The 57,192-nt window shown below is 59.3% G+C and carries 53 protein-coding genes (2 of these 53 cut by a window edge); 34 read left to right on the plus strand and 19 right to left on the minus strand.

Annotated features, from left to right (window positions below):
- Positions 1–564: the 3' portion of a DUF2332 domain-containing protein gene (locus CRO62_RS07275; protein ID WP_097099721.1), read on the plus strand. The gene continues 477 nt to the left of window position 1, outside the view; only the last 564 of its 1,041 coding nucleotides appear in the window; its start codon lies beyond the left edge, outside the window; the stop codon is at positions 562–564.
- Here CRO62_RS07275 and CRO62_RS07280 read toward each other — a convergent pair.
- The 5 genes from CRO62_RS07280 to CRO62_RS07300 are packed head-to-tail and all read right to left on the minus strand — an operon-like array spanning position 561 to position 6,056.
- Positions 561–1,115: a sarcosine oxidase subunit gamma gene (locus CRO62_RS07280; protein ID WP_097099722.1), complete on the minus strand. Its 555-nt coding sequence runs from the start codon at positions 1,113–1,115 to the stop codon at positions 561–563. The genes CRO62_RS07275 and CRO62_RS07280 overlap by 4 nt on opposite strands.
- A complete protein-coding gene (locus CRO62_RS07285) occupies positions 1,108–4,068 on the minus strand; it encodes a sarcosine oxidase subunit alpha (RefSeq protein ID WP_097099723.1) in 2,961 nt (986 codons plus the stop codon). The genes CRO62_RS07280 and CRO62_RS07285 overlap by 8 nt, the downstream gene beginning before the upstream one ends.
- Positions 4,065–4,379, minus strand: coding sequence for a sarcosine oxidase subunit delta (locus CRO62_RS07290; protein WP_004431787.1), 315 nt, complete (start codon positions 4,377–4,379; stop codon positions 4,065–4,067). The genes CRO62_RS07285 and CRO62_RS07290 overlap by 4 nt, the downstream gene beginning before the upstream one ends.
- A 13-nt stretch (positions 4,380–4,392) precedes the next feature.
- Positions 4,393–4,803 carry a hypothetical protein gene (locus CRO62_RS07295; RefSeq protein ID WP_179784473.1) on the minus strand — a complete coding sequence of 137 codons (411 nt, stop codon included), beginning with the start codon at positions 4,801–4,803 and terminating at the stop codon, positions 4,393–4,395.
- On the minus strand, positions 4,803–6,056 hold the full coding sequence (locus CRO62_RS07300; protein ID WP_097099724.1) for a sarcosine oxidase subunit beta family protein: 1,254 nt from the start codon (positions 6,054–6,056) through the stop codon (positions 4,803–4,805). Before CRO62_RS07300 ends, CRO62_RS07295 begins: the two co-directional genes overlap by 1 nt.
- 315 nt (positions 6,057–6,371) lie before the next feature.
- Between CRO62_RS07300 and rpsU the strand changes: the two genes are divergently transcribed.
- Positions 6,372–6,599, plus strand: coding sequence for a 30S ribosomal protein S21 (gene rpsU / locus CRO62_RS07310; RefSeq protein ID WP_003498359.1), 228 nt, complete (start codon positions 6,372–6,374; stop codon positions 6,597–6,599).
- A 121-nt stretch (positions 6,600–6,720) separates the two neighbouring features.
- A complete protein-coding gene (locus CRO62_RS07315) occupies positions 6,721–7,617 on the plus strand; it encodes a tetratricopeptide repeat protein (RefSeq protein ID WP_004431770.1) in 897 nt (298 codons plus the stop codon).
- A 73-nt stretch (positions 7,618–7,690) separates the two neighbouring features.
- On the opposite strand, the gene CRO62_RS07320 is transcribed toward CRO62_RS07315, so the two are convergent.
- Positions 7,691–7,957: a DUF6074 family protein gene (locus CRO62_RS07320; protein WP_004431768.1), complete on the minus strand. Its 267-nt coding sequence runs from the start codon at positions 7,955–7,957 to the stop codon at positions 7,691–7,693.
- Positions 7,958–8,295: 338 nt separating this feature from the next.
- On the opposite strand from CRO62_RS07320, the gene CRO62_RS07325 reads away from it, so the two are divergent.
- Together CRO62_RS07325 and CRO62_RS07330 are read left to right on the plus strand one after the other, a co-directional pair.
- Entirely contained in the window at positions 8,296–8,574 is a 279-nt protein-coding gene (locus CRO62_RS07325; protein ID WP_097099725.1) for an exopolysaccharide production repressor protein, read from the plus strand.
- Between the two features lie 110 nt (positions 8,575–8,684).
- Positions 8,685–9,674: a glycosyltransferase family 2 protein gene (locus CRO62_RS07330; protein WP_097099726.1), complete on the plus strand. Its 990-nt coding sequence runs from the start codon at positions 8,685–8,687 to the stop codon at positions 9,672–9,674.
- A 192-nt stretch (positions 9,675–9,866) separates the two neighbouring features.
- Here the strand turns inward: CRO62_RS07330 and CRO62_RS07335 are convergent, their stop codons facing one another.
- Positions 9,867–10,820 carry a polysaccharide pyruvyl transferase family protein gene (locus CRO62_RS07335; protein ID WP_097099727.1) on the minus strand — a complete coding sequence of 318 codons (954 nt, stop codon included), beginning with the start codon at positions 10,818–10,820 and terminating at the stop codon, positions 9,867–9,869.
- A 51-nt stretch (positions 10,821–10,871) separates the two neighbouring features.
- Positions 10,872–11,837 carry a glycosyltransferase family 2 protein gene (locus tag CRO62_RS07340; RefSeq protein WP_097099728.1) on the minus strand — a complete coding sequence of 322 codons (966 nt, stop codon included), beginning with the start codon at positions 11,835–11,837 and terminating at the stop codon, positions 10,872–10,874.
- A 119-nt stretch (positions 11,838–11,956) separates the two neighbouring features.
- Here CRO62_RS07340 and CRO62_RS07345 point away from each other — a divergent pair, with 119 nt between their 5' ends.
- The 10 genes from CRO62_RS07345 to CRO62_RS07390 all read left to right on the plus strand — a co-directional run bounded on the left by CRO62_RS07345 (position 11,957) and on the right by CRO62_RS07390 (position 24,395).
- Positions 11,957–13,435, plus strand: coding sequence for a lipopolysaccharide biosynthesis protein (locus CRO62_RS07345; protein WP_097099729.1), 1,479 nt, complete (start codon positions 11,957–11,959; stop codon positions 13,433–13,435).
- Positions 13,436–13,806: 371 nt separating this feature from the next.
- Positions 13,807–14,892: an acyltransferase family protein gene (locus CRO62_RS07350; protein ID WP_323455480.1), complete on the plus strand. Its 1,086-nt coding sequence runs from the start codon at positions 13,807–13,809 to the stop codon at positions 14,890–14,892.
- On the plus strand, positions 14,889–15,680 hold the full coding sequence (locus CRO62_RS07355; RefSeq protein WP_097099731.1) for a family 16 glycosylhydrolase: 792 nt from the start codon (positions 14,889–14,891) through the stop codon (positions 15,678–15,680). The genes CRO62_RS07350 and CRO62_RS07355 overlap by 4 nt, the downstream gene beginning before the upstream one ends.
- A 60-nt stretch (positions 15,681–15,740) precedes the next feature.
- Positions 15,741–16,922 (plus strand): glycosyl transferase family 1, encoded by a 1,182-nt coding sequence (locus tag CRO62_RS07360; protein WP_097099732.1) that lies wholly within the window; start codon positions 15,741–15,743, stop codon positions 16,920–16,922.
- Between the two features lie 17 nt (positions 16,923–16,939).
- Positions 16,940–17,938, plus strand: a complete 999-nt coding sequence (locus CRO62_RS07365; protein WP_097099733.1) for a glycosyltransferase family 2 protein — start codon at positions 16,940–16,942, stop codon at positions 17,936–17,938.
- The gene (locus tag CRO62_RS07370) at positions 17,935–18,879 is read left to right on the plus strand and encodes a glycosyltransferase family 2 protein (RefSeq protein WP_097099734.1); all 945 of its coding nucleotides are present in this window, start codon (positions 17,935–17,937) and stop codon (positions 18,877–18,879) included. Before CRO62_RS07365 ends, CRO62_RS07370 begins: the two co-directional genes overlap by 4 nt.
- Positions 18,879–19,874 carry a glycosyltransferase family 2 protein gene (locus CRO62_RS07375; RefSeq protein WP_097099735.1) on the plus strand — a complete coding sequence of 332 codons (996 nt, stop codon included), beginning with the start codon at positions 18,879–18,881 and terminating at the stop codon, positions 19,872–19,874. Before CRO62_RS07370 ends, CRO62_RS07375 begins: the two co-directional genes overlap by 1 nt.
- Positions 19,875–19,955: 81 nt before the next feature.
- Positions 19,956–20,861, plus strand: a complete 906-nt coding sequence (locus CRO62_RS07380; RefSeq protein ID WP_097099736.1) for a UTP--glucose-1-phosphate uridylyltransferase — start codon at positions 19,956–19,958, stop codon at positions 20,859–20,861.
- A gap of 107 nt (positions 20,862–20,968) precedes the next feature.
- Positions 20,969–23,317: a polysaccharide biosynthesis tyrosine autokinase gene (locus CRO62_RS07385; protein WP_179783968.1), complete on the plus strand. Its 2,349-nt coding sequence runs from the start codon at positions 20,969–20,971 to the stop codon at positions 23,315–23,317.
- A 133-nt stretch (positions 23,318–23,450) separates the two neighbouring features.
- On the plus strand, positions 23,451–24,395 hold the full coding sequence (locus CRO62_RS07390) for a 2-hydroxyacid dehydrogenase (RefSeq protein ID WP_097100419.1): 945 nt from the start codon (positions 23,451–23,453) through the stop codon (positions 24,393–24,395).
- Positions 24,396–24,413: 18 nt separating this feature from the next.
- Here the strand turns inward: CRO62_RS07390 and CRO62_RS07395 are convergent, their stop codons facing one another.
- Entirely contained in the window at positions 24,414–27,389 is a 2,976-nt protein-coding gene (locus tag CRO62_RS07395) for a PAS domain-containing protein (RefSeq protein ID WP_097099738.1), read from the minus strand.
- 317 nt (positions 27,390–27,706) lie between these two features.
- On the opposite strand from CRO62_RS07395, the gene CRO62_RS07400 reads away from it, so the two are divergent.
- The 3 genes from CRO62_RS07400 (at position 27,707) to CRO62_RS07410 (ending at position 30,763) form a co-directional block, all read left to right on the plus strand.
- Positions 27,707–28,705: an ABC transporter substrate-binding protein gene (locus CRO62_RS07400; RefSeq protein WP_004431723.1), complete on the plus strand. Its 999-nt coding sequence runs from the start codon at positions 27,707–27,709 to the stop codon at positions 28,703–28,705.
- A 122-nt stretch (positions 28,706–28,827) separates the two neighbouring features.
- Entirely contained in the window at positions 28,828–29,715 is an 888-nt protein-coding gene (locus CRO62_RS07405; protein WP_097099739.1) for an ABC transporter permease, read from the plus strand.
- Entirely contained in the window at positions 29,708–30,763 is a 1,056-nt protein-coding gene (locus CRO62_RS07410; protein WP_097099740.1) for a quaternary amine ABC transporter ATP-binding protein, read from the plus strand. Before CRO62_RS07405 ends, CRO62_RS07410 begins: the two co-directional genes overlap by 8 nt.
- Here the strand turns inward: CRO62_RS07410 and CRO62_RS07415 are convergent.
- Entirely contained in the window at positions 30,760–31,989 is a 1,230-nt protein-coding gene (locus CRO62_RS07415) for a TIGR03862 family flavoprotein (RefSeq protein WP_097099741.1), read from the minus strand. The genes CRO62_RS07410 and CRO62_RS07415 overlap by 4 nt on opposite strands.
- 66 nt (positions 31,990–32,055) lie before the next feature.
- On the opposite strand from CRO62_RS07415, the gene CRO62_RS07420 reads away from it, so the two are divergent.
- The 3 genes from CRO62_RS07420 to CRO62_RS07430 are packed head-to-tail and all read left to right on the plus strand — an operon-like array spanning position 32,056 to position 34,002.
- Positions 32,056–32,643: an IMPACT family protein gene (locus CRO62_RS07420; RefSeq protein WP_097099742.1), complete on the plus strand. Its 588-nt coding sequence runs from the start codon at positions 32,056–32,058 to the stop codon at positions 32,641–32,643.
- A gap of 55 nt (positions 32,644–32,698) precedes the next feature.
- A complete protein-coding gene (locus CRO62_RS07425) occupies positions 32,699–33,367 on the plus strand; it encodes a pseudouridine synthase (protein ID WP_097099743.1) in 669 nt (222 codons plus the stop codon).
- Between the two features lie 8 nt (positions 33,368–33,375).
- Positions 33,376–34,002: a class I SAM-dependent methyltransferase gene (locus CRO62_RS07430; RefSeq protein WP_097099744.1), complete on the plus strand. Its 627-nt coding sequence runs from the start codon at positions 33,376–33,378 to the stop codon at positions 34,000–34,002.
- Here the strand turns inward: CRO62_RS07430 and CRO62_RS07435 are convergent, their stop codons facing one another.
- Positions 34,003–34,188, minus strand: a complete 186-nt coding sequence (locus CRO62_RS07435; protein ID WP_097099745.1) for a hypothetical protein — start codon at positions 34,186–34,188, stop codon at positions 34,003–34,005.
- Positions 34,189–34,376: 188 nt separating this feature from the next.
- Between CRO62_RS07435 and CRO62_RS07440 the strand changes: the two genes are divergently transcribed.
- A complete protein-coding gene (locus CRO62_RS07440) occupies positions 34,377–35,606 on the plus strand; it encodes a PQQ-dependent sugar dehydrogenase (RefSeq protein ID WP_097099746.1) in 1,230 nt (409 codons plus the stop codon).
- A gap of 88 nt (positions 35,607–35,694) precedes the next feature.
- On the plus strand, positions 35,695–36,711 hold the full coding sequence (locus CRO62_RS07445; RefSeq protein ID WP_097099747.1) for a DNA topoisomerase IB: 1,017 nt from the start codon (positions 35,695–35,697) through the stop codon (positions 36,709–36,711).
- 3 nt (positions 36,712–36,714) lie between these two features.
- Here CRO62_RS07445 and CRO62_RS07450 read toward each other — a convergent pair whose 3' ends face one another.
- Both CRO62_RS07450 and CRO62_RS07455 read right to left on the minus strand, forming a co-directional pair.
- Complete coding sequence (locus tag CRO62_RS07450) at positions 36,715–37,437, minus strand: response regulator transcription factor (RefSeq protein WP_097099748.1); 723 nt, start codon at positions 37,435–37,437, stop codon at positions 36,715–36,717.
- Between the two features lies 1 nt (position 37,438).
- Entirely contained in the window at positions 37,439–38,674 is a 1,236-nt protein-coding gene (locus CRO62_RS07455) for a sensor histidine kinase (protein ID WP_097099749.1), read from the minus strand.
- A gap of 295 nt (positions 38,675–38,969) precedes the next feature.
- Between CRO62_RS07455 and CRO62_RS07465 the strand changes: the two genes are divergently transcribed.
- The 6 genes from CRO62_RS07465 to recX all read left to right on the plus strand — a co-directional run bounded on the left by CRO62_RS07465 (position 38,970) and on the right by recX (position 45,052).
- The gene (locus tag CRO62_RS07465; RefSeq protein ID WP_097099750.1) at positions 38,970–39,986 is read left to right on the plus strand and encodes an ABC transporter substrate-binding protein; all 1,017 of its coding nucleotides are present in this window, start codon (positions 38,970–38,972) and stop codon (positions 39,984–39,986) included.
- Between the two features lie 101 nt (positions 39,987–40,087).
- The gene (locus CRO62_RS07470; protein ID WP_097100420.1) at positions 40,088–41,551 is read left to right on the plus strand and encodes an ATP-binding cassette domain-containing protein; all 1,464 of its coding nucleotides are present in this window, start codon (positions 40,088–40,090) and stop codon (positions 41,549–41,551) included.
- Positions 41,548–42,489, plus strand: coding sequence for an ABC transporter permease (locus CRO62_RS07475; RefSeq protein ID WP_097099751.1), 942 nt, complete (start codon positions 41,548–41,550; stop codon positions 42,487–42,489). Before CRO62_RS07470 ends, CRO62_RS07475 begins: the two co-directional genes overlap by 4 nt.
- Entirely contained in the window at positions 42,486–43,433 is a 948-nt protein-coding gene (locus tag CRO62_RS07480) for an ABC transporter permease (protein ID WP_097099752.1), read from the plus strand. Before CRO62_RS07475 ends, CRO62_RS07480 begins: the two co-directional genes overlap by 4 nt.
- 35 nt (positions 43,434–43,468) lie before the next feature.
- The gene (locus tag CRO62_RS07485; RefSeq protein WP_097099753.1) at positions 43,469–44,389 is read left to right on the plus strand and encodes an SMP-30/gluconolactonase/LRE family protein; all 921 of its coding nucleotides are present in this window, start codon (positions 43,469–43,471) and stop codon (positions 44,387–44,389) included.
- 72 nt (positions 44,390–44,461) lie between these two features.
- Positions 44,462–45,052, plus strand: coding sequence for a recombination regulator RecX (recX, locus tag CRO62_RS07490; RefSeq protein WP_097099754.1), 591 nt, complete (start codon positions 44,462–44,464; stop codon positions 45,050–45,052).
- A gap of 3 nt (positions 45,053–45,055) precedes the next feature.
- Here recX and CRO62_RS07495 read toward each other — a convergent pair whose 3' ends face one another.
- From CRO62_RS07495 to CRO62_RS07515, 5 genes are all read right to left on the minus strand, one after another.
- Complete coding sequence (locus CRO62_RS07495) at positions 45,056–45,466, minus strand: c-type cytochrome (protein WP_097099755.1); 411 nt, start codon at positions 45,464–45,466, stop codon at positions 45,056–45,058.
- Positions 45,467–45,558: 92 nt separating this feature from the next.
- A complete protein-coding gene (locus CRO62_RS07500) occupies positions 45,559–46,086 on the minus strand; it encodes a DUF992 domain-containing protein (protein ID WP_004431668.1) in 528 nt (175 codons plus the stop codon).
- Positions 46,087–46,334: 248 nt separating this feature from the next.
- Positions 46,335–47,144, minus strand: coding sequence for an ATP-binding cassette domain-containing protein (locus CRO62_RS07505; RefSeq protein WP_097099756.1), 810 nt, complete (start codon positions 47,142–47,144; stop codon positions 46,335–46,337).
- Positions 47,145–47,178: 34 nt separating this feature from the next.
- On the minus strand, positions 47,179–49,143 hold the full coding sequence (gene fhuB / locus CRO62_RS07510; protein WP_097099757.1) for a Fe(3+)-hydroxamate ABC transporter permease FhuB: 1,965 nt from the start codon (positions 49,141–49,143) through the stop codon (positions 47,179–47,181).
- Entirely contained in the window at positions 49,140–50,042 is a 903-nt protein-coding gene (locus CRO62_RS07515) for an iron-siderophore ABC transporter substrate-binding protein (protein ID WP_174003885.1), read from the minus strand. Before CRO62_RS07515 ends, fhuB begins: the two co-directional genes overlap by 4 nt.
- 348 nt (positions 50,043–50,390) lie before the next feature.
- Here CRO62_RS07515 and CRO62_RS07525 point away from each other — a divergent pair, with 348 nt between their 5' ends.
- The 4 genes from CRO62_RS07525 to CRO62_RS07540 all read left to right on the plus strand — a co-directional run bounded on the left by CRO62_RS07525 (position 50,391) and on the right by CRO62_RS07540 (position 54,584).
- Positions 50,391–50,654 (plus strand): spike base protein, RCAP_Rcc01079 family, encoded by a 264-nt coding sequence (locus CRO62_RS07525; RefSeq protein ID WP_097099759.1) that lies wholly within the window; start codon positions 50,391–50,393, stop codon positions 50,652–50,654.
- Between the two features lie 211 nt (positions 50,655–50,865).
- On the plus strand, positions 50,866–52,521 hold the full coding sequence (locus CRO62_RS07530) for a phosphoethanolamine transferase (protein ID WP_097099760.1): 1,656 nt from the start codon (positions 50,866–50,868) through the stop codon (positions 52,519–52,521).
- A 65-nt stretch (positions 52,522–52,586) separates the two neighbouring features.
- The gene (locus tag CRO62_RS07535) at positions 52,587–53,240 is read left to right on the plus strand and encodes a response regulator transcription factor (protein WP_004431644.1); all 654 of its coding nucleotides are present in this window, start codon (positions 52,587–52,589) and stop codon (positions 53,238–53,240) included.
- A 6-nt stretch (positions 53,241–53,246) separates the two neighbouring features.
- Entirely contained in the window at positions 53,247–54,584 is a 1,338-nt protein-coding gene (locus tag CRO62_RS07540) for a sensor histidine kinase (RefSeq protein WP_097099761.1), read from the plus strand.
- Positions 54,585–54,647: 63 nt separating this feature from the next.
- On the opposite strand, the gene CRO62_RS07545 is transcribed toward CRO62_RS07540, so the two are convergent.
- Complete coding sequence (locus tag CRO62_RS07545) at positions 54,648–55,952, minus strand: MFS transporter (RefSeq protein WP_004431639.1); 1,305 nt, start codon at positions 55,950–55,952, stop codon at positions 54,648–54,650.
- 234 nt (positions 55,953–56,186) lie between these two features.
- On the opposite strand from CRO62_RS07545, the gene CRO62_RS07550 reads away from it, so the two are divergent.
- Positions 56,187–57,192 carry the 5' portion of an RHE_PE00001 family protein gene (locus CRO62_RS07550; protein WP_097099762.1) on the plus strand. 110 nt of this gene lie beyond the right edge of the window, so only the first 1,006 of its 1,116 coding nucleotides appear in the window; the start codon lies at positions 56,187–56,189; its stop codon lies off the right edge, out of view.

The following is a 57,192-nucleotide window of genomic DNA, read 5'->3' on the forward strand; positions in this document are numbered from 1 at the left end:
TATCGTCTCGGCGATCTCGCCTGGGGCAGGCAATCAGAAGTGTCCATGTCGCCGGAATGGCGCGGAGACACCCCGCCCGACAAGCGGATAGAGATCATCCAGCGCGCCGGCTGCGATCTTAACCCACTCGATCCGTTGTCTGCCGAGGACCGGTTGCGGCTGATGTCATATGTCTGGGCCGATCAGACCGACAGGCTGGAGCGCACGGCGGCCGCCCTGCGTATTGCGGTGGAGAACGGCTTGCACGTTGAAAAGGCCGACGCAATCGATTGGCTGCAACACCGCCTTGCCGCGCAACATCCGGGCGCTGCCCATGTCGTCTACCATTCCGTCGCCTGGCAATATCTGCCCGATGCGCTGAAAGAGGCCGGCGAAACGCTGATCGCGGAGGCTGGAAGCCGTGCCACCCCTGAGGCTCCGCTTGCCCGCCTGCAGATGGAGGCAGATACGACGCCTGGAAGCGCCGCAATCACCCTGCAAATCTGGCCGACCGGTAAGAAACAGGAAATCGGCCGCGCCGATTTCCATGGGCGATGGGTGGAATGGCAGGGGTGGAAAAGCTAGACCGCCACGTCCTGCGCCGCTTCCTGCAACAGACCGCCGACATATTCGGCGAAGGAGCGCCAGCACTCTACCCGGAACGTATCGTCAGCCACGCGCAGCAGCACCACTTCCGCCTTGCCGAAAACCGTTCGCGAGCAGGCGCCGATCGGGAACTGTGCGATAGACAGATCCTGCGGGCAACCGGCATTAAGGACTGCCTCCGCGCCGGGGCCGGAGACGATGACAGCCGTGTTGCGGTGGGAAACGTCGGTCGCCGAAAACAGGCCGGAAACGGTGGCGAGCGCCGCCATCAGGTCGCTTTCGCCCTGATCGATCACCAGCCATTCGTCCGGACCAAGCCAGAGAGCGGAGCGCAGACCCGATGTGACAGAGCTTTTCGGGCTGTTGGGCAACAACAGGCCGAGCGCATCCGAGAGGGCCGGCAGTGCGCTTTCCCTTGCGCGCAGCGACAGCCGCGACGCCGAGGCGGCGGGCTTCAGCGAGACGAAGGGCGAACCACCGTGGAAATCCTCGAGTACGGATTTGCGTTTTGCGTGAAGTCTGTCAGCCATTGAGACGGGCTCCTTCCTTGTCGAGGAAGACCATGTCGGTCACTTCGACGGCAATTGTTTTATCGGCAAGCGGGATGTAAAGCGTTTCGCCCATGCGCGCCCTGCCATCCGCCACCAGCGCAAAGGCGATGGAGTGGCCGAGATTTTCCGACCAGTAGGCGGAAGTGACATGGCCGAGCATGGTCATGGGTTTCGGTTGGTTTGGATCAGCAACGATCTGGCCACCCTCTTCGGGAACGGTCAGCCGGTCCTTCGTCCTGAGGCCCACAAGCTGCTTTCGACCGGAGCGCATGAGATCCGGGCGTTTCAGACCGCGAATACCGACGAAATCCGTCTTCTTCTTGGAAACGGCCCAGGCAAGCCCCGCATCGTCAGGCGTCACGGTGCCGTCGGTATCCTGTCCGACGATGATGTAACCCTTTTCGGCACGCAGGATGTGCATGGTCTCGGTGCCATAAAGGCAGCCGCCCACCGCTTCGGCCCGTTCGCGGATCGCGGTCCAGACGGCAGCGCCGTAATCGGCCGGAACGTTGATTTCGAAACCAAGCTCACCCGTGAATGATACACGGAAGAGACGCGTGGGCACGCCGCAGAAGGTGCCTTCCGCGACCGCCATATGCGGGAAGGCTTCGGGCGAAATATCGATACCCTCGACGAAAGGCGCGATCACCTCGCGCGCTTTCGGTCCCTGCACCGCAATCACCGCCCATTGTTCGGTCGCCGATGTCAGCCAGACATTCAGCTCGGGGAATTCGGTCTGGAGATAATCCTCCATGTGCTGGAGAACGCGCGGTGCGCCGCCCGTGGTCGTCGTCACATGGAAACGGTCCTCGGAAAGACGACCGACGACACCGTCATCGTAAACGAAACCGTCCTCGCGGGTCATGATGCCATAGCGGCAACGGCCGGGTTTCAGTGTGTCCCAGGCATTGGTGTAGATGAGGTTCAGGAACTTCGCCGCATCCGGGCCGACCACCTCGATCTTGCCGAGTGTGGAGGCATCGAATACGCCGACGCTTGTCCGCACCGTCTTGCATTCGCGGTTGAGCGCCTCGTGCATATCCTCGCCGCCGCGCGGGAAGAACCATGCGCGCTTCCAGTTGCCGACATCCTCGAAAAGGGCGCCTGCCGCAGCCTCCGCGTCATGCATCGGCGTCTTGCGGGTAGGGTCGAACAGCGCACCGCGCGAATGGTTGATGAGCGTGCCGAAGGTGACCGGCGTATAGGGTTGGCGGAAAGTGGTGAGACCGACCTTCGGCAGATCCCGCCCAAGCGCTTCCGAAGCAATGGCAAGGCCATGCATGTTGGACATCTTGCCCTGATCGGACGCCATGCCATTGGTGGTGAAGCGCTTGATATGCTCGACCGAATGCATGCCTTCACGCACGGCTAGGCGAATATCCTTGGCGCAGACATCGTGCTGGAAATCGATGAAGGCCTTGACGCCGGTGCCTTCGCCTGCCCCTTCCGCAACGCCGATCATGCCGCCGGTCCAGGCGCGCGCATTCTCGCCGGAGAATTCCGCTGCGCCGCCACCTGCGGCAGCAGCCTCGGCGATCAATGCGGCGAGATCGTCCGTGCCGTTGCAGGCGCCGACTGACACACAATTCTGCACATGGATGTCAGGCAGGAACCGCTGGTTTGCCGCGTCAAATTTCAGCTTGCCGCGCGATTGCGAGAAGAGATGCACCGAAGGCGTCCAGCCCGCCGAAACGACGAGCGCGTCGATGGCGATCTTGCGCTTGTTAGAGCCGCCATTGCGGCCAACGCTCATGGAAGAAACGCGCAGCCGCCCTGACGTATCGTAAACACTGTGGCCCGCCAGCACCTCGATGCCCAGCGCCCGCGCCTCGTCTAGCAGCCGCCGATCGGGGTTCTCGCGGCAATCCACGATAGCGGCGATCTTCACACCCGCTTTCTTGAGATCGAATGCCGTCTCATAGGCAGAATCATGGGCAGTGTAGACACCGACATTATTGCCGACGGTCACGCCGTACTGGTTGAGATAGATGCGCGCAGCAGAAGCCAGCACGATGCCGGGACGATCATTATTGGCAAAGACCATGTGCCGCTCGATCGCGCCCGCCGCCAGAACGACCTTCTTGGCACGGACCTGCCACAGTCTTTCACGCGGCTGGTGTTTGGCCGGCGTGGCGAGGTGATCGGTCACACGCTCGGCCAGCGCCACGAAATTGTGGTTGTAATAACCGAACGCTGTCGTGCGGGTCAGAACACGCACATTGGGCAGCGATTTCAGTTCAGTGAGAACTTTTTGCGCCCAGTCATATCCGGACAGGCCGTCGATGACCGCACCGGTATCAAAACGCAACGCGCCGCCAACTTCGGCATTCTCATCAACCAGAACGACGCTGGCGCCAGTTTTTGCAGCGGCGAGCGCCGCTGTCAGCCCGGCCACACCGCCACCGGCCACCAGCACGTCGCAATGGGCATAACGGCCGGAATAATGATCCGCATCCGGCTCGGTCGGCGCCTTGCCGAGACCGGCTGCGCGGCGAATGATCGGTTCATAAATCTTGTGCCACGCGGCCTTCGGCCACATGAAGGTCTTGTAGTAGAAACCAGCCGCAAACATCGGCGACAGGAAATCGTTGATCGCACTGATATCGAAGGACAGCGACGGAAAGCGGTTCTGCGAGGCGATGATGGCGCCGTCGAACACATCCTGCACCGTGGCGCGCACATTGGGCTGTTTGCGCAGGCTGTCACGCGATACGTCGATCAGCGCATTCGGCTCCTCCGGGCCGGCGGAAAGGAAACCGCGCGGCCGGTGATATTTGAACGAACGGCCAATCAGATGCACGCCATTCGCCAGAAGTGCGGATGCAACCGTGTCGCCTTCCAGCGCCTGATAGATCTTGCCGTCGAAGGTGAAGCGTGCCGTTCTGGCAGGTGTCAGGCGACCGGCGCCCTTGATACGATAATCGCCGCTCATTGCGCAGCTCCCTTTTGGGCGGAAAGAACCGCGTCGGCATCCGGTTTCGGCTCGCCTGCCTTGTAGGTCATCAGGAATTTGTCGCTGACGGAATCGCGGGCGGCGTTGAAAAAGCGGCCGCAACCGTGAATGTGGCGCCAGCGCTCGAAAACGAGACCTTTGTCATTGTCGCGAATGAAGAAATATTCGGCAAAGGCCTCGTCCGAAATATCGGCAATGTTTTCCGGCCGGGCGATATGGGCTTCGCCCGCCCAGCGAAATTCGAGTTCGGAACGGTCTTCCCGGCAATAAGGGCAATGGATCAGAAGCATCGTGGCTCCACCTTCAAAGAGAACTTTCCGGAAGGACGCTTCCGGCGGGTTGGTCACACAGCCGCTTTCCCATCGCAACGAAGGGGGAAAGCCGCTTCAAGAGCTGCTCGAAATTATCGAATGGTTTCAGCGCCGAGGCCCGACCCATATTGATGATGGCAACCGCCATCATGTCGGTGTCGATCGCGAAGGGCTCGTCCTGCGCACCATTTTCCTTCTCGCCGACGAAATAGACCAGCTTGTCCGCGAGACTCGGCGCGCAGAGCAAAAGGCCTTTTTCAGCCACGAAAGGCCAGTCGCGTTCACCCTGCATTCTCTGAATTTTCTGGCTACGAAAATCCCCCATCTCGGGGATGAGATTGCCCGCCGGCACGACCGCCGCCGCAACACCCATGTTTGCCGAAAGCATAACCGCCGCCAGCATCAGTGCGCCACGGCGGCGGCAGCGGCCTCGTCGATGAGGCGTCCGGTGCGGAAACGATCGAGCGTCAGCCCCGCCGCCAGACGGTGCGGTTCGCCGCGCGCGATGAGATGCGCAAACAGATTGGCCGAGCCCGGTGTCGCCTTGAAACCGCCTGTGCCCCAGCCGCAATTGACAAAGAGATTTGGTACAGGCGTCACGCTCTGAATGGCGGAGCGATCGGGTGTGTTGTCGGTGATGCCGCCCCATTGGCGCATCATCTTGACGCGGCGGAAAATCGGGAACAGCTCGCAGATGGCGTCAAGCGTATGCGTGATGATCTGCAGGCCACCGGTCTGGGAGTAGGAATTATACTGGTCGGTGCCAGCACCGATGACCAGCTCGCCCTTGTCCGACTGGGAAATATAGGCATGCACCGTATTGGACATGACGACACAGGGGAAGATCGGCTTCAGCGGCTCTGATACGAGCGCCTGCAACGGGTTGGAATGCAGAGGCACACGCACATCCGCCATTTTCATCAGAACGGAGGAGTGGCCGGCGGCGGAAACGCCGATTTTCTTTGCGCCAATGAAACCGCGATTGGTCTCGACGCCCGTGACCGCGCCATCAGGTCCACGGCGAATGGCCGTGACTTCGCAATTCTGGATGATGTGCACGCCGCGATCGGAAGCCGCACGCGCATATCCCCAGGCCACCGCATCGTGACGCGCCGTGCCGCCGCGCCGCTGGAGGGCAGCACCGTTGATCGGATAACGCGCATTGCCGGAAATCTCGAGCGGCGAGCAATAGGCCTTGGCCTGTTCCGGCGTCAGCCATTCATTGTCGATGCCATAGAGACGGTTGGCATTGATATGGCGCTTGAAGGACTGCTGGTCGTGAATATTGTGCGACAGCATCATGACGCCGCGCGCCGAATACATGACGTTGTAATTGAGATCCTGGCTCAGGCCTTCCCACAATTTCAGGGAATGCTCATAAATATCCATGCTCTCTTCATAGAGATAATTGGAGCGGATGATGGTGGTGTTGCGGCCGGTATTGCCGCCGCCGAGCCAGCCCTTTTCCAGCACCGCTATATTGGTAATGCCGTGTTCCTTGGCAAGATAATAGGCGGCCCCAAGACCGTGGCCGCCGCCACCGATGATGATGACGTCATATTCCTTGCGCGGCTCGGGCGACGCCCATTGCGCATCCCACCCCTTATGACCCCGCAACGCCTCGCGCGCCACGGCAAAAACGGAATATTTGCGCATTCGCAGTCTGCTCCTCAAGAACCGGCCAGAAGCCGAAAGCATAGCTCCGGCACATATTATACACATGGCAAATCGGCATCCGAGGCAATATCCATTTTGCGACGCCGCAATGCTTTTGTTTCGACATTGCAGGCAGAATGCCGGGATAGCTGGATTTTGGCTGTTGAATATGCGGTACCGTATGGACTTGCTGCAAATGTTCTGATATTGCACGTCACCAATCGCTAGGCTCGACGGCCGAACGAACGATTTTATTTGCGTGCGAATGCCTTTATTCTCACAGCAAGACAACCAAACAAAAGGAACGGGTTTCACGTGCAGGTACTAGTCCGCGACAATAACGTTGATCAGGCGCTTCGCGCTCTCAAGAAAAAGATGCAGCGCGAAGGCATTTTCCGTGAAATGAAAATGCGCGATTATTACGAAAAGCCTTCCCAGAAGCGCGCCCGCGAAAAGGCTGAAGCTGTTCGTCGCGTTCGCAAGCTGGCACGCAAGCGCGCACAGCGCGAAGGTCTGGTTGCAGCTCCGCGCGCAGGCCGTTAATAGGCCGTCTTTTGGACGTTTTTGAATGCTTGTTGGGCGGGGGCGATCAATTCGCCGCCGCTCTTTGTGTTTGTGGCCGGAGAATGATCTTGAGACCGGCCTGCGAGGGAACCCCCACCGAATGACCGCTGTTGATGCCTGTGTTGTGAAAAACTCCGATGCCTCCACGCGCCGGGTGCTCCTGAAAAACAACAAGAGATTCCGTGTTTCCCTTGTCGTCTGTACCGTCCTTGCCGGTCTTTCCGGCTGCGCTACGTCAAACCAGACTGACGATGTCTTCAGGATCGACCGTGCCCAGGGCTCGCAGGAAAACATTGCCTCGCTCACCTCTGTCATCAACGCCAATCCGCAGGATCCGGAAGGCTATAACGTCCGTGGCTCGGCTTACGGCCGCGCCGGCGATTCGCGCCGCGCCATCGAGGATTTCAACAAGGCGCTGCAACTGAACCCGCGCTTTTATCAGGCCTATGCCAACCGCGCGCTCGTGTATCGCAATTCCGGCCAGCAGCAGCAGGCCTTGCAGGATTACAACGCCGCTTTACAGATCAATGCGAGCTATGACGTAGCCCTGATCGGCCGTGGCAATCTTTACCGCCAGTCCGGCCGCGTCAACGAAGCTTTCAACGACTTCTCCCGCGCCATCGAACTCGAAACCACCGATGGCCGCGCATGGCACAATCGTGGCCTGATCTACCAGCTGCGCAACCAGCATGCCCAGGCCATCGAAGACTTCTCCAAGGCCATCTCGCTGTCCTCAACCTCGCCGGAACCCTATAACGGCCGCGGCCTTTCCTATGTCGCGCTGAACGACGACGAAAACGCTTTCGCCGATTTCAACCACGCCATTTCGCTTGATGGCAACGTCGCAGAATCATGGGCCAACCAGGCACTGGTCTATGAACGCCGCGGCGAGATGGCGAAAGCCGCGAAGTCCTATTCGCATGCGGCACGGCTTGATCCGAAATATAAGCCCGCGCTCGACGGCATTGCCCGCACGCGCGGTGCCGGCGCATCCTGATCAAAAACAGATACGAACAAAAAAGCCGGCGGTGCGACACCTGCCGGCTTTTTTATGGGAAACGTTTAAAGCCTCAATGGCTGTCGCGGCGCGCCTCGGGCGTGGCATCCCCCGCCCACAACTCCGCCTGCACCGCATTTTGAAACTCCATGACCTCGCGCCGCATGGCGGCGTCCTCATAGCCGAGGCCCGTCAGATAGGCGGCCAGTTCACGGCACTCCCTGCGCCAGAAATCATTCGCCTCCACACCATGCAGCCGGTCGAGCATGGTTGCGCACCGTTTTACATTGGCAATACGGTTCTTTGCCGGAAAGGCGATTACTTCCGAATTCGTCGTCACGCGGGCACCTTGCTCTTCGAGGAATCAATACCGACTTTTTAAAGGCTGGATGGTTAACGAAGTCTGCTACGTGGGAGAGAAGGCCGCTAACGCCTTGCAGAGGCGGGTTCTGCAGCCTGTCAGACGCAAGAATCTGCGGTGCCGGAGGACAACGATTCGGGCAAATCGCCGATTACCAAGGAATTTACCAATCAAGATTACCGAAATTTCATGCCGTGGGAGATAGAAGAAGTATATGTGTGTTGAAACAACACCGGTCTCATCGTATATTCTTGCAAAGAAAAAAAATGCCGCAGCGCAGCCAAAAACGGAGAAATCGTTCTCGGGAGGAGAGCACCATGTATGCACCTCGTGTATTTTTCAGCATGATTGGTGCATTGCTTGCCTTTGCGGTCGCTACATATTTCATCCATGGGTCGTTCTATACGGCATTCATCCAGACCCTCATCTGCGCCGTCATTCTGCAAACCGGTTATTTTATTGCACTTCTGGTTCTGGTCGCCAGGGAAAAACGCCGGATGCGCGAAACCTTCGCGCTTGATCGCAGCACAGAGATTATGACGCCGGACACGGTAAGCAGCGCCCCGCCACATGGCGCGAAACTGACCGATATGTGACCTCTCGCGCACATTCTTTTATTGCGCCGCAAAAAAATCACTTGCATCCACACCCCTGACACTTTCTGCTGACCAAATCCTGACGGTTCGTCACAGCAGAAGGACAACACATGGTGAGCGGTTCACAGCCCATTTGCGTCATCATCGCTGCGAAAAATGCATCTGATACGATAGATATCGCCATCCGCTCCGCCCTTGTTGAGCCGGAGGTCGCCGAGGTCATGGTGATTGACGATGGCTCCACCGATACGACCAGCGACGTCGCGCATGCGGCGGATGACGGTACCGGCCGTTTGCGGGTCGTGCGATTCGACGTCAATCGCGGCCCTTCGGCCGCCCGCAACCATGCGATCGCGATTTCATCCGCACCGCTCATCAGCATTCTCGATGCGGACGACTTTTTTTTCAGAGGCCGTTTTGCCGCCATGCTGGAAGACGACGACTGGGATCTGGTGGCCGACAATATCGCCTTCATCCAGCAATCGGTTCCGGGCGCGTCGTCCATGCAGCCGGCCCGGTTCGAACCGCACGCCCGGTTTCTATCGCTGACGGAGTTCGTGGAAGGCAATATTTCCAGACCCGGCGTGGAACGCGGGGAAACCGGCTTTCTGAAACCGGTGATCCGCCGCGCCTTTCTGGACAAACATGCGTTGCGTTACGACGAGCGCCTGCGTCTCGGCGAAGACTACGAACTTTATACCCGCGCGCTTGCCGCCGGTGCCCGTTACAAGGTCATCCGTCATTGCGGTTACGGCGCGATTGTCCGCGGCAATTCGTTAAGCGGCCGTCACAGCACGGAAGATCTTCGCCGTTTATACGAGGCGGACAAGGACATTCTCACCAGTTGCAAGCTTTCGGCCAGTGAGACGGCGATCCTGCTCGAGCACGAAAAACACATCCGCGCGAAATTCGAGCTTCGTCATTTTCTCGATGCGAAAAAGCAAAAAGGGATGGGCGGCGCGTTGAGCCACGCTCTTGCGCGCCTGCCTGCCCTGCCGGCCATCACGCGCGGCATCTGGACCGACAAGACCGCCCGTTTCCGCAAACCGGCGCCGGTTCGGGATATTCGTTATCTGCTGGACGGCACGCCGGTTTCCTGAGGGAGAACGTCCAGTCGCGAGGATGATGGCAAGTTCGATATTCTCTCATTCGTCATGCCGGACTAGATCCGGCATCAAGTCATGGCGCGTCTGCGCCATGAAGAGAGTCTTTTGCGATCAAGGACTTGATCGGGCTGGACCCCGGACCCAGGCCGGGGTGACGGTGTCCGGAGTTGCTGAGGCAACCCGCCTTCAGAGATAATCGCGTTTGACCGTTTCCAGAACAGCGGAAAAACGCTCCTTGCGTTCCTCCAGCCTGCCATCCGGGCTGAGACGCGGTTTGGCACGGCTTGCCTGCCAGAGCGCCAGCGTGGAAGGTGCTGCCAGCACTTGCTTGGCCAGTTTGCGCAGTGACAGGGATTGGCTTGCCTGCGGCCGCACCAGCACATCGCCCTCATGCGCCGGACCGGATCCAGCCTCGGCAATGACGGGGGCTGGCGGCGGCGGGAAGTTCATACCCCAGAAACGCGACCCCTTTTTCGCCGCCTCGGCGCGAGTGGAGACGGGCACGTAACGCGGCTGATACTCCACACCGACCGTGCCTGCCCAATCGCTCCACTTGAAACTGTTGATCGAGGGAGACGTGCTCACCGCCACCCATGGCACGCGGAACGCATCGGCAAGAATGGCGCCATGCATGGATTCGGCCACGATGAATTCAGATTGGGCGATGGCGCGGATGACCGACATCGCCTCGCCGCGTGGGTCGAGATAGGTGAGCCCGGCCGGTTCGCAAACCGTTTCCCACATGCCGAACTCCGCCGATTCCCAATGGGGAACGAAGGTTTTCTTGTAGAGTTTCGGCAGACCTTTGAACTCCGGCATCTCGGTCACCATCACGGCGGGATCGACAATGCCCTTTTCGGGAGAAAGTCCCAATTTGGATGCGGTTTTTTCGCCGCGCACGCAACGAATGTCCCAAAATCCGGTGCTTGTATCCGGCACCGCGCCGTAGCCATAACCGCTGCCGATCACAAGCTTGCGCTGCTTTGCGGGCAACAATGTATCGTTGAGAACCGTGCCGACACCGACGAGCATCACATCGTCATGCACGTCCCGCAGCCCGGGCAGCAGAAAGTCCCACAGCCACAGATTGAGATCGTCGCCAAAATTTCCGTGATGCGATTCCCAGTGGTAAGGTTTCATGAAGTCACTCCTGGGTGAAAAACATATAAATTCTTGCGGGCAAGAATTCGATCATCTTGTCCGCACTATTTTGCCTGCGCCGAGCTCAAAAGCCGCTCGCAGGAGTGCCGGATCGCGCATCGCCCACTTCAGCAGCAGTCCGAATTCGGGCACCTTGCGCCGTTTCAGATTGCCCGCCTGGCTCCAGAGCGCCTGTTTGCGCGCCGTGTTTTTATAGGAAGCGATCGAGGCCACATCGTCCGGCCGCCGCGAAAATCGCCCCTCCAGCGTATCGAGCGCCACCCAGGTATTGAACTGCTGGCGCAGGAATTCCGGCGAGGTATTGTCGATGCTGTGGAAGATATTGACGCCCATTCCGCGCATGGCACCGGCATCGTCACACAGAAGCGTGCGCTTGGATGCGAGGATGGAATCGCAGAAAAACAGCACATCTTCCGCCGCAAGCCGGAGCGCCGGATCGAAGCGTATCTTTTCAAAAAGCGGGCGGCCGATGACCATGCAGGAGATATGCAGGAAGCTCCAGTTGCGCAGCATCACGCTCGCCAGATCCGGCAGCTCGATCACCAGAGGCCGCTCGGAAAGCCTTGCGGCGCCGTCGTTCTTTTCCAGCTCGGAAATGGCGAAATGATAATAAAATTCGTCACTTGCCTGCATGGATGCCCAGTAGCACTCACCGCCAAATGTCTTCAGCGCGAAGGCCGCATTCTGGAGATGATCGGGCGTCCAGATGTCGTCCGAGTCAAGAAATGCGACGTAATCGCTGCCAGCAGGAACGTGGTCGAGACCGGTATTGCGCGCACCACCAGGCCCGCCATTGGCCTGCTTAATGACGAGAATCCGCTCTTTCTGCGCTTGCGAAAGTTCTGCAAGCTCATTGTCTATCGGATATGGCGATTCGTCATCGACGATGACAAGATCGAAATCCTGGTAAGTCTGCGCAAAAACCGATGCGAGCGCACGTCCAAGAATTCCGTGCTGCTTTTGGTAATAGGGAATGACGACAGTAAATCTTGCCATTGTTTCGCCCCTTGCGTTGATCAAGAAGTGTCGGGCCCGATCCTAAAAGCGGCCCCGATGGTATCGGCAACTCCCCACCGGCGTTCCTCCCCGCCGGCCTCCAGAAACAGGATGCTTGTATGCCCCCAGCTCCAAATGTAAAGACCATCACCACGAATGTCGGCTGGAGCGTCTTGTCTAAGACAGGGACATTCGGGCTTAAATTTGTCACCGTTCCCATTCTTGCACGACTGCTGACACCGGAAGAATTTGGTGTGGTTGCAGTCGGCTTAACGGTTGTACAATTCCTGACCATGATAGCCGGAGCGGGGCTGACCTCGGCGCTGATCGTCGAGAAAGAAGAGGATATGGATACAATCCATACCGTTTTCTGGGCAAATCTGGCGATTTCCTGCACCATGGCCGCCGCGCTCTACATTTTCGCGGAGTTCTTCGGCGGGCTTCTGGGTGCGGTGGAAAGTGCCTATCTGCTGCGCATCATGGCCTTTCTCATTCCGTTGCAACTTGCGGGTGATGTCGCCTATTCACTGCTAGCCCGGCGCATGAACTTCAGCCAGGACGCGCTGTGGAGCATGGCGTCTGAAAGCATCGCGGCGGTTGTCGCCGTGGTTATGGCGCTTCTCGGCTTCGGCGTCTGGGCGCTCATCATCCAGCTTTTCGCCGCCGCACTCATCAGGCTTGTCGGGCTATATGCCGTTTCCCGCTATTGCCCGCGTTTCGTCATGAAACCGCGCCGTCTGGTGCCGCTTCTCGGCTTCAGCTCCGGCCTGATGGGATCGGAAATTGCCAATTTCGTCACCTTCCAGTCGCCGATGGTGGTGATCGCCCGGCATCTCGGCCTTGCCGATGCGGGCGCCTATTCCGCCTCCAACCGTTTTGCCAGCATTCCCAATCAGGTCGTGCTGTCGGCCGTCATGGGCGTGCTGTTTCCCGCCTTCAGCCGTATGATGGACGATCCGCAGCGCCGGCGTGATGCCTTGATGTTCAGCACGCAGGTTCTGACCGTCCTGCTTGCGCCGATGATGTTCGGCCTCTGGGCGGTGGCCGAACCGGCCATGCTGGTGATTTTCGGGCAGAACTGGGCTTATGCCTGGCCGGTTCTCGGTCTACTTGCCCTCTCTAAAGCCATTCTGACCCCATGCAGCACCTTTATCCCCTATCTCAAGGGTGCCGGCTATGGGCGTGTGCTGTTCTGGTCGGCCACGATCCGCGCCATCGTCACCACGGTTGCCGTCTGGGCTGCAGCCGTCTACGGCAGCCTGATCGACGCGATGATTTGGCTCTGCATCGTCAATGCGGTGACGCTGGTTGCCTACTCATGGGCCGTGTTCAAGGCAAGCGATACACCCTTTCTCAGCGGCCTCTATGTCAGCAGCAGACCGATGATTGCAGCGCTGGTCATGGCCGTTTCGGTGCGTTACCTGCTTCACATCTTTGCCGAACGCATCCCCAGCGCAACGCTTCAGGTCCTCGTTGGCGCCGCAGTCGGCGGCATCATCTATGCGGTGCTGATTTTGCTGACCGAACGCGCCCTGCTTGGAAAAATCCTCGGGATGGTCAAATCGCGGCGAATGCGTGAAAACGCAACCCAAGGTTAGCGGCTCGTCACTGAAAGCGCCTCATTTCGGCCGTTAACAGGTCTCACCCGTCACGGATATGTGTTCCGTGACGGCATGGCAAAACCATTTTTTTGCGATGCAATATCGCGTACGATGATAATAACGCTTCCTCTGGCGATTTTTAGCGACGACTTAAATCTAGGAAAAATTAAATATTTTCAGTTACTTAATTTTTTAAAGTCGCACGGAATGCCGGAACGCCAGACAATCACCCGCAATATCTAAGCTTGTGTTTTTCCCGCGTCGCCACATTTTACCCTAAAGTCGAAACCAGACTTACGAGTGCGGGCTTAAGTTCGCTCTGGTTGCAACGCGGCGTGGGTGGACGCCGCCCAATAGGGGTGACTGATGTGACTGTCGATCAGAACCTATCCTCCCGTATCAATTTGATGCGTATATTGCTGATCTCCGGAATCGTGTTCGTCCATGTGCCGCACGATGCCGAAACCAGCCCTTTTCTTGGCCTTTACGGCTTCTTCGACTGGCTGCGTGTTTTTCTGGGCGACGCCCTGTTTCGCATCGGTGTGCCCTGTCTCAGCGCGATATCCGGCTATCTGCTGTTTCGTCGCGGCATGAGCGGGTTCGATTATCCGGCGACGATCCGTTCGAAGTCGAAAACGGTGCTGCTGCCCTTCCTGCTGTGGAATGGCGCGTTATTTGCCGCAATTTTGCTTATCCAGCTATTTGACGTTGGTGTGGGTTATTTCCCGGACCTCTGGAACGCCAGCCCGCGTGAAATCATCAGCCATGGAACGGCGCTCGAAGAACTGCCGGTAAACGTGCCGCTTTACTTCCTGCGTGACCTGTTCGTCTGCATCCTGCTGTCGCCAGTGCTTGCATTTCTCATGCGCCGCTTTGCGCTGCCGACGCTCGCTATCCTGCTCTTCATAACCGCCATGCCTGATCTGACGATCTTCATCGTCCAGAAGAAATCGATCCTGTTCAGCTTTTCGCTGGGCATCGCGCTTGCGCTGCATCGCGTCGATGTCAAGGCACTCGATCCCTACGCCTTCCCGATCATGGCGCTGACCTTTGTCGCTGCGGCCATGCTGGCAACCGGCCTCTATTTCACCGGCCCGGAGTTTACCTTCTGGCTGAACATGTCGCGCAATTTGCTTGCTGTTTTCGGGGCGCTCGGTTTTTGGGCATCGTCGGCGCTTTTGATCCGGAGCAGGCTTGGCAAGCGGCTTTCCGAAACCGGAAGCCTCAGCTTCTGGATATTCTGCGCACACTATCCGTTGCTCGTCATCATGTGGATGGTCTGGAACAAGGGCGGACCCGATTTCTACCCCGCCTTCTATGTCATCGCCACGCTGTCCGCCTTTGTCATTCTGGTGGTGAGCAATGCACAGACCCGCAAATACCTGCCGGCCGTCTATGCCGTGCTGACCGGAAGCCGGAACACTTTATTCGCAACGACAGAGGTGAACCAATGACAACATTTGTCACCCGCGCTCAGACACGCATTCTTCTCGCCGCCGCCCTGCTGGCGACACCCTTCACGACACCGAGCCAGGCACAAGAAGGCAACGGTGCATCCTTCATCGAGAATTTCGATCAGATGGACCGGACGTTCTGGTACGTCTCCGACGGCTGGAACAACGGTGCGCATCAAAACTGCACCTGGTCGAAGAAACTGGCGACGGTGGAAAACGGCCAGCTGACGCTTGGTTTTGAGGAAGCAAAGTCCGGCGACCGCAACTTCGCCTGCGGAGAGATCCAGACCAAGGGGCGTTTTCGCTACGGCACCTATGAAGCAAGGATGAAAGCCGCTACCGGCTCCGGGTTGAACTCCGCCTTCTTCACCTATATCGGCCCGACCGACAAAAAGCCCCATGATGAAATCGACTTCGAGGTTTTGGGCAAGAATACGGGCAAGGTGCAGCTGAACCAGTATATTTCCGCCAAGGGCGGCAATGAGAAACTGGTGCCGGTGGAAGGAGGAGCTGATGCCGGCTTCAACGATTACGCCTTCGTGTGGGAGCCTCAGCGCCTGCGTTACTACGTCAACGGCAAGCTCGTCCACGAAGTCACGGATGAGACTAAGATTCCGCAGAATGCCCAGAAGATTTTCTTCAGCCTGTGGGGAACCGACACGTTGAAGGACTGGATGGGTGCCTTTTCCTATTCCGGCGCGACCCAGATGATTGTTGACCGCTTCGCCTTCACGGCGCTCGGCGACAAATGCCAGTTTCCCGAATCCATCGCCTGCGCCCTTAACTGATTGCCTTTTTAAACCTGAGCCTCGGCGTCCTTGACGCATGAAACCAACCGGAACCCATGCATGATCCATGTTCTTTATCTCGCGCATGATCTGTCGGACCCCGCCATTCGCCGGCGGGTGCTGACCTTGCTTGCGGGCGGCTCGCGGGTCACGCTGGCGGGCTTCCGGCGCGGACAGAACCGGCTTGCAGAGATCGAGGGCGTGGTGCCGGTCATTCTCGGAGAAACCGCCGATGGGCAGTTTCTTCAGCGCATGGCAGCCGTCGCCAAAGCCAGCCTCTCGCTCGGCAAAACATTACGCGGCATCCCCACGCCCGACGTCATTCTTGCCAGAAACCTGGAAATGCTGGCTCTCGCAAAACGGGCCATGTCGCTTTACGACCGCCAGCCAGCACTGGTTTACGAATGTCTCGACATTCACCGCCTGCTTCTTAACGAGGGCAAGCCGGGGCAGCTTCTCAATGCGGCCCAGCGCTATTTCGCCCGGGATGCCAAGCTGCTGGTGACGAGTTCTCCGGCTTTCGTCGAGCATTATTTCAAACCCGTTTCCGGCCTGAACCTTCCCGTGCTGTTGCAGGAAAACAAGGTGCTGGCGCTTGATGCCGCTGTAGCAGCCACCCCACAACCGTGCCCACCTGCCCCCGGCGAGCCGTGGAAAATCGGCTGGTTCGGCGCGCTTCGCTGCCGCAAATCGCTCGAAATCCTCGCCGATTTTGCAAAGCGCATGGATGGCAAGGTCGAAATCATCCTGCGCGGCCGGCCGGCCTATTCGGAATTTGCGGATTTCGATGGTTTCGTGGCTGCCGCGCCGCATGTGCATTTCCACGGCGCCTACAAAAACCCTGAAGATCTGGCCACCATCTATAATGAAGTGCAGTTCACCTGGGCGATCGACTTCTTCGAGGAAGGCCAGAATTCAAGCTGGCTGCTGCCCAATCGGCTCTATGAGGGATGCCTTTACGGCACCCTGCCGATTGCACTTGCCGGCACGGAAACGGCTCGTTTCATCGAAAAGCGCAATATCGGTTTTGTTCTGCAAAATGCCGGCGCAGATGATCTGGCCGCTCTTTTCAACACTATGACTCCACAAGCGTATACGGACTCCTTCGGCGCCCTCTCGGCACTCGATAAGAAACAATGGCTGACCGACCGCGACGATTGTCGTCAGCTGGTCCAGCAATTGTCCTCTCTTACAAAATCCGCTTCCGGCCATGCCCGTGAAGCTGCGTTTTCACCCGTGTAGTGCGTAGGGGGCAAATCATGGAAGGTCTTGGTCATTCCGGCATCAGAACTCTGATCGTCATTCCCTGCCTCAACGAGGCAAAGACGATCGAGGCGTTGCTGCGAAAATTCACCGGCGCGATGGATGGACGTATTTTCCGCATCGTTGTTGCCGATGGCGGCAGCACGGACGGCACGCGCGACATCGTTTCCGCCTTCGCCGCAACGGATGACCGCGTTACACTCCTTCCCAATCCCAAGCGCATCCAGAGCGCCGGCATAAACCTGGCCGTTTCCACTTTCGGCGAGGATTTCGACTACCTCATTCGCATCGACGCCCATGGCGATTATCCGGATGATTATTGCCAGCGGCTGATCGAGGACGCGGATCGCACCGGCGCGGATTCCGTCGTGGTCGCCATGGATACGGTCGGGCACGGCCTGTTCCAGAAGGCGACGGCGATTGCGCAAAATTCCAAACTCGGCAATGGCGGCTCCAAGCACCGCGAAGGCGCCAAGGGACACTGGATCGACCATGGCCACCACGCGCTGATGCGGATTGCCGCCTTCGACGCGGTCGGCGGCTACGATGAAAGCTTCAGCCACAACGAGGATGCAGAACTGGATTTCCGGCTGCGCAAATCCGGTTTCCGCATCTGGATGACCGACAAGACCCGTATGACCTATTATCCGCGCGCCAGCGTCATGCCGCTGTTCAGGCAATATCTCGCCTATGGCCGTGGCCGGGCAAAGAACCTGCTGAAACATCGTTCGATCCCGAAGATCCGCCAGATGATTCCGCTGGCTGTCCTGCCGGTCTTCGTGCTTGCCCTGCTGTCGCTTGTGCATTGGGCAGCACTTATTCCGCTCGGCCTCTGGATCGCCGCATGTGTGGGTTATGGCTTGTGGATGGCAATAGGTCAGAAAAACCCATACGGCCCGCTCGCCGCCTTTTCCGCAATGGTGATGCATCTCGCGTGGTCCACCGGCTTCTGGCTGGAACTCCTGAAATTCCGGGGAAAAAAGGCTGTCTCATGACCGACCTCATCGTCACCGAACCACACAATTCGAAGACCGTCGATATCGGCATCTGTACCTACAGACGTCCGGCGCTGGTCGCCACACTTCTGTCACTCTTCGAGCTGGAAGTGCCTGAAGGCGTGACAGTTCGCCTGATCGTTGCAGACAATGATGAGGAACCGAGTGCCAAGGCAAGTGTGGATCGGCTGCGCGAAACTTCGCCTTTTGAGATCGCCTATGTCCATTGCCCGAAATCGAATATTTCGATTGCCCGCAACGCATGCCTCTCTGAATGCCGGGCGGACTATCTGGCCTTTATCGACGATGATGAGACGGCCCCGCCGCACTGGCTGGCAGCACTTCTGGAAAAGGCAGACGAGACCGGCGCGGACGTCGTTCTTGGCCCCGTGACGGCGGTTTACCGCGAAAATGCCCCGGGCTGGATGAAACGTGGCGATTTTCACTCGACCGTACCGGTCTGGGTCAATGGCGAGATCATCACCGGCTACACCTGCAACACGCTTCTCAAGATGGACGCCCCATCGGTGAAGGACCGGCGTTTTGCGCTGGCGCTCGGCCAGAGCGGCGGTGAGGACACGCATTTCTTCTCGCATCTCCATGCTTCGGGCGGTCGCATCGTCTTTGCGCGAAAGGCCGTGCTCTCCGAGCCGGTGCCGGAAAACCGCGCCCGTTTCATGTGGCTTGCCAAACGTCGCTTCCGCTCCGGCCAGACCCATGGCCGTGTGCTTGCGGAAAAGAAACCCGGCGCAAGACGCGTGATGCAGGTGCTGAAGGCAGGATCGAAAGTTCTCTATTGCGCCGTCTTTGCCGCGCTGAACGGTTTCAACGCCGTGCGCCGCAACCGCTATGCCCTGCGCGGCGTCTTGCATCTCGGCTCGGTAAGCGGCGCCTTCGGAGTGCGCGAAATCCGCCAATACGGCGCGGTGGAGGCAACCTGATGGAGAACCTTAACCCTCAGCCCGATATCAGCTTCGTCATTGCCGCCTATAATGCCGCCGAGACGATCGAAGCCGCCATTCAAAGTGCGCTCGACCAGCAGGGCGTGACACTTGAGGTGATCGTCGTGGACGACCGCTCCGCCGACGAGACGATCCCACTCGTCGAGGTCATTGCGGCCAACGATCCGCGTGTCCGGTTGCTTGCGCTTGAACAGAACCTCGGACCGGGAGGCGCGCGCAATGCCGGTATCGACGCAGCAACCGGACGCTTTATCGCCGTTCTCGATTCGGACGACGTCATCCGCCCGGACCGTTCCGCCTGCATGATGTGCCGGGCAGACGCGGCCAATGCGGTGATCGCTGTCGACAATCTCGATGTCGCCTATACGGACGGCAGGCCGATGGAAACGATGTTCGCGGAAGAGTTTCTGGAGGAAAGACCCGTCCTCACTCTCGAGGACTTCATTTCCTCCAACATCCTTTTCCGCTCCACCTTCAACTTCGGCTACATGAAGCCGATGTTCCGGCGCGATTTCCTAAATAGTGAGGGATTGCGTTTTCGCGAGGATATCCGCATCGGCGAGGATTACATCCTGCTTGCCTCGGCGCTTGCCGCCGGCGGCCTTTGCGTCATCGAGCCGAACCCGGGCTACATCTATAATATTCGCGAAGGTTCGATCTCGCGCGTCCTTGAAATCCACCACGTCGAAGGAATGATGCGGGCGGACCAGGAGTTTCTGAGCCACTACGCGCTGTTGCCCGCCGCCATGGATGCGCAGCAGGCGAGAAGCCGTAGCCTGCAACTGGCCCGCAACTTCCTGACATTGGTGGAAGACATCAAGCGGCGCTCGATTATCGGCGCGCTGAAGACAACGATCAGGGATCCCGCCGTACTGGGCCATTTGAGAATGCCCATTGCCGTGCGGCTGAAGAGGTTGCGGAACGCGATGTTTGCGCCCGCAGCAAATACTGGGGTGAAAAGGCAGATTTCCTAAAATTTGTGAGCGGACAAATCTGTGTACGAAAAATCTGCAAGCGGACTGGGGACAGATCAAACCTTGATGAAGGAGAACGCGATGGACCTGAACAAAACTGTCAGAAAAGCCGTCATTCCCGTAGCCGGCAACGGCACGCGGTTTTTGCCCGCCACCAAGGCGATGCCGAAGGAAATGCTCACGATCGTCGACCGGCCGGTCGTGCAATATGCCGTCGATGAGGCCATGCAGGCCGGCATCGAGCACATTATTTTCGTAACCAGCCGCAACAAGACCGCCATCGAAGACTATTTCGACAGCGCGCCCGAGCTTATCAACACGCTCACCCGCTCCGGCAAGACGGTGCAGGTGCTGCAGCTTGAAAAGATGCTGCCAGTCGCAGGCACAGTCAGCTACACGCGCCAGCAGGTGCCGCTCGGCCTCGGCCACGCGGTTTGGTGCGCGCGCGAACTGGTGGGCAAGGAGCCTTTCGCGCTGCTGTTGCCTGATATGGTTTCCTATGGCGCACGCGGCTGCATTGCCGGGTTGATGGAACTCTACGACGAAGTGGGCGGCAATATTCTCGGTGTTGAAGAATGCCTGCCGGAAGAAGTGTCATCCTATGGCGTCGTCGGTGTCGGCCAGAAGGTCAATCACGGCTTTGCGGTCACCGAAATGGTCGAGAAGCCGGAACCATCCAAGGCGCCTTCGAATTATTACCTGAACGGCCGTTATATTCTGCAGCCGGAAATCTTCGACATTCTCGCCAAACAGGAGCGTGGCGCGGGCAACGAAATCCAGCTGACTGACGGCATGAAGCGGCTCGCTGAAAAGCAGGCCTTCCATGCGCAGAAGTATAGCGGTCGCACATTCGACTGCGGCAGCAAGCAGGGCTTCATCGCCGCCAATGTCGCTTTCTCGCTGATGCGTGCTGACATGGAGGCGCAGGTTCTCGCTTCCGTCAAGGAACTCGTCGCAAACCATGAAGGCCGCGTTCAGGCGGCCTGACTTTAATCGTGCTGCCGGGGAGGCGGTCGGCACATCAATAACGGGGGGCGGGAAGGCGAGCGTTGCTCGGCTTCCCGCGTACCATTTTTAATTCACAAGGTAGGTCCATGCACCACAAGACCTTTAAATCCAGCATCGGTTTTCCGGATCCCGGCAAGGATGCCGACACATTTATTGACCTCGATCGCCTCTGGGCAGCCGTGGTGCGCCGCGCCAATGTCATTGCCGCCTCGGTCATCGCCGCTGTGGTTCTGGCCGGCCTTTATCTGGTGCTTGCGACCCCCGTTTACACCGCGATGACTCAGGTGCTTCTGGATGAAAGCCTTTCCCGTTACGCGGAAGAGGAATCGCCGGTGCCTGCCGCCCAGATCGTCGACAACCGTATCGCCAGTGCCGTGGAAATTCTGAAATCCAAGGAAATGGCGCTGACCGTGGTCGACAAGGCCAAGCTCGACGAGAACGACACCATCGTCAATCCGTCGCTGTCGCCGGTCGATCTCGTGAAATCCTCCGTGCGCGGTATCGTCGATCTCATCCTGCCCGGAGATCCGCCGGCCTCCGAAGCGGCAATCCGCGCCGGACGCCGCGAAAAGGCAGCCGCCGTGCTGCAACAATCGCTGATCGTGGAGCGTGTCGGCCGCAGTTCGGTCATCGCCATTTCCACCCGTTCGACGGATCGGCAGCTTGCCGCGCTCATCGCCAAGACCTATGCGCAGGCCTATCTGACCGAACAGCTGAACGCCAATTTCGACGCCAGCGAGCGTGCTTCCGTGTGGCTGCAGGAGCGCATGAGCGACCTGAACCAGCGTGCGCAGGCCGCCCAGCTTGCCGTCGAAAAATTCAAGACGGACAATAATATCGTTTCTTCGCGCGGCGAGCTGATGTCGGAAGGCCAGTTGGCCGATCTCAATGGCCAGCTGATTGCCGCGCAAGCGGATGTCGCGACGGCTGCTGCACGTTATGGCCAATACAAGTCCATCATCGACCGGGGACCGGATGCAGCTGTTGACAATGCAGTCGTTTCCGCACGGGATGCCGATAACTCGGTCATTCAGGACCTTCGCAAGCGCTACATTACAATCTCTGACCGATTGCAGGGCGTCGTCCAGCAATTCGGCGGCGACCACCCTCAGGCGGTAGCGCTGGAGAGCGAGAAGAAAGAGATTGCAAGGCAGATATTCCAGGAACTGCAGCAGGTCACGGGCAGCCTGAAGAACGAATACGACGTCTCCAATTCCCGTGTGCAATCGCTTCGCGACAATATCGACCGCGTGGCGGGCCGCAATTCGCAGGCCAATATCACCATGGTGCAATTGCGTGAGCTGGAGCAGCGGGCAACCGCGCTGCGCACACTCTACCAGTCCTACCTCGGCCGCTTCGAAGAAGCATCCCAGAAGCAGTCGCTGCCGATCGCCAAGGCCCGCATCATCTCTGAAGCGGGTCTGCCGACAGCTCCGTCCAGCCCGAAAAAGACCATGACCATGGCGCTTTCCGTCATTCTCGGCCTTATGCTGGGCGGCGGCATCGCAGCGCTTCTTGAGTTCCGGGATCGCTTTTTCCACACCGGCAACGATGTGCGCGACAATCTGCGCATGCGTTTTCTGGGCTACCTGCCCTTTATCGGGGAAAGGGGTGCAGAAACAGCAAAGTCGGGCACCGCTGCCGCTACCCCTGGCAGCGAGAGCACGACCCTCGACGAAAACGGTCAGGTCTCGTTCCAGAAAATGCTGCGCCTTGCCGTCGACAGCCCGCGCTCAAGCTTTGCCGAGACGCTTCGCAACGTGAAGCTGACGGCTGATGTCGTTATCCAGGAACGCCAGTGCCGGGTAATCGGCGTCATCTCGTGCCTGCCGAACGAGGGTAAATCGGTCGTGGCGCTCAATCTCGCCGGTCTGATCGCCTCCACCGGCAAGCGCACGCTTGTGGTGGATGCCGATATCCGCAACCCCGGCCTCAGCCGCATGCTGACAACGCGGCAATCCGCCGGTCTGGTGGAGGTCGTGCTTGACGAGATACCGTGGACACAGGCGGTGAAGGTCGATACCCGCACGAAAATGGGCATCCTGCCGGTTTCTACCAGCAACCAGTTTGCCCATTCAAGCGAGCTTCTTGCCTCCTCCGGCATGCGTAAATTCATCGAATCGGCGCGTGAGGCCTGCGACTACATCATTGTCGACCTTGCACCCGTCGTTCCCGTCATCGACGCGAAAGCCTTTGCACCGCAGGTCGATGGTTTCGTCTTCGTGACGGAATGGGGCAAGACGCCGATCCAGATGGTGCAGAACCTGATGGCCAACGAACCGCAGATTGCCAACAAGACGTTGGGTATCGTGCTCAACAAGACCGATATGACGGAATTGCAGCGTTATGCAGGCCCCGGTGGTTCTGAGCACTATCACGAGACATTCGCGGCCTATTACGGCGACGCCAAACCGCCGGTGAAGGAAAACGCCTGAATGGTGTAGCGGCCCGGTGCAAACCGGGCCGTTGTTTTTTGCAGCTCAAATTTTGCCACCCTGCCTATGGCGTTGCCCGCAAAATTACGCATTGATGGCGACCAACCAATCGCCAGCAAGCAGGACCAGTTTTATGCCATCACCCATTGCCCTTGTTTCGCGGATGAATGCGCAAGCGGAGGCCATCTGGAAGCAAGCGCTTCGCGACGCCATGCCGGAAGAGGAAATCCTCTCCTTTTCCGAATTGAGCGGGGAGCAGAAACGCGCGGTGGACTTCGCCATCGTCGCCAATCCCGATCCAGCCGACATTGCCGCCTTGCCGGGTCTTGCGTGGATTCACAGCCTGTGGGCAGGTGTCGAACGGCTCGTGCTGGAACTGGGAGACAAGGCGCCACCGATCGTGCGGCTGAAGGACCCGGAGCTTTCACGCGTGATGGCGGAAGCCGTGCTGGCATGGACCTATTATCTGCAACGCGACATGCCGGCCTATCGCGAAAACCAGCAGAAAGCCCTCTGGCAGGAACTCGATTATCGGCATCCGGGTGAGATCACCGTCGGCCTCCTCGGCCTTGGCGCGCTCGGCGCGGCTGCGGCGCAACGCCTGCTTCATGCAGGCTTCAACGTTTCCGGCTGGAGCCGCTCGGCAAAGGCAATCGAGGGAGTGGCAACGCTGACGGGCGATGACGGCCTACAGGACTTGCTGGAAAAAAGCGACATTCTCGTCTGTCTGGTGCCACTGACCGATGCGACGCGCGGCCTTCTGAATGCCGACCGTCTTGGCGCCATGAAAAAGGGAGCCGCACTCATCAATTTCGCCCGCGGAGCCGTCGTCGTCGCCGACGATCTGATCGCGGCGCTTGATGCCGGCCAGCTTTCGCATGCGGTTCTCGATGTCTTCGAACAGGAGCCGCTGCCTGTCGTTTCCGCATTCTGGCAGCACCCGAAAGTGACCGTCCTGCCGCATATTTCCGCGCCGACAAGCCGGGAAAGTTCAGCGAAAATCGTGGCAGGCAATGTCAGGACATGGCGTGAAACAGGCACGCTGCCGGAAACAGTCGATATGACGCGCGGTTATTGAGACAGGATAGCGGGCGGTCTATTCGCCCGCCATCGTCTTTGCCGTATGGGCCAGTTCGACAGCCGAGACGATCTGCTGTTCGTCATAGGGCTTGGTCAAAAGCACAGCGGTTTCCGGCGCCCCGTTCGGCAGTTGGCTGTCTCCCGTGGCAAACACGATGGCAAGTCCCGGTTTCCGGCGCAAGGCCTCAACCGCCAGCTCGCCGCCCTTCATGTCCGGCAGGCCGATGTCGGTAACGAGAACATCGATCTCTTCCGTCTCGATCGCCTTCAGCGCCTGCACCGCATTCCCGGCCTCGACGACGGCAAAGCCGTTATCGGTCAGCATCTCGGTCGAATTCATCCGGATCAACTCGTCATCCTCGACCAGAAGCACGCAGACCGATCTGGTCTCGTCTTCGACAGCCTGCGCCGGTTCGGGCGTTTTGGAATGACGCGGTGATGATCCCGGCCTCGACTTGGCGAGAGAAACCTGCTTGCGATTGGCGATGACATGGCGGATGCGCCGCGCCAGCGCTTCGCGCGTGTAAGGTTTGGAGAGCAGTTCCACCCCGGCATCCAGCTTGCCGCCATGCACGATGGAGTTTTCGGTATAACCGGATGTGAAGAGAACGGCGAGATTAGGCAACCGTTCCTGCGCACGGCGCGCCATTTCCCGGCTTTTCAAAGGTCCCGGCATCACCACATCGGTGAAGATGACGTCAATCGGAATGCCGCTTTCGACCACAGTCAAACCGGCCTGCGCATCGCGGGCAGTGAGCACGCGGTAACCGAGATCGCTCAGTGTCTCGACGACGGTGCTGCGCACCTCCTCGTCATCCTCCACCACAAGGATCGTTTCCGTACCACCCTCGACGGGGCCGGTCGGCATCACCACTTCCCTGTCCTCGTCGGCGGCGGAACGTGGCAGATACATCTTCACCGTCGTGCCCTGCCCCACCTCGCTATAGATGTTGACATGGCCGCTGGACTGTTTTGCAAAACCGTAGACCATCGAAAGGCCGAGACCGGTGCCCTTGCCTTCCGGTTTCGTCGAAAAGAACGGCTCGAATACCTTTTCCAGAATGTCCGGCGACATGCCCGATCCGGTATCGGTAACAGCCAGCATGACATATTGCCCCGGCGAAACTTCCGAATGCTTGCGGGCGTAATCACGATCGAGAACCGCATTGCCGACCTCGATCGTCAGCTTGCCGTGCCCTTCCATGGCATCACGCGCATTGATCGCCAGATTAAGGAGAGCGTTTTCCACCTGGTTGGGGTCGGCATAGGTGTTCCACAGGCCACCGGAGGTGATGACCTCAACCTCGATCGCCTCACCAAGCGAACGGCGAAGGAGATCGTCCATGCCGGTAACGAAGCGGGAGATGTTGATAACGCGCGGTTCCAGCGCCTGACGGCGGCCAAAGGCCAGAAGCTGGCTTGCAAGCTTGGCACCGCGATGAACGCCGGCCAGCGCATTCTCCAGCCGCCGTTCGGCACGCTCGTTGCCGATCACGTCCTTTGCCAGCAATTGCAGATTGCCCGCGATCACCTGAAGAAGATTGTTGAAATCATGCGCGACGCCACCGGTCAACTGGCCGATGGATTCCATTTTCTGCGCCTGCTGCAACGCCCTTTCGGTTTGTCGGCGCTCGGCGATTTCCGTCTCGACCCGAGCTTCCAGCCCTTCATTCAGTTGGCGAAGCTGCTCTTCCGCTCTTATGCGGTGGCGAATTTCGCGTTCCAGATTGCTGGCATGTTCTTTAAGCGTGTTCTCGGCCAGTCGCTGTTCGGTGATATCCGTGTGGACACCGACCCATTCCGCAATGTCACCGGATTTGTCGAAAATCGGAACGCCACGGATCGCAAATGTGCGGTAGACGCCGTCATGGCGGCGAACGCGATGCTCCCAAACATAGGTCGCCCGCGCGGAAACGGCTTTTGTCCAGCTTTCCAGCGAATGGTCCCTGTCCTCGGGATGAACCGCTTCGACCCAGCCGAACCCCTGATACTCGTCGAAGCTCTGCCCGGTAAGTGCACCCCACGCAGGCTGCTCACCCAGCATCATGCCGTCGGCGGTGTTGGTCCAAAGCACGCCGTGGACCGCATCAACAGCGGCGCGGAAACGGTTATTGCTAAGCACAATTTCGTGCTCGGAACGTTTCCGGTCCTCGATATCGATGATCAGCACATAAATGCCGTCAACCGAGCCATCGGCGATATAGCGGGGAACATAACGGATTTCGGCGGCTCGCTTGCTGCCATCCGGTCTGCTGATCACCGTATCCGAAACGATCTTTTCGCCGCCGAGCGCACGATCGAGATAGGCCCTGCGCGAACTGAAGAACGCGTCTCCAACAATTTCAGGAACGCTGCGGCCGATCACCTCCTCGGCGCTGCGCCCGAACCACTCCAGATAACCGTCATTGGCGAATTTATAGACATAGTCGCGATCGACATATCCCACCAGGATCGGCAGGGCATTGGTAAGCCGGCTCAGCTCCTTGCGGCTCTGCTCCAGCGCCTCCACGGCCTTCACCTTTTCGGTGTTTTCAAGCACCGTGCAAAGGACGCCGTCCACCGCGCCGCCATCATTGTAGATCGGCGTATAGAACAGATCGAAGATCACCTCTTCCGGCTGACCGTGCCGCATCAGCGTCATCGGCTGGTCGCGATAAGCCATGACCTCGCCACGAAAGCCAGCCTCCAGAATGCGGCTGTTCCAGTCCCAGATCTCGGGCCAGATACCTGGCACCGTTCCGCCCAGCGCCTGCGGGTGATAATTGCCGGCAATTTCCGCATAGCCGTCATTGTAGATCATCACATGATCCGCACCCCACATCAGCACCTGCGGAATGGGAGAGTTGACGACGGAATTGGCCTTCTGCCTCAAATTCTGCGGCCAGTCGCTAATCGGACCGAGCGATGTCTTCGACCAGTCGAAGCCGCGCACAAGCTCACCCGTTTCACCGCCACCGATCGGCCATACCGGGGCAGCACGAAGATTGGTCATTCAATATCACCACAAAAAAGAGACGAAATTTTCCGTAGTACAGAACGGAATAAATGTCCAAGAAAACAGAAACTTCTGCTTGTTGTTCCCGGCTTTTCAGAAGCGCGGTCGGCAAGACTGGGGTATGCGCGCGCCGCAAATTTCGCAGAAGCACCCCACAAGCGTGATGATTGATTGACGATTGCCATCCTCAATACGCCAAAAACTGCCGCAAACGGAACGGCAACAAAGTAATTATTAACGCTCAATGCGGGTGCTGGCGGTCGCGGTGCCGTCGGCGCCCGGGTCTTCGCACACCGCGACCAGAGGGAACAAAAATGAAAATACTTTTGGGTGCCACAATTCTTTCCGCCGGCTTCGCCCTTACAGGCGGTGCAGCCTTTGCTGCGGACTGTGGAAACGTCACGATCGCCAGCATGAACTGGCAATCCGCTGAAGTCGCCGCCAATCTCGACAAGATCATTCTGGAAAAGGGTTACGGTTGCAGCGCTGAGATCGTCACAGGCGATACCGTACCGACATTGACCTCCATGGCCGAAAAGGGCCAGCCTGATATCGCGCCGGAGGCCTGGGTCAGCCTGCAGCCGGAAATCGTCAAACAGGGACTTGAGGGCGGCAAGGTCGTGGCGGCCGCCAAGATCCTGTCGGACGGCGCTGTGCAGGGATGGTGGATCCCGAAATATGTCGCCGATGCAAACCCCGATCTCAAGACCATTCCTGATCTCTTCAAACATCCCGAGCTTTTCCCCTCGCCTGAAGACAAGGCAAAAGGCGCCGTCTTCAACGGCCCGCAGGGCTGGGGCGGCACCGTCGTCACCGCCCAGCTCTTCAAGGCTTTTGGTGGTGAAAAGGCCGGCTTCACCCTGGTGGACACCGGTTCTGCCGCAGGTCTCGACGGCTCGGTCGCCAAGGCTTACGAAGCGAAACAGCCGTGGGTAGGCTATTACTGGGCTCCGACCTCGCTGCTCGGCAAATATGAGATGGTGAAGCTCGGCTTCGGCACGGAATATGACTCTGCCGAATGGAAGCGCTGCACCTCGGTTGCCGATTGCGCGGACCCGAAGCCCAATGCATGGCAGGTTGACGACGTGCAGACGCTGGTCAGCAAGACCTTTGCCGACCGCGCCGGCCCGGCCATGGACTATCTGAACAAACGTGCCTGGACCAACGACACCGTTAACAAGCTGATCGCCTGGATGACCGACAATCAGGCAACCGGCGAAGATGGCGCAAAGCACTTCCTGAAGGAAAACGAGGCTCTGTGGACGGGCTGGGTTTCTCCCGACGTCGCGCAAAAGGTCAAGGCTGCCCTCTAAAAGGGCGGCACGACATATGTGGTCGACAGCTTGGCCCGCCAATGGCGGCGCCCGGCCGTTTTTAAGTTCCGGAGCGCGGCGGATATTGCCCGCCGGCCCCGGTTCGTCGTGGAGAACAGGATATGGATTGGCTTTTCAAATTTCCGACCATGAATGACGATGCCCTGCGTGCGCTGAAGAAAGTGATCGACGAGGGGTTTCGGGGTTTCACCAGAGCCTATGGCGGCACGATAGAGGGGCTGTTCACACCGCTCCAGAGCTTCCTCATCTGGGCGGAAAGGCTTTTGATCGGCACCCCCTGGCCGGTCGTTATTCTTATTGTCGGCGTACTCGCCTGGTTTGCCAGCCGCAGCGCCACCGTTGTTGCACTATGTTGCGGTATTCTCTTTGCCATCGGCTGGTTCGGCATGTGGGAAGACACGATGAAGACGATCTCGATGATCTTCGTCTGCGCCGTGCTCTCCATCGTGATCGGTTTGCCGATTGGCATCGCCATGGCGCGGTCCAACCGCCTGCAGAGTATCGTAAACCCCATTCTCGACGTCATGCAGACGATGCCGAGTTTCGTCTATCTCATTCCCGTCGTCATGCTGCTCGGCATCGGCCGGGTCCCCGGCGTCATCGCCGTGGTGATCTACGCCATTCCGCCGATGATCCGGCTTACCAATCTCGGCATCCGCATGGTTGACCGGGACGTGCTGGAAGCGGCAGACGCTTACGGTTCCTCGAAGCGCCAGAAGCTTTTCAAGGTGCAGCTGCCGCTTGCACTCCCCACCATCATGGCGGGCATCAACCAGACAATCATGATGGCGCTCGCCATGGTCGTCATCGCCTCCATGATCGGTGTTCAGGGCCTTGGCCAGCCGGTTCTGAAGGCTATCGCCAACCAGTATTTCACGCTCGGTGTGTTCAACGGCCTGGCAATCGTCGGCATCGCCATCATCTTCGACCGCATCAGCCAGGCCTACGGCCTTCGCCTGCAAAAACACCGGGAAGTGGCGCATGGCTAGTCAATCGATCGAAATTCGCAGCCTTTACAAGATTTTCGGCCCCAAGGCGGAGAATTACATCGACGCCGTGAAGGGTGGCATGTCCAAGGCGGAACTGAACGCCAAGCACGGCCACGTGCTCGGCCTCAGCGACATCAACATCACCATGCCGGGCGGGCAGATCACCGTGATCATGGGCCTTTCCGGCTCGGGAAAATCGACGCTGATCCGCCACGTCAACCGCCTGATCGACCCGACAGCGGGAGAAATCCTTTATGGCGGAACGGATGTCTGTCGCCTCAACGAAGCGGAACTTCTGGAATTCCGCCGCCACAAGACGGCGATGGTATTCCAGAAATTCGGCCTGCTGCCGCACCGCAACGTGCTGCAAAACGTCGTCTATGGCCTTGAGGTGCAGGGCGTCGACAAGGGCGAGCGGGAAGAAAAAGCAGACATCTGGATCAAGCGGGTGGGGCTGGAAGGCTTTTCGAGCCATTATCCGAACCAGCTTTCAGGCGGCATGCAGCAGCGCGTGGGTCTCGCCCGCGCGCTGACCAACAACGCCGAAATCCTGCTGATGGACGAGGCCTATTCGGCGCTTGATCCACTCATCCGCGTCGACATGCAGACGGTACTGCTCGAGTTGCAGAAAGAGCTGAAGAAGACCGTCGTCTTCATCACCCACGATCTGGATGAGGCCCTTCGGTTGGGAGACAAGATCGCCATTCTGCGCGACGGCGAGATCATCCAGCAGGGTACAGCAGCCGAAATTGTCATGAGCCCGGCGGACAGCTATATCGAAGCCTTCGTGGAAGAGGTCAATCGCGGCCGGGTCATTCGTCTCGGCGCCATCGTCCAGCCGGAGTTTACCGGCCAGTCGCGTCTTCAGCTCGATGCGGACATGACCGTCGAGGAAGGCTTGCGTGCGCTCGTCAGGGAGGATGTCGGCAGTGCCGTCATCATCGGCGAAAACGGCAAGTCACTCGGCTCCGTCACCACAGATGCCATCATGCGCTGCCTCGTCAGGACCACGCCAAGTGCGGAAAAAAAATTGGCCGAGGCCGGTTAGGCCAAGCCGTCTAGCCATTTGGTCATACCCCTGGCGGCGGCCTTGCCGGTGGCAAAACAGGCGGTCAGCAGATAACCGCCGGTCGGCGCCTCCCAGTCCAGCATTTCCCCGGCAGCAAAAATGCCGGGGAGTTTTTTCAGCATGTAGTTCTCATCGACACCTTGCCAGTCAACGCCCCCAGCCGATGAAATCGCCTCGGCAATCGGTCTCGTCCGTGCGAGCGGTATCTCCGCATGTTTGATTCTTGCGGCGACCAGATCATCCGGCATCGCCGAGATATCGTGAAAGATTTCCCGCAGAAGTCCGACCTTGACGGCGGAGAGGCCCACGGCCTTCCGCAACCGGTTTGCAAAACTCTCCTTGCGGCCAAGCTTTGCCAGATCCCGGCCAAGGCGCTCCACGCTGCGTCCCGGCGCCAGATCGACAGCGAGTGTCGCCTTTCCCGTGTGTTCCAGCTGGTCGCGAAGTGCGGCGGAATGGGCATAGATGACGCTGCCCTCAATGCCGTGCCGCGTCACCACGAACTCGCCCTGAAACGCTCCGGCCGGGGAAATGGTGGTGACGGATTTCAACGCCTCACCGGCAAAACGCTGCCGGAAGACATCGCTCCAATCGACATCAAAGCCGCAATTGGCGGGGCGGAAAGGGTTAAGCTCCACGCCTTCAGCCGCGAGTGCCGGCACCCATGCGGCATCCGAACCCAGACGCGGCCAGCTTGCGCCGCCGAGCGCCAGAAGAACGGCGTCGACCTTGATGGAAACGTCACCCTCCGGTGTCGCAAAAACCAGCCCGTCTGCGGAAAAACCCATCCAGCGATGCCGTGTCTTGATGATAACGCCGTGCGCCTCCAGCCGGGCAAGCCATGCCCGCAACAGCGGCGAGGCCTTCATGACGGTCGGAAACACCCGGCCTGACGTGCCGACGAAGGTCTCCTGCCCCAGACCTTGCGCCCAGTGACGCAGCATGCCGGGCGTGAAATCATCGAGGGCTGCGCGCAGCTTTTGCTCCGCGTCGCCAAAACGGTGGAGGAAATTGCCGTAGTCTTCGGCATGGGTGATGTTGAGACCGGATTTGCCGGCCATCAGCAATTTGCGCGCGACGGTCGGCATCGCTTCGAATACCGTCACGGCATGGCCCGCCGCAGACAGCATTTCGGCCGCCATCAGGCCCGCCGGCCCGCCGCCGACAATCGCGACCTGCCTTGCCTTCTTCAAAACCCGCTCCATCGCATCTTAGCCATTGTGGCCTTATACCGATTTCCGCGCGCGAATATATGCGATATTGAAACGCGCATGTTCACGCTCGACCGACCCGTCACCTTTTCGCAGGATATCAAGAAAAGCCGCTTCGTTGCCTTTGCAGCACCTGTCACTGGCGAGGAGGATGCGAAAAGCTTCCTTGCGGCGCATTCTGACTTCGATGCAAACCACAATTGCTGGGCATGGCGAACCGGCCAGACCTATCGTTTCAGTGACGACGGCGAGCCTTCCGGCACGGCGGGAAAGCCAATCCTTCAGGCTATCGACGGTCAGGCGCTGGACAATGTTGCGGTCCTCGTCATCCGCTGGTTCGGCGGCATTCTGCTCGGCAGCGGCGGCCTCATTCGCGCCTATGGCGGCACGGCGGCGGCCTGCCTTCGGCTTGGCGAGACGTCACCGGTCATCGCCTATGTCAGCGCGACCTTGAGCTGCCCGTTTTCAGATCTGGCCTTGGTAAAATCGCGCCTCGCCGCCACGCAGAACCTGCGTGTGGAGAAGGAGGATTTCACCGGCACAGGCGCGGATATGCAGCTTTCGGTTCCCGCGGAGGAAGCGGGGCGTCTGACACGGCTCATCAGCGACCTCACCAGTGGCCGCGTCAATCTTCATATTCCAGACTGATCATATTGCGAGGCAGGCATCTGGCCCCATGCCCGATTTGTGCTAAGGAAGCGCAATGTCATCTGAGCTTTCCAACCCCGTCTACAATCCGCCGCTCGAACCGTGGCTCACCATCGTGCACCGAGATGACGATCTGCTGGTGCTGGACAAGCCGAGCGGACTTCTGTCGGTGCCGGGGCGCTATCCAGCGCTCTCCGACAGTCTTTTGACGCGCGTGCAGAAAAAGTTTCCGAAAGCGCTGATGATCAACCGGCTGGACAAGGACACATCAGGCATCGTGTTGATGTCGATGAACCGCATGGCGCACGCGGCAGTTGCCGCCCAGTTCGAGAACCGCCAGACCCGCAAATCCTATGTCGCCGTCGTCTGGGGCGAAGTCGAGGGTGAAGAGGGCAAGGTGGACCTGCCACTCGCAATCGACCCCGAGGACAAGCCCCGCCACCGGGTGGACCATGAACATGGCAAGCCGGCGCAAAGCCTTTGGCGCGTGCTGGAAAGATTGCCGCTTCCCGCGACGAGGCTCGCACTTGCCCCTCTCACCGGCCGCACCCACCAATTGCGGGTGCATATGAAGGCTCTCGGCCACCCTATCCTTGGCGATGAATTTTATGCAGAAGGTGAGGCGCTTGCCGCCGCGCCGCGTCTTATGCTGCATGCCGAGGCGGTGGGCTTTCGTCACCCGGATGGCCGCGACGTCACCTATACCGTGCCCTGCCCCTTCTGAGGCCTGCGATGAAAGAACAAGACGAAAGCTTCGTGGTGGATTTTGTCGGTGGTGCGGTCGGTCACCGTTTCCGCTCCGGCGAGGGGCGCGGACAGGCTCTGCCGAAAGCCGCTGGCTTCACCAAAGGCCGCACGCCAAAAATCGTCGATGCAACGGCAGGGCTCGGGCGCGATGCCTTTCTGCTCGCATCTCTCGGCGCGGACGTCACACTGATAGAGCGTTCACCCGGTATGCACGCGCACCTTGCTGACGGCATTCGCCGCGCATTGGAGGCGGGTGGAGCCTATGCCGAGGCTGCCTCCCGCATGACGCTGCTGCAGGGCGATTCCCGGCTTCTGCTGAAAGAACTTTCGCCGGAGGTGGTGATCGTCGACCCAATGCATCCGCCGCGTCACAACACGGCGCTGGTCAAAAAGGAGATGCGGGTGCTGCGGGAACTGGTTGGTTCCGATCCCGATCAGGTGGAACTGATGGAGGCGGCGCTTGAACATGCGACGAAGCGGGTGATTCTAAAATGGCCTCTGCGCGCCGAACCGATGCCCGGCATCCGCAAGCCGTCTCACCAGATAACGGGCAAGAACACCCGATATGATGTTTTCATGATTTTCGGAAAATCTCTCGATCCGGAGGAATGATCAGCGGAAGTTCGGCTTGCGCTGTGCGTTCATCAAAAGTTCGTGCCGGGATGCGAATTCTCCGAACAGCCTTCTCAACCGTGTCTCCTCAGCCTTGTCCAGCCGGTAACGGCGGCAAAACTCCGCAACATTGAGAATTGGCTTGGCTCTGTTCCCGTTTATGTTCTTGTTGTCGATGATCTGCATGGCGGCGCCCTCCGTGTAACCAGGGTGAAAACGTAGGCGCGGGCTTGCGGTTCCCTGTAAGTTCACATGGATGAAAAAAGAGGATGCTGCCCGTACACGGCCTCATCAAGTTTTCTTGAAACTATCGCAAGAAACGAATTCCTCCCCAAATGGTTCTCTGCCCGATGCAGACAAAGGAAGGGAGACCCATGTTCCGCAACAACCGATTTCTGAGTTCGACGATGCTATTCGCGCTGCTTGCCGTACCACTTGCCGGCGCCGCCCACGCACAGACCGCCCCGGCAGTCGAGACGAAACGGCCCAATGCGCCGGATCAGAAACCGGCTTTCGAGGGTCAGACCCGTGCGCCGCAGGCCGCCACCCAGCCCGACGTCGAAAAAACCGTCATTGCCGAGGGCCTACCGCACATCTGGTCGATGGAATTCTTGCCCGACGGCCGCATGATCGTGGCGGCCAAGGAAGGCGCAATTCACATTGTCGCAGACGGGAAAGCCAGCCCTGCCATCGCGGGCGTGCCGGAAGTCGCATCCGCCGGACAGGGCGGACTTCTTGACATAGCGCTCGCGCCGGATTTCGAAACATCGCGCACGATCTTCTTCTCCTTCTCCGAACCGCGCGACGGTGGAAATGGCACCTCGGTCGCCTCCGCCAAACTGACCGAGGAAGGCGGTGCAGCCAAACTTGAAAATGTCTCGGTGATTTTCCGCCAGATGCCGACCTATGACGGCGACAAGCATTTCGGTTCCCGGCTTGTCTTCGGGCCGAATAGCGAGCTTTACGTCACCGTCGGCGAACGTTCCGATGCGACGCCGCGCGTGCAGGCGCAGGATTTGTCCAGCGGCCTCGGCAAGGTCTTCCGTATCGATACGCAAGGAAAGGCTTTCGAAGGCAATCCCTTCGCGGGTCAGCAGAACGCTCTTCCCGAAATATGGAGCTATGGCCACCGCAACTTGCAGGCGGCAGCACTGGACGGAGAAGGCAGGCTCTGGACCGTGGAACACGGACCGAGGGGCGGCGATGAGCTGAACTTGCCGAAAGCGGGCCTTAACTACGGCTGGCCGGTCATAACCTACGGTATCGAATATAGCGGCGGGGCGGTTGGCCAAGGCGTGACCGCCAAAGAGGGCATGGAACAGCCTGCCTATTATTGGGACCCGGTCATCGGCCCCTCCGGCATGGCCTATTATAACAGCGACCAGATTCCCGAATGGAAGGGAGCCTTCATCGTCGGCGGACTGGTGAGCCAGGGCCTCGTCATCCTGCATCTCGATGGCGACAAGGTCGCGACCGAAAGCCGGCTGCCGCTGAAAGCGCGCATCCGCGACGTGAAGATCGGGCCGGATGGCGCGGTCTATGCCGTAACCGAGGAGCGCGGCGGCGGCGAGTCGCAGATCCTGCGGATCGCCAAAGCCGGTTGATAAAAACAGATGATCCACATGACAGGCCACCGGAACGAAGGTGGCCTGTTTTTCGTTTGCTGCAGCATGAAACCTGCCGGAAAAAACGATGCCACAACCGCCCACCCGCCTTCTTGCCAAAATCGGACTAGCCTATGTCAACGATCAGGAGCCGGGCATAGCCCGAGAAAGGCGCGGGCGCGGTTTCTGTTACCGGTTACCGGGCGGGGAACTGCTGTCCGATAACGTGGAGTTGCAGCGTATCAAATCGCTCGGCGTCCCGCCTGCCTACAGGGATGTCTGGATATGCATCGACCCATCAGGGCATTTGCAGGCAACGGGCTTTGATGCGCGCGGGCGAAAGCAATATCGTTACCATCCCGATTGGCATGCATTGCGCGGAGAGACGAAGTTCTTTCAGCTGAAAAGCTTCGGCAAGGCGCTGCCCGCCATCCGGCGACGCGCCATGGCTGACATTGCAAAACAGGATCACGGTCAGGACATGACACTGGCGGCCCTGACGCTGCTTCTAGATGCCGCCTATCTGCGCGTCGGCAACCGTTCTTATCTCGAAACCAACGGCACCTATGGCGCAACCACATTGCTCAAGCGCCACGTGTCCTTCGGCGAGACAATCGAACTGCGCTTTGCAGCCAAGGGCGGGCAGAAGGTGAAGCGGCAATTGCGCCACCCGCGCCTTCAAAAAATCCTCGAGGAAATCGCCGATCTGCCCGGCAAGGAGCTGTTTGTCTGGCAGGACAGTGAAAACCGGGTTCATTCCGTCGATTCAAGCGATCTCAACGCTTATCTTTCCCGCGTCGGCGGACAAGGCATTTCCGCCAAGACTTTCCGTACCTGGGGCGGAACGCTTGCGGCCTTCTGTCATGCGATGGAACATGTGGCGGCGGGTGAAAAACCCAGCATCAAGGGCATGTGTCAGGCAGCGGCGGTGGAACTGTCCAACACACCCGCCATTTGCCGTAAGAGCTACGTACATCCCGCCGTTCTCGATATAGCGACTGAGGAGAAGGCGCAGAAGAAGCTTGGCCGTATTCTGAAGGTGGGCGCAAAGCCGGTCTCGGGCCTCAGGGCCGATGAAAGACGCCTGCTTGCCTTCCTGCCGTGATGATCAGCGGCTAGTCGCCCATTCGCCCAGTTCCCGCTCGGCCCTTTCGAGCGCGCTGTAATTCAACAGCTTGCGCAGGAAAGCGACGGTGACGGCGCGGGTTCGAAGATTATAACGGCCTTCCGCCTCGTCATCTCCGGCCGCCTGATGGACGTTCAGCTTTTCGTAGAGGCTTTGCAGCCGGTTCTGCACGCTGCGCAGTGAAAGGTTGCGACGGCGCGCAATCGCCTTGTCCGTCAGTCCCAGCGCAACATCAACAAGGATTTCATATTCGGAATCGGTGAAGCCATGCGCCTTGCCAAGGCTTTTTTCCTGTAGGCCGCGCACTTCCCTGTCGATCACGCATTGCGCCTCGATGAAGATGCTGCGCAACGCCAGCCGCAACCGGTCGTCAGATGCTGATTTCAGCACGTAGCCATAGGCAGCACCTTCGGGCACGATGCGGGAAACGCCGCGCACATAGGCCTCGTCGGAATAGTTGGACCAGAACAGTATGCGGGTGTCCGGCCGCTCCTTCCAGATGGTGCGCGCCGCCTCGATGCCGTTGCGTTCGTTCATCTGCAAATCCATGACGATATGGGCGGCGCGGTTTTCCCGCGCCAGCTTTTCGCCTGTTCTGCCGTTTGCCGCCTCCAGCACCTTGTCGCATTCCGGCAGGGCGGCTCTCACCGCCTCGTTCAGATAGGCGCGGTGCAGCGCATCGTCCTCAACGATCAGCACGTCCAAGTCATATTTCCTCCCGCCGGTCGAAAGCGCCTTCCGGCAACGTCACGGTAATGCGGGTTCCAGCGCCTTTGCCATTGCCACCGATATCGAATCTGGCTGAAATCAGCCGTGCCCGCGTCTTCATGTTGCCGATGCCGAGGCCACCAGAGACAGCCCCCTCGCCACGGCCGCTACCGTCATCGCTCACGGTCACCCGCAACCCGCCATCCGTCAACGACAGTGTCACCGCAATCGTTTCCGGCTGCGCGTGACGAATGGCGTTGTTGACCGCCTCCTGCACGATGCGGAACAGCGAGATGGCAACCGTCTTGTCGAGTGTCTCCACAAGCCCGTCGGTCTCGTCCGTAACCGACCAGTCGATAGAAGAGCCGCTATCGCGCACGGAGCGATCCACATAGGTCTCGATGGCCTGCACGACGCCGAACAATTGCAGGATGGAGGGTTTAGCTTCCTCAATGATCTCGCGCAGATCCTGCATGCAATGCTGCAGGCTGCGCACCACCGGTTCCAGCATCTCGCCCGACACGTCCGATGCGTGGCTCATCCGCTCGATGCGTCGTGCAAGCCGCGTCAGGTCCGCCAGCGTCTGGTCGTGCAAATCCATGCCGATCCGCTGCCGCTCGGCCTCCAGCGCCTCGGTCAATTGCAGGGCACCCAGCCGCAACCCCTCCTCGCGGGCATTGGCGCGCGCTTCCTCGATCGCAGACCGTTTGGCTTGTTCGGCGGCGCGGATGGCGTAGAAATAGGGCGCCAGCAAATCCGCAACCGCGCGGGCATTGGCGACATCTTCCATCGTATAGGCATCCGACTGGTGCGAGGAGCAACTGAGCGCGCCGATAATGTCACCATGCACCTTCATCGGCACGTGCAGGCGGCTATGCAGATCAAGCTCGATGATCGGGCTGGAAAATGCGCCTTCGAAATGGAACCGCGGATCGGCGCAGGCATCGCCGCTCAAAAGGTATTCCACCTCGCCCGAGAGCACGGAACGGATGGGACTGCCGGACAGAAGGGCGGGCGGCTGGCGGCTCCAGGCGCTTGCCAGACCGCTTTCATAGGCGATGTGAAATTTGTCATCCAGCTGCTTGATGCAGACGTCCAGATGGACATGCGGAATGATATGGGTGATTTCGGTGGCGACCGCCTGAATGATGGCGTTGAATTCGAGCTGCCCGGCGAGCAGCCGCGAAATGCCCATATAGTGATGGAAAAGAGCGCTTTTCGGCGTATCCAGCATGTGCGGACACCCTCCCAAGCGCCTGCCTTGTCAACTTGTGGCGGCGCGACCTGCCCCGTATCGGCTATTCTGCGCCCGGCGGTGGCGTTTCGTCCTGCGGGTTCCCGCATCCTTTCTGCGGAAACCCGCAGGAAGATTGCCGTTATCCGCCTGTACAAGCCAAACCTTCTTGGTCATTCTCGCTTTTACTGGGGAAAGGAGCTCCAGTGCAAAGGAATTCCGCCTGCCGCCGAGGAGATTTGCGGGAAAGCGGGTTCCGAGCTCAAAAAGGGCAAGCCACCAGGGAGGAAAATCAATGGCTTTCAGAAAGATGCTTCTGGCATCGGCCGCTGTCGCATGCGCAGCTTTGCCGATCACCGCTCACGCCGATACCTCGGCTAAAAAAATCGCGCTTTCGAACAATTACGCGGGCAATTCCTGGCGTCAGGCAATGCTGACGAGCTGGGACAAGATCACCAAGCAGGCGGTTGCAGACAAGCAGGTCGCTGCCGCTGACGCCTTCACGACAGCCGAAAATCAGGCGACCGAACAGGCGGCGCAGATTCAGAACCTCATTCTTCAGGGTTATGACGCCATCGTCATCAACGCCGCCTCGCCCACCGCTCTTAACGGTGCCGTGAAGGAAGCCTGCGACGCCGGCATTACCGTCGTCTCGTTCGATGGCATCGTCACCGAGCCCTGCGCCTGGCGCATCGCCGTAGACTTCAAGGCCATGGGCGCAAGCCAGATCGACTATCTCGCCAAGGCCATGCCAAAGGGTGGAAACCTGCTCGAAATCCGTGGCCTTGCAGGCGTTTCGGTCGATGACGAAATTCACGCCGGTATCGCTGCGGGTGTCGCCAAGAACCCGCAGTTCAAGATTGTCGGTTCGGTCAATGGCGACTGGGCGCAGGACGTCGCACAGCGCGCTGTCGCCGGCATTCTGCCGAGCCTTCCCGAAGTTGCGGCAGTCGTGACGCAGGGCGGTGACGGTTACGGCGCGGCACAGGCTTTTGCCGCCGCCAAGCGCCCGACACCGACAATCGTCATGGGCAACCGCGAGGACGAGTTGCAATGGTGGAAGCAGCAGAAGGATGCCAGCGGCTACGAGACCATGTCGGTCTCCATCGCCCCCGGCGTTTCCACGCTCGCTTTCTGGGTGGCGCAGCAAATCCTCGACGGCAAGGATGTCAAAAAGGATTTGACCGTACCTTTCCTACGCATCGATCAGGGCAATCTTGAGGAAAACCTCAAGAACACCCAGAAGGGCGGCGTCGCGAATGTGGAATATTCACAGGAAGACGCCCAGAAGGCCATCGCCTCCGCCAAATAGGCCGGACAATTTCCGGACACAAGCGATTGCGGCGCTCCCTGAACGGGCGCCGCAACTGCCACCAATATTATCCAAGTTTCAGATCACTGGCGTGAATGCTCATGAATGACATCATCGAGGCGGAAGAAGTCGTTGCCGCGCGCGGCGTGAAGGTCGTGTTCGGCGCGGTAAGGGCGCTTGATGGGGCCGATCTCGTCATCCGTTCGGGCGAATGCCTGGGGCTCGTCGGCCATAACGGTGCGGGAAAATCCACGATCGTCAACGTCATCAATGGCGGGCTGACGCCGCATGAGGGGTCCATTTCCTATCGCGGCGAACAAGGCCGTCAAGGAATCGCGGCAGCACGCGCCAGCGGCGTTCGCTGCGTGTTTCAGGAATTGTCGCTCTGCCCGAACCTGACGATCAGCGAAAACGTCCGCATCATGCATGGCGCGATGAACGGGCGGAACTGGCGCGGACGTGCGCTCACCATGATCCGGCATACGCTGGACGAAATTTTTCCCGGCCACGGTATCGATTGCGAATTGACGATCGCAGAACTCTCCATCGCCGAGCGGCAGATGGTGGAAATCGCCATCAATTTCTGTCGAATCCCGGATGCGCCAAGACTGGTGATCCTCGATGAACCGACCTCCTCGCTTGATGCCGGTCTTGCGGAACAATTGATGGATTATGTTCGCAGTTTCGTGCGCACCGGCGGCTCCGTTCTGCTGATCTCACATATTCTCGGCGAGATTCTGTCGACAGCCACCCGCATCATGGTGATGAAGGACGGCCGAGTGGTCGCTGATCGGGCAGCGGGCGAATTCACGACGCGCACGCTGGTGGAAGCCATGGGCAGCGTCGTCAAGGAACAGGACAGGCAAAAGGGCGAAAACCGCAAGGCGGGAGAGAAGGTGCTTTCGATGCCGGCGCGCCGGGGCGAAGGCCTCGCCTTCGAGGCTTTCCGCGGTGAAATCATCGGCCTTGCCGGTCTCGGCGGCCACGGCCAGACGGAAGCGCTGCTCGATCTCTACCTTGCCCGCAACAGCAGCTGGCTGCCCGCGCGCAAGACCGACATCGCCTTCGTGGCTGGTGATCGCAGTCTGAACGGCACCTTCCCGCTGTGGAGCATTCTCAAAAACCTTTCCATCGCCTCGCTGCGGGATATTTCATCCGCAGGCATGGTGGACAGGGGCAAGGAAACCGAGCTTGGCGGGCAATGGAAAAAGCGCATCGAAATCCGCACGCCCGATATGGGCAACAAAATCCTTTCGCTCTCCGGCGGCAACCAGCAGAAGGTTCTTTTCGCCCGCGCACTCGCCACCACGGCCAGCACCGTATTGATGGATGACCCCATGCGCGGCGTCGATATCGGCACCAAACAGGAGGTCTACGATATCTTGAGAACCGAAGCATCCCACGGCCGCACCTTCATCTGGTACTCCACCGAGATGGATGAAATCCGCCTTTGTGACCGGGTCTATGTGTTCCGCGACGGCGCCATTCAGGCGGAACTGGTGGGAGAGGACATCACCGAACAGAATGTGCTGGCCGCTTCCTTTTCCGGAGAGGACCACGCATGAAACTCTCCGCCAGTGCCCTTCGTCTCATCATTCCCGCCGCCTCGCTCGCCTTCCTGCTCGCCGCCGTCTTTTACATGCAGCCGCGCGCCATGAGCTATAACGGACTCAACCTGCTGTTCAATCTGGCGGTGCCGATTGCACTTGCCACCATTGCGCAGATGCTGATCATGTCCGTCAACGATCTCGATCTGTCGATGGGTACCTTCGTCAGTTTCTGCGCCTGCGTCACCGCCACCTTCCTGCAAACCACGCCACTGCTCGGTATCGCGATCTTCGCCGGTGCGATTGCGGTTTATGCGATGCTGGGCGCCATCATCCACATCCGCGCCCTGCCCTCCATCGTCGTCACGCTTGGCATGAGCTTTGTCTGGGGCGGCCTTGCCGTCCTCATCCTCCCCTCGCCCGGGGGCCAGGCCCCCGTCTTCATCCGAGCGCTGATGACGGCAAAACCGCCGCTCGTGCCAATTGCCATCGTCGCCAGCATCGTGATTGCGGTCGTCGCCCATTACATCGTCATGCGCTCCTCCTTCGGTGTGCTGATGCGCGGCGTCGGCGGTAACTTCCGCTCCGTCGAGCGCTCAGGCTGGTCGGTTATCGGCATACGTGCCGCCACCTTCGCGCTGGCAGGTTTTTTCGCGGTGCTGTCGGGCATAGCACTCGTCGGGCTGACGACATCGGCAGATGCCAATATCGCGCTTCGCTACACGCTGCTGTCGATTGCCGGCGTTATTCTGGGCGGCGGCGAATTCGTCGGCGGCCGGGTTTCACCCATCGGTGCCGTCATCGGCGCGCTGACGCTCACCCTTGCCGGTTCCTTCCTGTCCTTCATGCGCATTTCGCCGGACTGGCAGATCGGCGCGCAAGGGGCGATCCTCATCATCGTGCTGGCGCTCCGTATCCTGCTCAACCGTCTCGAAAAGCGGGAGAAAAACCAATGAACGGGCTTTCGTCCATCTCGAAAAAACCATGGATATGGTCGTTCGCCGCAACGGCTGCGGTCTGGATCGTCACCGTCATGTTCACCGGCGGCGCAAGCTCCTTCGGCCTGTCGCACGCAGCCCTTACCTTCGCGGCCTTTTCCGTAATCGTCGGCATCGGCCAGATGTTCGTCATCACGCTCGGGCCTGGTAATATCGACCTCTGCGTTCCCGCCACGATGACGCTATCAGGCACGTTGGCGCTCAAATTCATGGATGTGTCGGACGGTCTCATCCTGCCCGGACTGCTGATCGCCATTCTGATCGGCATCGCCATCGGCATCGGCAATTACACGCTGATCAAGCTTCTGCGCATCCCACCGATCATCGCGACGCTTTCAATGAGCTTCATCGTGCAGTCCATCGCCATCTGGTCCAACCGCGGCCTGCGCATCAAGCCGCCGGAAACACTGGCCACTTTTGCCACGTCGAGTTCTCTCGGCATTCCGAATGTTGCCCTCGTCGCACTTGTCCTCTCGGTCATCGCCTGGCTGCTGCTCGACCGCACCTTTTACGGACGCTGGATTTCCGCCATCGGCCAGAGCACGTTCGCAGCCCGCATGACCGGCATTCCTGTGGATGGAACACGCTTCGTCACCTATGTGCTCTGCGCGGTTCTGGCGGCGATTGCCGGTTATCTGCTCGCCAGCTTCTCCGGCGGCGCGGCACTGAACATGGGATCGGAATATCTGCTGATGTCCATCGCCGTGGTGGTGATCGGCGGCACGGCGGTTGCGGGCGGCGATTCCAACGTACCCGGTATCTGGGGAGCCTCGCTCTTCATGTTCCTGGTGGTCTCGATGCTGAATACCTATGGTTTCGGCGCGGGTATCCGCCTCATCCTCACCGGCCTTATCATCATTTCCGTCATTCTTCTGGCAAGCGGCCCCAAGGCCACACGCTGAACCCCGAACGACAAGCACTCAAGCGGACCACGCTCATGACCACAGACAACGCCTCACCTTACGAAATTCACGATGAACGCTTCCGCCTTCTGATCGTCGGCAATGCGGAACTGGAAGAGCTTTATTCCGGCTGCCGCTGGGCCGAAGGCCCGGTGTGGTTTGCCGATCTGAACTGCCTGCTGTTCAGCGACATTCCCAATGAGCGCATGCTGCGCTGGGTCCCAGATGGCGGGGTCTCTGTGTTCCGCCACCCCTCCAACTTCACCAATGGCAATACGCGCGACCGGCAGGGACGGCTGGTTTCCTGCGAACATGGCGGCCGTCGCGTCACCCGCACCGAAGTCGACGGCTCGATCACCGTTCTTGCCGACAGCTACGGCGGCAAGCGGCTGAACTCGCCTAATGACGTGGTGGTGAAATCCGATGGCAGCGTCTGGTTCACCGATCCCACTTACGGCATTCTTTCCGATTACGAGGGCTACAAAGCGGAACCCGAACAGAAGACGCGCAACGTCTACCGGCTCGATCCGGCAACCGGAGAGATCACGATCGCCATCGACGACTTCGTGCAGCCGAACGGTCTGGCTTTCTCGCCTGATGAAACCAAGCTCTATGTCGCAGACAGTTCCTACAGCCATGATGTATCCCGCCCGCGCCATATCCGCGTCTTCGATGTCGTGGACGGCGTGAAGCTCACAAACGGCCGGGAATTCTGCAATCTCGACAATGGCTTGCCTGATGGATTCCGTCTGGATACGGCGGGCAATCTCTGGACCAGTGCCGGCGATGGCGTCCACTGCTTCTCGCCTGACGGTACGCTGCTTGGCAAGATCAAGGTGCCGCAGACGGTCGCAAACCTCACCTTCGGCGGCCCGAAGAAGAACCGCCTGTTCATCACCGCAACGAAATCGCTCTATTCGGTCTACGTCGCCGCAACCGGCGCGCAGACGCCTTGAGACACTGAAAAACCGGAGGGCATATGACGGACGGGAACTGGCAAGACGACTTCTCTGCGCTATAAAAGCGGGATGAACGATGATTCCAGCTCCTTCCTGACCGACGACATGGCACTGGATGGCGAAACGCAGGCCATCGAACCCACCAGCCGCATGCTGTCATGGGCGCGCAATTCCGCTCTCTACCGGCTGGAACAGCGCATGATGACGGAAAAGCAGCTGCGCGATGCGATCACCCGCAAGGCGCGGGAAAAATTCGAGGATATCAGCCACGCTCAGATAAAGGCCCTTGGCGAATTCGCCGTGACCTTCGCCTATGGCATCAAGGCGCTCGACGATACGGCTTATGCAGAAATTGCCGTGCGAAGTGGCCAGCGCAGCGGCAAGTCGAAGCGCGGGCTTGCGCAAAAACTTCAGATCAAGGGCATTGATCGGGAAACGGCCGCAGTCGCGCTGCAGGAAACCAACGATCTGGTGGCGGCCGTCATCTTTGCGCGCAAGCGCGCCTTCGGCCCCTTTCGCCGTGTCGAGCTTGATGAAAAACGCAAGTCGAAGGAATTTTCCGCCTTCGCCCGCAACGGCTTCGGCTTCGAAATCGGCGCGAAGGTGATGGCGATGACGGTGGAAGAGGCAGAAGAGATCGTCTCGGAAGCACCGCTTTAAGGGTTATTGCGGCATCGGATGCGTTTTCAGATAAGCGATCAGATCCGCAATATCCGTTTCGCTCCACAGCCCGAAAAAGCGCATCGAGGTTCCGGGGATCGCCTTTTTAGGGCTCGAGATAAAAATTTGCAGCTCCTCCTCCGTCCAAACCCGACCCGCGGCACCGGCATCCTTCAGCGCCTGCGAATAATGGCCGTAATCAGCCACGGAAGCCATCGGCCTGCCTACCACGCCCATCAGATGCGGTCCCATGCGGGGGCGAGGCGCATCGATGCTGTGGCAGTTGGAACAGCGGCTGAAAACTTTTTCCCCGTGCACCGCATTGCCTTCGGCCAATGCCGGTGCAGCAATACAGAGGAAAAAAGCCATTGAAGCCGGAAGCGTTCTGAATGCCGAGATCATCATGCCCCACATAATACAACGCCCTCCCCGTCTGACAACGAAGAGGGCGTTTTTTAACATGCGACAGAATGCCCGGCTTTATACGCCGGGCAGTACGCCGATGATCAGTTCATCGCCGTGAGCGTCACGGACGTACCGGTGGCGGCGAGATTGAGGCCAACCTGACCCGTTACGCTGACCGTCTGAAGCTGGATGGAGCCCGAGGTGCCGCCAACGAGGATGTTGGTGCCAACGCCGAGACCAACGGTCACTTCAGCCGTGGCGCCCTGATAAAGGCCACCGAGCGAACCACGATGGTAACCCGCTGTCGGGGCGAAAACAGCCCAGACCAGACGGCCCTGCGTGGTGAAGCCAAGGTCAACGCCCATCTTGCGGATAGCGCCGGTGTAATGGTCGGTGCGACGCGCGCCCATGGTGGACTGGAAGGTGCAATCCAGTTCCTTGGCCGAGCCGATTACGTAACCGACGCCACCGCCGATATCGCAGGTGAGGTAACCGATCTTGACGCCATTGCGTTCGTCCTGCTCCTGCGGAGCCGGCTCATATCTTGCAAGGTCGGCAGCGAGTGCGGACACGGTTCCACCGAGACCCATCGTCAATGCGGCAAAAGTTACGGCAACAGCCTTTTTCATCTGATTTTCTCCTGTTTTATTCCTACCCGCAGCAGCCCTTCTTGCCCTCTCCGGATATTGAATTCCGCACTGTTAACGTTTGTTCCCCGAAATCGATCCAAAACAACTGAATTGGGTGCAAGGAAAGCAAAACGGTTAACAATGTCTACTGGCGGTAGGATGCCATTAAGACATTGTTAGGGCGGGAAACGCCTGTCGAATTCCTGTTAAAGGCGAGTACGTCAGGGCGTTGTTTTGCTGCAACGATGTCAAAACGGCAGTGCTACGGGAAAGCCGGTCGCAGCATGGGTCATGACATCCATACGGACGCCATAGATACGCTCCAGCGTTTCCGGCGTCATGATTTCTTTCGGCGTTCCCCTTGCGATCAGTTTACCGGAATGGAGTGCGACGATCTCATCGCAGAACCGCGCCGCCATGTTGACATCGTGCAGCACCACGATGACGCCGAGACCCTTTTCCCGCGACAGTCTTTGCACCAGCGAGAGAACCTCAAGCTGGTGCGCCATGTCGAGCGCCGATATAGGTTCGTCGAGAAGCAGGCTTTCGGCGTTCTGGGCAACCAGCATGGCCAGCCACACGCGCTGGCGCTCCCCGCCGGAAAGCGTGTCCACCAGCCGGTCCCTGAAGGCCACGGTGTCGGTCAGCTCGATAGCCTCGTCCACCCTTTCCTGATCCACCTTGGTGAATTGGCCGAGCGCGCCGTGCCAGGGGTAACGGCCAAGCGCCACCAGTTCCTTGGCCAGCATGCCGGAGGCAGCCGGCGTATATTGCGGCAGATAGGCAAGCTTTCGCGCGAATTCGCGGTTGCCCCAGCTCCCTAACGGCTGCCCCTCGAACGACACCTTGCCCGCCGTCGGATCCTGCATGCGCGCGAGTATCTTGAGCAGCGTCGATTTTCCCGAACCGTTATGGCCGATAAGACCGATGGTCTTGCCGGTGGCAAAGCTTGCCGTCAGCGGATGCAGCAATGTCCTGCCCGGAACCTCCATCGTTACCGCTTCCAGAGAGAAAAGCGGGATATCGTCGTAATCCACGGCAGGTGCGGCCTGACCCATTGTTCTCATCTCCGTAAATCGTTCAGAAAAATCATCATCGCCTGCCTGAAAGCCAGATCAGATAGGGCGCACCGGCCAGAGCCGCAAAAAGCCCAAGCGGCAGCTCGTAAGGAAAGGTCACGGTTCTTGCCCCGAGATCGGAAAGCGCCATCAACACCGCACCGAACAGGAACGATGCAAACAGGTGGTCGCGCGGTGTGGTGAAACCGGCCCGAAGCGCAATGTGCGGTGCCATCAACCCGACGAAGCTCAGCGGACCGACCAGCAGTGAGGCCGCACCGGTGGCAATGCCGGCCACGGCGATGACTGCAATACGCGCCGTAGCGAGCGGCAGACCTAGTGAGAGCGGCACATCCCGGCCAAGCGGCAGGATCACCAGCCAGCGCGTCACCGACAGGGCAGCGGCCAGGAGCACGACGGAAAGCACCGCAAGAAAGATCGCCGAAGCTGATGTCGCCGTCGAACCCGAGCCGCTGAGCCAGGAGAGAATTTGCCAGGCCCGCTGATCACCAATGGCAAGCAGTGCCGAAAGTACCGCCGAGCAGAGCGAACTGATGGCAATGCCGGCGAGCAGTATTTTTTCAGGCGCCAGATGCCGACGCACCGAAAAGAACAGAACGAGCATCATGACGGCTGCCGAGCCGAGGCCAGCGCCGCAAAACAGTTCGAACAGCCCGGCGGCCGGAAAAAGCGTGATGGCGGCGGCAAAACCAAGACCCGCGCCACCGCTGACGCCGATCACCTCTGGGCTTGCCATAGGATTTCCGGTCAGCCGCTGCAGAAGCGCGCCCGCCATCGCCAATAAACCACCGGCGGCACAAGCCGCCATCAACCGCGGCCAACGAAAGGGCAGAAGGCTTTGCAGGTCGCCAGATTTCAGCACCGTCCAGCCCTCCGGCCCCTTGCCGATGGCGAGGGCTGCAAAAACCAGCCCAGCCATGATGACAAGCACCGGCAGCAGGGAGGCAAGCCTGCGTCTGATCGCGAGATCGCCGCCTTCACTGCGATGGATATTCGTGGGCGGGATTTTCTGCAGCAGCCAAAGCAGCAAAGGCCCGCCGATGAGAGCCGTGACCGCACCCGTTGGAAACACTTCCGCTGTCGTACTCGCCAGAAGCTGCACGAGACCGTCGCAGAACCAGAGCAGCAGACCGCCCAGAAGCGGCGAAACGAACAGCACGGAGGATGCACGTCGCACACCCAGCGCACGGGTAAGCGCAGGTGCTGCAAGGCCGATAAAACTGACGAGACCGACGGCGGCGGCGACGAATGCCGCCAGCATCACGGCGACGGCAGCCACCGCCAGCCTGATCGAAAACAGCGATACGCCGAGCGATCGCGCACCGGAATCGCCGAGATCCAGAACCGTCATTGGCCTTATCAGCAGCCCGGTGAGAACCAGACCAGCGAGAAGTTGGGCGGCAAGCACAAACGCATTCGACCAGTCCTGCTGGCTGAGCGAACCGCCATTCCAGACCACAAGCGACATCAGATATTCGCCTCGTGCAAGCGTCAGCGCGGCGGCAACGGAAGCGGCGGTGATGCCCACCAGCAGTCCGGACACCACCATGGTGACTGGCTCGAAGGACCGCCGCCAGCCGAGAAGAAACACCACAGAGGCCGCAGCGGTACCGCCGGCGAGCGCCACCCATGTGCGGTTGCCATCCAGCACCGAGGGGAAGAACAGGGTCGCGATGACGATTGCCAGCTGGGCGCCGGCAGAGATGCCAAGGGTGGAGGGGTCAGCAATCGGATTGCGCAGCAATTGCTGGAAAAGCGCACCCGACAATCCCAGCATCGCCCCCGCCAGAATGGCAACCGCCACACGCGGCATCAGGCTGAAGGCGAAAATGACCTGATCCATCGACATGGACGCAGCATCGAACGGCAGGCCGGGCCAAGCGCCGAGAGGTAACCGCAGCAATCCGGCATGCAGGGAAAGCCCGCAGGCCAGAAGAAAGACGAGGCCGAAGAAAAGCTGGAGAGGCCGTGCCGTCACAATGCCTCTCCGTGGATCGCCAGAGCCTCGGTCAAAAGCCGCGCAAAACGCATGGCTGCGGTGATACCGCCATAGGGGCTGACATTACCGAGGGTGACCACCCGGTTTTCCCGCACGGCCGGAAGCGCACGCCAGATGGCACTGTTGCGCAAGCTCTCGCGGGCCTCCACCGGAACATCCGAAACAATGACAATGCGGGCATCGGCCACGTCGGCTAGATTTTCGAGCGGAACCGGGGCGGCGAAGGTGAACTGCGAACGGTCGACCCAGGCGTTGGTCAGCCCCAACCGGCCAAGAATATCGCCGAACATGCTGTCTTCACCGAAGGCGCGGAAATGCCGGGCATCGCCGATGTTGATCACATAGATCGGCCGCGACGCAAAAACTGCCAGGCGCGCCCGCATGGCTTGCAGCGCAAGGTGTGTCTCGTCCAGAACCTTGCGGGCTGCGTCAGCCCTGCCCAGCTTTTCGCCAAGTGCCGAGACCGCGGCAAGCGACTTTTCAAACGGCGGCTCGCCCTTCACGTAAAATGGCAATGAAAACACCGGCGCTATCGCTTCCAGCCGGCCGGTATAACGTGTGTAGAAAGGTGAAATGAGGATGAGGTCGGGCCGGGTCAGTTGCAGAAGCTCAAAATTCGGCGCGCCGCGCAGACCAAGATCAGAGACGGTTTCAGGAATTTCCGGCTCGACGGCACCTGCCCTGAACTGGATGAGTTCAGTTGCGGCAACCGGCATGATACCGAGCGCGACGGAGGTTTCCAGCATGGCCCAGTCGATCGCTGCAAGACGCGGCGTCACCGCCGCCCGCGCCTTGCCCGCAAGAGCCGAAGCGGCAAGCAGCCCCAGAAATTCCCGCCGCCCCCAACCGGAAGACATCAATCGATCTCTGCGCTTCATGCCCCTGCTGCTTCACTTGATATGCGTTACCACCGATGGGTCAGCTTGCGCGCAACGGTTCTTCCGTCACCGTAATACCATCCGAAAGTGGAGCAACTAGAAATATATTCTTTATCAGTCAAGTTTTACAACAATGCGCGATCCCGGGGATAAAAATTCGCCGCCATCCTGTTGGCCGACAGGAATGGCGATACGGCCAACCCCATGAAATTGCGTAAGGACCATAAGTCTTTCCGGCTGAACCCGTTGCGGGACCGGAGCCTGCGCCGACATTTGTCTTCCCCGCTTGTCCCCGTCGCCCCGGCTCACCGCATAATCACGGCGGATTTTGATTTACGGGAGACCGCAATGTCTGAGACTTACACACATCATAGCGCCGGCCTCGAATCACCGGCGTCCCACGGTTTCGACATCGTTCCTGATGATAACAACCCGCTGCCGTCAGCCACACGCGCCATTTATGTCGGCAATGGCGGGCAGCTATGCCTAACCCTGCTGTCCGGGGCAACGGTGACCTTCCAGAACCTGCCTGCGGGCAGCCTGCTACCGGTCCGGGCCACGCGCGTGTTTTCAACGCGCACCACGGCGACAGGACTCGTCGGGCTGAATTAGTTGATATCCGCTCGAGAGCTGTTCATCGACCTGAAACCACGTCCACCGCCGCATGGCGCGCGGCGCAACGTTACAGATTCATGACAATCATTCAGGTTGACGTCAGCTAAATGATGCAACCGCCATCCACTGGCCTCTGAGGCAATTTAAATACGGGCGTTCGCACTTTCTTTGCTGACGCCCGCCCTAGTGAATCTGGTGGGACCTGATAGTGGCGCTTTTTACCGCGAAAACGACTGGGACTGTAATTCTTCGTCCGGAAATCGGCAGCGTGCCGCTCTGTCTGCTGACGGCAGCCTATCTGCTGTTTTTTACAAACCAGACGTTCTGGTCGAAGGTTCACACCTATCTTTCCGCCTATCCGGTCGCCATCGTCGGGCTTTATGTCGCCATAGCGGCGCTTCTCGGCGCGCTCATCACCATTTTTTCCGCCAAATATCTCATCAAGCCGTTTCTGATCTTGCTGGTATTCGCGGCCGCGGCGGCTTCCTGGTTCATGGACCGCTACGGCATCATCATCGACAGCGACATGATCCGCAACGCCGTGGAGACCACGCGGGCGGAAGCGGGCAATCTGATGACACCCGGCCTTTTCTGGCATCTGACCATCTATGGGCTGGTGCCGTCGCTCGTCATCGCCGCCGTCCGGGTTCGGCATCGGCCGATCATCGACAAGCTGCTGTGGAACACCGTCAGCATCCTGATCTGCCTCACCGTTGCCGGCATCATCAGCTTTGCGAATTCCAAAACATTCACCACCGCCGTGCGCCAGCACAAGGATATCGTCAAAAGCGTCAATCCCTTGTCGCCGATCATATCCACCGTTCACTATCTGACGCAGGCGGAAAAGGAAGCTGACATACAGGTGAGCCCGATCGGCAAGGATGCGAAAATCCTGCCGGCGCTGGGTGGCATCCACAAACCACGCATCACCGTCATCGTGGCTGGTGAGACTGCACGCGCCGCGAACTTTTCCCTGAACGGCTATGGGCGCGACACCAACCCGGAACTGGCAAAGCGCGACGTGATCTATTTCCCTGATACAACCAGCTGCGGCACTGCGACGGCGATTTCCATTCCCTGCATGTTCTCGAAATTCCCGCGTTCTGAGTACAGCCACAACAAGGCGCTCGCCAACGAGAACGTCATGGATGTTCTTATCCATGCAGGTGTCAGTGCAACCTGGCTGGACAACAACACCGGCAGCAAGAACGTGGCCGACCGCATTCCCTTTTTCGATCTTCCTTCCACCAACGACACCCGCTTCTGCACCGGCGGAGAATGCCGCGACGACATCTTCTTTGACAAGCTCGACGCATGGCTCGACAACGTCAAGAAGGACAGTGTCATCGTGTTGCACCAGATGGGCAGCCATGGGCCGACCTACTATCTGCGTTACACCGACGAATTCCGGAAATTCACCCCTGACTGTCGAACCGCCGAGCTTGGCAATTGCACGGACGCGCAAATCGTGAATTCCTATGACAACACGCTTCTCTACACCGATCATTTCCTGTCGACCGTGATCGACAAGCTGAAGGCACGCTCGAACACGCTGGCGACGGGGATGATCTACGCCTCTGACCATGGTGAATCGCTTGGCGAAAATGGCGTCTATCTGCACGGCGCACCCTATCTGCTGGCACCCGACCAGCAGACCCATGTGCCGTTTCTCGTCTGGTTCGATGAAGATTTCGCCAAATCCATGGGGCTGGATCGCGCATGCCTTGCAAAAGGCGCAGCAAAGGGCGGGCGCTCGCACGACAATTATTTCCACAGTATCCTTGGAATGATGAACGTCTCCACCTCCGTCTACGATTCCGCGCAGGACGTGTTCGGCGGCTGCACCCAGCGCCAGAATAGCTGAACATACAGTGCTTGACGCTTATCCCGTGAAAGCGATACGCAGGACGACGCGATAAAGGAGCTGTCTTGCGGGTTCTGCTTGTTGAAGACGATCATGTGCTGGGCGAGGCGCTGCGAGACCATGTCGCCGCGGCAGGCCACGCCGTCGACTGGTTCAAGTTGCTCGACGACGCCACGGCGGCGACGCTGACCATGGCTTACGGGCTCATCCTGCTCGACATGCGGCTGCCGGACGGCGATGGCATCACCCTTTTGCAATCACTGCGCAACCGTGACGACTCGACGCCGGTGATCATTCTGACGGCGCACGACCAGGTGTCCGACCGGATTGCCGGGCTGAATGCCGGTGCGGACGACTATCTGGTCAAGCCCTTCGATCTCAACGAGCTTTCGGCACGCATGCTGGCGGTCTCGCGGCGTTACGAGGGGCGCTCCGCCCCCGTCATTCGCCTGCCCGGCATCGAAATCAACCAGGTGGCGCGCAATATCGTCGTTGACGGAACAGCGCAAACGCTCAGCGCCAGAGAATGGGCCGTGCTGGAAAAGCTGGTTGAGCATCCCGGTGCGGTCGTTTCCAAATCTCAACTGCACGACACGCTCTACGAATTCGGCGCGGAAATAGAAAGCAATACGGTCGAGGTCTATATCAGCCGGCTGCGCAAGAAGATCGGCCACGACCGCGTCGAGACCGTGCGCGGTGTCGGCTACACCATCAGGTAGACAGAAATGGCCAGACCGACCAGCATGACCCGCAAGCTCGTCACGGCGCTGACGAGCGTTGTCGCCATATCCTGGCTTATCGCCTGCGGGTTGGGCGTCATGGTGATGCAGGACGAGTTCGCTGAAATTTTCGACGCTGGCGTTGAGGAAACAGCCGAAAGACTGCTGCCACTGCTGGTGGACGATCTCAGGGAAAACAATACGGGCCCCGCCTCGCAAAAACTCAACCAGTCTGCACATGCGGCGGAATATCTGACCTATCAGGTTCGCGACCGGGAAGGACAGGTCGTCCTGCATTCGCATGACAGTTCGACCGAACCTTTTGAGGTCTCTCTCGACCCCGGTTTTTCTGAAACGGCGACCCAGCGCATCTACACGGTGGCGACACCGGACGGGAATTATTTCCTTCAGGTCGCAGATGCCTTCGCCAACCGGCGGGAGGCAATCGAGGAAGCCGGCACTGCAATTTTGCTGCCCGTTCTCATTCTTATCCCCGCCAGCATCTTTGCCGTTATCTTCGTGGTGCGCAAAACCCTGCAACCGATACAGACCTTGCGCGACGAGATCGGGAAAAAAGACGGCGGCAATCTCGCGCCGCTGGAAACCCTGCCGTTTCCGGCTGAACTTCACCCGATTGCCCGCTCGGTCAATCTGCTGCTGAGGCGGCTGCGATCGACAATCGAGGCGGAAAGGGAGTTTACCGCCAACAGCGCCCATGAATTGCGCACGCCGATTGCCGGCGCGCTGGCGCAGGCGCAGCGGCTGCACGCCGATATTCCGCCTGAACTTGCACCACGCGTGGAAAATATCGAGAAAGCCCTGCTGCATCTCGGCCATCTCGCCGAAAAACTGCTGCAGATGTCGCGCGCGGAAGCAAGGATCGGGGTAACAGACACGGCGACCGACCTTATCCCCATTCTCGAGCTTATCATCGACGACATGAGCAGAACGGCGATCGGCACGTCCCGCATCCGCTTCACCAATCGCTGCGAAGGCGGCCTGAACTGCAAGCTGGGCACGGATGCCTTCGGCATCATCATCCGCAACCTTCTCGAAAACGCCCTGATTCACAGTCCGGCGGAAAGCCCTGTGCAGATACTGGCCGAAGAGGACGGTACGATCCGCGTCGTCAATTCCGGCGCGGCGATCGACAAGGCGCTCCTTCCCAAACTGACGACGCGCTTTGTCCGAGGCCCGTCCAAGGCTGATGGCACCGGGCTTGGCCTCGCCATCGTCAGAAGCCTGATGGAACAGATTGGCGGCGAACTCGTGCTATCCTCCCCCGCACCCGGCAGACAAGACGGTTTTGAGGCCCGAATCGTGCTTCCCGTCGAAGCCGCCTGAATGCGCTGAAAACAAAAAAGCCCCGCCAGGGGGCGGGGCTTTCGTTGGTATAATTGTGGCCGCTCAATCCTCGTGAATATGGCTATGGTCGCGCGTATCGCGCATCTTCACATAAACCACCAGCGACAGCGCAATCATGATCGTAACGTACCAGAAGAACCAGTTTTCGTGGCCGATCTGCTTGAACTTCAAGGCTACGAATTCTGCCGTTCCCCCGAAAATCGTGTTCGCCAGCGCGTAGGGCAGAGCCACACCGAGCGCCCGGATGTGGGCGGGGAACATTTCCGCCTTCACCACCGCATTGATGGAAGTGTAGCCGGTGACGATCAACAGGCCGACCAGAACGAGAGCGAAAGCCATGATCGGGTCGGTTGTCGTCGCCAGCGTCGTGAAGATGAGATAGGTGAACAGCGTTCCAAGAATGCCGAAGCCGACCATCAGCGGCTTGCGACCCACCTTGTCCGACAGCGCACCGGCAATCGGCTGGCACAGCATGAAGACGAAGAGTGCTGCCGTGGTGATTTCGGTCGCGCTTTCCTTGCTGAAGCCGGAAGTATTGACGAGGAATTTCTGCAGATAGGTCGTGTAGGCGTAAAAGGCGAGCGTGCCGCCTGATGTCAGCGCCATGACCATCATCGCTTCCCGCGGATAGTGCTTGAACAGCGCCCATCCGCTCGATTTCGGCTTGTCCGCATTGCCCGCCTTGGCATTTTCAAAGGACTGCGTCTCGGCAAGGCCGCGACGGATGTAAAACACCGCAATTGCAAGAACGCCACCGATGAAGAAGGGAATGCGCCAGCCCCAGGCGCCGAGCTGCTCGGGTGTCAGAACCCGCTGCAGAACCAGCAACACCGCCAGCGCCAGAAGCTGGCCGGAAATCAGCGTCACATACTGGAAACTGGAGAAAAAGCCGCGACGGTTCTTGCCGGCCATTTCGCTGAGATAGGTCGCGCTGGCGCCATATTCACCGCCGACGCTGATGCCCTGCAGCAGGCGGGCAAACACCAGAATGGCAGGCGCTGCAATGCCGATCGTCTCATGGCCGGGCGTAATAGCGATCAACAGCGAGCCTAGGCACATCAAGGTAACGGACAAGGTCAGGCCGGCCTTGCGGCCCTTGCGGTCGGCATAGGTTCCCATGAACCACGCACCGATGGGCCGCATCAGAAATCCGACGGCAAAAACGGCGGCCGCGCTCAGCAATTCGGCGGTCTGGTTTCCGGAAGGGAAAAACACCGGCGCGAAATAAAGGGTGAAGGCCGAATAAACATACCAGTCGTACCATTCGACGAGGTTGCCCGCCGATCCGCCGATAATGGATTTCAAACGGGTTTTCTGATCCGGTGCCGTAGCGGGACCATTTGCCATAATATTCACGGTAAACTCCAATTCATCTCGCCTGGAGGTGGAAGGGCGAACGGAAGGTGTGATAATTTGTCGCTCTCGGAGGGGGTATATACCCGCCATATTGCAATGCGCAAGTTTACGCCGCATCGCAGCATGGCAATGGCAATGGCAATGGCAGCGTCTACTCGCCATCTTCCGCGCCGGACCATTCTAATCCGCCTTGTCACCCGGCCGTGCTCAAACTAAAAAATATCAATGATTTACGATATATCGGACATTCATATCGAAAAGCTTCTCATCCCCGCCGCGCGCGCGGGTGAAGCACTGGCACGGCTGGACGAGAGGATAAGCCGGTCGCCGATGAAACACGGCTTCATCGAAAGGCAGGACTTTACCGACGCGATTTCCTCCATGTGGGTGGATGGCGAACTCGTCCATATGGAAGATCTGGTCCTGCATGACGCCCATATGGATGTGCGGGCGCCAACCCATGAAATGACGGCGGCGCACCGGATCGTCCGCTCGAGACGGCTGATTTTTTCCAACGCGCCAGGCTGGGCCTTCACCGCACCAGGCCTTTCCCGCCTGCGCGGCAGAATGGGAATTGCCGCCGACGAGACGGCATTTACCCCGGAAAAGCTGGATCATTCCGGCAACGAAGAGGCTGATGCAGACGGCGAGACACCGCTGGACGGGGCCTTTTCCGAGCTGGACGCACTTCTGGCGCGAAGCGCCGCCACGCTGGACGCGATCACCGCCGGCACCACACTTGCGCCGGTGACACATCGGGAAGAGGCCCATCCGATGATCAACGATCCCGACTGGGACGAGGAGGAAAGGCTGAAGGAATGGCGGCAGGTCCATGGCCAGACGGAGGAGTTGCCCGCGATCCTGCGCACCGCAATCCTGCTGGATGCCTGGAATATGATCGAGGTTCTGCAACGCAGCCCCTGGCTCGGCAGGCTTATGGCCGCCGCTTTTCTGCGCGACGGGGCTGTCTCTCCAGACCATCTGCCGGCGCTCAGCGCTGGTCTTCGTGCCGTCCCGCGCGAGCGCCGGCACGCCAGAAACCAGACGCAACGCTTAATCGCCCTTCTCGACAGCTTTTACGAGGCGGCACTGGCCAGCATGAAGGAACATGACAGGCTGACCCACGCCAGAGAACGCATGATGCGCAAGCTGGCCGGCCGACGCTCCTCTTCGCGTCTGCCAGAACTCGTGGAGCTTGTCGTCTCTCGGCCGGTGGTTTCGGCGGCCATGA

Origin of the sequence: Rhizobium sp. AN6A, assembly GCF_900215635.1 — a bacterium.
GTDB lineage: Bacteria > Pseudomonadota > Alphaproteobacteria > Rhizobiales > Rhizobiaceae > Agrobacterium > Agrobacterium tumefaciens.

Excerpts from the sequence above, each read along its gene's own strand:
- CRO62_RS07355 (WP_097099731.1), top strand. The coding sequence starts at position 14,889 with ATGACAACATTTGTCACCCGCGCTCAGACACGCATTCTTCTCGCCGCC.
- CRO62_RS07295 (WP_179784473.1), bottom strand. The coding sequence starts at position 4,803 with ATGCTGGCGGCGGTTATGCTTTCGGCAAACATGGGTGTTGCGGCGGCG.
- CRO62_RS07425 (WP_097099743.1), top strand. The coding sequence starts at position 32,699 with ATGTCATCTGAGCTTTCCAACCCCGTCTACAATCCGCCGCTCGAACCG.
- CRO62_RS07280 (WP_097099722.1), bottom strand. The coding sequence starts at position 1,115 with ATGGCTGACAGACTTCACGCAAAACGCAAATCCGTACTCGAGGATTTC.
- CRO62_RS07365 (WP_097099733.1), top strand. The coding sequence starts at position 16,940 with ATGGAAGGTCTTGGTCATTCCGGCATCAGAACTCTGATCGTCATTCCC.
- CRO62_RS07475 (WP_097099751.1), top strand. The coding sequence starts at position 41,548 with ATGAAACTCTCCGCCAGTGCCCTTCGTCTCATCATTCCCGCCGCCTCG.
- CRO62_RS07400 (WP_004431723.1), top strand. The coding sequence starts at position 27,707 with ATGAAAATACTTTTGGGTGCCACAATTCTTTCCGCCGGCTTCGCCCTT.
- CRO62_RS07385 (WP_179783968.1), top strand. The coding sequence starts at position 20,969 with ATGCACCACAAGACCTTTAAATCCAGCATCGGTTTTCCGGATCCCGGC.
- CRO62_RS07380 (WP_097099736.1), top strand. The coding sequence starts at position 19,956 with ATGGACCTGAACAAAACTGTCAGAAAAGCCGTCATTCCCGTAGCCGGC.
- CRO62_RS07525 (WP_097099759.1), top strand. The coding sequence starts at position 50,391 with ATGTCTGAGACTTACACACATCATAGCGCCGGCCTCGAATCACCGGCG.
- CRO62_RS07395 (WP_097099738.1), bottom strand. The coding sequence starts at position 27,389 with ATGACCAATCTTCGTGCTGCCCCGGTATGGCCGATCGGTGGCGGTGAA.
- CRO62_RS07290 (WP_004431787.1), bottom strand. The coding sequence starts at position 4,379 with ATGCTTCTGATCCATTGCCCTTATTGCCGGGAAGACCGTTCCGAACTC.
- CRO62_RS07340 (WP_097099728.1), bottom strand. The coding sequence starts at position 11,837 with ATGGCAAGATTTACTGTCGTCATTCCCTATTACCAAAAGCAGCACGGA.
- CRO62_RS07440 (WP_097099746.1), top strand. The coding sequence starts at position 34,377 with ATGTTCCGCAACAACCGATTTCTGAGTTCGACGATGCTATTCGCGCTG.
- CRO62_RS07330 (WP_097099726.1), top strand. The coding sequence starts at position 8,685 with ATGGTGAGCGGTTCACAGCCCATTTGCGTCATCATCGCTGCGAAAAAT.
- CRO62_RS07345 (WP_097099729.1), top strand. The coding sequence starts at position 11,957 with ATGCCCCCAGCTCCAAATGTAAAGACCATCACCACGAATGTCGGCTGG.
- CRO62_RS07500 (WP_004431668.1), bottom strand. The coding sequence starts at position 46,086 with ATGAAAAAGGCTGTTGCCGTAACTTTTGCCGCATTGACGATGGGTCTC.
- CRO62_RS07285 (WP_097099723.1), bottom strand. The coding sequence starts at position 4,068 with ATGAGCGGCGATTATCGTATCAAGGGCGCCGGTCGCCTGACACCTGCC.
- CRO62_RS07465 (WP_097099750.1), top strand. The coding sequence starts at position 38,970 with ATGGCTTTCAGAAAGATGCTTCTGGCATCGGCCGCTGTCGCATGCGCA.
- CRO62_RS07455 (WP_097099749.1), bottom strand. The coding sequence starts at position 38,674 with ATGCTGGATACGCCGAAAAGCGCTCTTTTCCATCACTATATGGGCATT.
- CRO62_RS07420 (WP_097099742.1), top strand. The coding sequence starts at position 32,056 with ATGTTCACGCTCGACCGACCCGTCACCTTTTCGCAGGATATCAAGAAA.
- CRO62_RS07435 (WP_097099745.1), bottom strand. The coding sequence starts at position 34,188 with ATGCAGATCATCGACAACAAGAACATAAACGGGAACAGAGCCAAGCCA.
- CRO62_RS07415 (WP_097099741.1), bottom strand. The coding sequence starts at position 31,989 with ATGGAGCGGGTTTTGAAGAAGGCAAGGCAGGTCGCGATTGTCGGCGGC.
- CRO62_RS07360 (WP_097099732.1), top strand. The coding sequence starts at position 15,741 with ATGATCCATGTTCTTTATCTCGCGCATGATCTGTCGGACCCCGCCATT.
- CRO62_RS07315 (WP_004431770.1), top strand. The coding sequence starts at position 6,721 with ATGACCGCTGTTGATGCCTGTGTTGTGAAAAACTCCGATGCCTCCACG.
- CRO62_RS07410 (WP_097099740.1), top strand. The coding sequence starts at position 29,708 with ATGGCTAGTCAATCGATCGAAATTCGCAGCCTTTACAAGATTTTCGGC.
- CRO62_RS07505 (WP_097099756.1), bottom strand. The coding sequence starts at position 47,144 with ATGGGTCAGGCCGCACCTGCCGTGGATTACGACGATATCCCGCTTTTC.
- CRO62_RS07325 (WP_097099725.1), top strand. The coding sequence starts at position 8,296 with ATGTATGCACCTCGTGTATTTTTCAGCATGATTGGTGCATTGCTTGCC.
- CRO62_RS07540 (WP_097099761.1), top strand. The coding sequence starts at position 53,247 with ATGGCCAGACCGACCAGCATGACCCGCAAGCTCGTCACGGCGCTGACG.
- CRO62_RS07405 (WP_097099739.1), top strand. The coding sequence starts at position 28,828 with ATGGATTGGCTTTTCAAATTTCCGACCATGAATGACGATGCCCTGCGT.
- CRO62_RS07445 (WP_097099747.1), top strand. The coding sequence starts at position 35,695 with ATGCCACAACCGCCCACCCGCCTTCTTGCCAAAATCGGACTAGCCTAT.
- CRO62_RS07375 (WP_097099735.1), top strand. The coding sequence starts at position 18,879 with ATGGAGAACCTTAACCCTCAGCCCGATATCAGCTTCGTCATTGCCGCC.
- CRO62_RS07495 (WP_097099755.1), bottom strand. The coding sequence starts at position 45,466 with ATGTGGGGCATGATGATCTCGGCATTCAGAACGCTTCCGGCTTCAATG.
- CRO62_RS07485 (WP_097099753.1), top strand. The coding sequence starts at position 43,469 with ATGACCACAGACAACGCCTCACCTTACGAAATTCACGATGAACGCTTC.
- CRO62_RS07335 (WP_097099727.1), bottom strand. The coding sequence starts at position 10,820 with ATGAAACCTTACCACTGGGAATCGCATCACGGAAATTTTGGCGACGAT.
- CRO62_RS07470 (WP_097100420.1), top strand. The coding sequence starts at position 40,088 with ATGAATGACATCATCGAGGCGGAAGAAGTCGTTGCCGCGCGCGGCGTG.
- CRO62_RS07430 (WP_097099744.1), top strand. The coding sequence starts at position 33,376 with ATGAAAGAACAAGACGAAAGCTTCGTGGTGGATTTTGTCGGTGGTGCG.
- CRO62_RS07370 (WP_097099734.1), top strand. The coding sequence starts at position 17,935 with ATGACCGACCTCATCGTCACCGAACCACACAATTCGAAGACCGTCGAT.
- CRO62_RS07545 (WP_004431639.1), bottom strand. The coding sequence starts at position 55,952 with ATGGCAAATGGTCCCGCTACGGCACCGGATCAGAAAACCCGTTTGAAA.
- CRO62_RS07480 (WP_097099752.1), top strand. The coding sequence starts at position 42,486 with ATGAACGGGCTTTCGTCCATCTCGAAAAAACCATGGATATGGTCGTTC.
- CRO62_RS07390 (WP_097100419.1), top strand. The coding sequence starts at position 23,451 with ATGCCATCACCCATTGCCCTTGTTTCGCGGATGAATGCGCAAGCGGAG.
- recX (WP_097099754.1), top strand. The coding sequence starts at position 44,462 with ATGAACGATGATTCCAGCTCCTTCCTGACCGACGACATGGCACTGGAT.
- CRO62_RS07300 (WP_097099724.1), bottom strand. The coding sequence starts at position 6,056 with ATGCGCAAATATTCCGTTTTTGCCGTGGCGCGCGAGGCGTTGCGGGGT.
- CRO62_RS07515 (WP_174003885.1), bottom strand. The coding sequence starts at position 50,042 with ATGAAGCGCAGAGATCGATTGATGTCTTCCGGTTGGGGGCGGCGGGAA.